The sequence below is a fragment of the Arenimonas terrae genome, assembly GCF_006265115.1.
In the GTDB taxonomy this organism is placed as follows: Bacteria; Pseudomonadota; Gammaproteobacteria; order Xanthomonadales; family Xanthomonadaceae; genus Arenimonas; species Arenimonas terrae.
Genome location: NZ_SMDR01000002.1, coordinates 453450 through 511120, shown reverse-complemented (window position 1 = coordinate 511120; position 57671 = coordinate 453450). Strand labels below are relative to the sequence as shown.

Here is a 57671-nt window from a genome sequence, read left to right as displayed (position 1 = left end):
GCCGAAGTGCCGGAAAGTTTCTACACCGACCCGCTGATGTACCAGGCGGTCAGCGCCGGCTTCTACGGCCCGCGCGACCCGGTGCTGGTCGCCGACGAGGCCTACGGCATCGACCTGGAGGCCGAGGTCGTGGTGGTCACCGACGACGTGCCCCAGGGCGCGACCCCGGCGCAGGCGGCCGAACACATCCAGCTGGTCGGCCTGGTCAACGACGTCTCGCTGCGCAACCTGATCCCGAACGAGCTGGCCAAGGGCTTCGGCTTCCTGCAGTCCAAGCCGCGCTCGGCCCTGAGTCCGGTGTTCGTGACCCCTGACGAGCTGGGCGAGGCCTGGCAGGGCAACAAGCTGCACCTGGCCCTGCTGACCCACATCAACGGCAAGTGGTTCGGCGCGCCCGAGGCCGGCGTGGACATGCAGTTCGACTTCAGCCAGCTGGTGGCGCATGCCGCGAAGACGCGGCCGCTGTCGGCCGGCACGATCGTCGGCTCCGGCACCGTCGCCAACGAAGACACCTCGCGGGGCGCGTCCTGCTTCGCCGAACAGCGCACCGTCGAGACGCTGCGCGACGGCAAGCCCAGCACGCCCTTCATGAGCTTCGGCGACACGGTGCGCATCGAGATGATCGGCCGCGACGGCGCCAGCGTGTTCGGCGCCATCGAGCAGCGCATCGCCAAGGCCTGAGTCCCGGCCGGGGCCCCTCGGCCCCGACCGGCGGAGCGGGGGATGCCGCGGCCGGCGCCGGGATCCGCCGAACACCCCTCCACCGCGACACCGCGCCGGCGTATGCTGGACCCACAAGACCCGGCGGCCACGGCCAGCCGGGCCCAGTGTTTGCCAAGGGAGCGGACGGCATGACGACGGGCTCGATCCGGCTGTATTCGTACTGGCGCTCCAGCGCGGCCTACCGCGTGCGCATCGCGCTCAATCTCAAGGGCATTCCCTACGAGACCATGCCCGTGCACCTGCTGCGCGACGGCGGGGAGCAGCACTCGGCGCCCTTCAGCGACCTCAACCCGCAGGAGCTGGTGCCGGTGCTGCTGCACGGCAGCCGCATCCTGCGCCAGTCCATGGCCATCATCGAATACCTGGACGAGACCTGGCCGACGCCGCCGCTGATGCCGGCCACGGCGCGCGACCGCCAGCGCGTGCGCGCCATCGCCCAGATGATCGCCTGCGACGTGCACCCGCTGAACAACCTGCGCGTGCTGCAGTTCTTCGAGAAGACCTGGAACGTGCCGCAGGCCGAACGCGACACCTGGGTGCGGCACTGGATCCAGGTCGGCCTGGACGCGGTCGAAGACACCCTGTGCGACCACCCGTCCACGGGCGACTTCTGCGACGGCGAGCAGCCGACCCTGGCCGACTGCTGCCTGGTGCCGCAGGTGTTCAATGCCGAGCGTTTCGGCGTGGACATGGCGCCGTACAAGACCATCCGCCGCGTGGTGCAGAACTGCCTGGCGCTGGAGGCCTTCCAGGCCGCCCGGCCAGAGAACCAGCCGGACGCGCCCGCCGGAAGCGGCGGGAACTGAGCCCTCAGTAACCCTGCGAGGCGGTCTCGCTGCCGGGGCCGCCGCCGCCGTACATGTCGGCGTAGGGGTCGTGCTCGCCGGTCGCGCCTTCCGAGAGGCGGATCTTCAGGGCCAGGCCGTCGCGCGAGTCGGCCTTGCGCAGCGCCTCCTCCAGCTCGACCTTGCCTTCCTTGTACAGCCGGAACAGCGACTGGTCGAAGGTCTGCATGCCTTCCTGCAGCGACTTGTCCATCGCGTCCTTGATCTCGTGCACCTCGCCGCGGCGGATCAGGTCGCGGATCATCGGCGTGTTGATCAGGATCTCGGCCGCGGGCAGGCGCTTGCCGTCCTTGCCGATGACCAGGCGCTGGCTGATGACCGCCTTGAGGTTCAGCGACAGGTTCATCAGCACGTTCTTGTGCGCCGTCTCCGGGAAGAAGTTCAGGATGCGGTCCAGGGTCTGGTCGGCGTTGTTCGAGTGCAGGGTGGCCAGGCACAGGTGGCCGGTTTCGGCGAACGCGATGGCCGATTCCATGGTGACGGCGTCGAGGATCTCGCCGATCAGGATCACGTCCGGCGCCTCGCGCATGGCGTTCTTGAGGGCGTTGTGGAAGGCGTGGGTGTCCAGGCCGACCTCGCGCTGGTTCACGATCGACTTCTTGTGCTTGTGCAGGAACTCGATCGGGTCCTCGATGGTGAGGATGTGGCCGGTGTTGTTGGTGTTGCGGTGGTCGATCATCGCCGCGAGCGTGGTGGACTTGCCCGAACCGGTCGAACCGACCACCAGCACCAGGCCGCGCTGCTCCATCACGATGTCCTTGAGCACGTTCGGCAGCCGCAGCTGGTCGATGCTCGGGATTTCGGACTTGATGGCGCGGATGACCATGCCCACTTCGCCGCGCTGCTTGAACACGTTGACGCGGAAGCGCCCGGTGTCCTTCACCGCGATGGCCATGTTGTATTCCAGGTCGCGCTCGAAGGCCGGGACCTGGCCCTCGTCCATCAGCGAGTAGGCGATCTTCTTGACCATGCCGGCCGGCAGGCCGGTGTTGCCGAGGGGGTAGAGCTTGCCTTCGACCTTGATGTAGACGGGAGCGCCGGTCGTCAGGAACATGTCCGACGCGTTTTTCTCCGTCATCAGCTTCAGGAAGTAGCCGATGTCCATGTCAGTATCCCTCAGTCCCCTGTGGCCATCCCGGTGGGCCGCGCGGGCGGGCTACAATCCACTGCGCCCACTGCCGACCTGCGAGTTCGCCTTATGACATTATCCTCGCTAAAAATCCATCTCGCGCTGGCGCTTCTGCTGGCTGCATCAAGCTCCTGGGCCGCGCCCCCGCCGGACGCCGAGGTCGCCGCCGCCGAGCGGGCGGTCGCCGCCGCCGAACGCGCCCAGCCGCAGGGCCAGGCCGCCCAGACCCTGGCCAGCGCCCGCGTCCAACTCGAGGCCGCACGCGCGGCCCTGGCCAAGCGCAAACACCGCGACGCCCTGCTGCACGCCGAGTCCGCCACCGCCAGCGCCGACCTGGCCCTTGCGACGGCGCGCCTGGACGCCGCGCGCGTCGAGGTCGACAGCAAGGCGGCGCGCAACGCCGACCTGCGCCGCCGGCTGCTGGTCAACCGGGGAGACTGAGACATGCGCCTGACCTTTGCCCCCATGCTCCTGCTCGCCCTGTCGCTGGGCGCCGGTCCGGCCCTGGCCGATCCGTCCGAACATGAAATCGCCGTCGCGCGCCTGCAGGCCGAACTCCAGGCGCTGGAGTCCGACCCCTCGCTGGCCGATCTGGCCGGGCTTGAGCGGCTGAAGGCGCGCCAGGCCATCGCCGCCGCGCAGAACGCCAAGCGCAAGGACCGCGAACACCGCCTCACCCTGGCCGGCCGCTGGATCGCCGCCGCGCGCGCCGCCGCCGAGGCCGAGCTGCTGGAAGGGCAGTCCGACCAGCTCGACCGCGAGCGCGACCAGATCATGGTCGAGGCCAGCCGGCGCGAGGCCGAGCAGGCCCGTCGGGAATCCGAACGCCTGCGCCTGCAGAGCCTGGCGCGCGAAGAGGCCATCCAGCGCGAGCTCGAAGCCAGCGCCGCGACCCAGACCGCCGCGCTAGAGGCCGCCAGCGCCGAAACCGCCCAGGCCCGCAAGCTCGCCGACGCCCGCGCCCGCGAGGCCGAGCTCGCGCGCAAGGAAGCCGAGCTCGCCGCCGCCGTGGCTGCCGACGACATCACCGACGCCGCCGCGCCGCCGTCGCGCCGCGAGGGCGGCCGCACGGTCTACACCCTCGCCGGCAACGCCTTCGGCAGCGGCAGCGCCAGCCTCACCGCACAGGCGCAGGCCAGCCTGCGCACGCTCGCCGGCCAGCTGCGCGGCGGTGCCGGCACGGTCTCGATCGAGGGCCACACCGACAGCCAGGGCGCGGATGCCGCGAACATGGCGCTGTCGCAGCGCCGCGCCGAGGCAGTGCGGCGCGCGCTGGAGGACGCGGGCCTGCCCAGCGCCCGGCTTTCGGCCGGCGGCCGGGGCGAGACGGTGCCCGTGGCCGACAACACCAGCGCCGAGGGCCGCGCACGCAACCGGCGTGTCGAAATCATCGTGAATTGATTTCAGAATCAAAGGCTTGCGGCGTTCATCGAATTATTCACATCACCCAAGCCATTGAATCCAAAGGCCTTGCCCAGGGCCACGGAAGCCCCCGTTCAGCGGGGGCTTTTCCTTTTTTGTCAATGGCTTAAGAAGAGGCTTGCGGCCCCAAAACCGGGGGAGTAGGTTCAAAGCCCCGGGACGTTTCCGCCCCGGGGACTACCGAGCCAGGCCGATGAAAGCAGACCTCGTCCCCGCCGATTGCGCCGCCTCCCGAACGGGTGCGGGCGCGTCGATCGAGGACGCCGCCCGCGAAAGCGACCTGACCTTTGTCTCAATCCGCCACGCCCTGACCTTCGCCGGTCGGGGCGTTCGCGTTTCAGGAGGAGGTCAATCCGATGTTTGAAGGGCAACCGCAAAACGAACTCGACGCGCTGATGAAGAGCGACCCGGAATTCCGCCAGCTCTATCACCGGCACCGCGAACTGGACAAACAGGTGCTGGACGCCGAGTTGGGGGTCCTGCCGCTGGACGACACCACGCTGGCGCGCATGAAGAAAGAAAAGTTGAACGCGAAGGACCGGTTGACCCGGATGTTCGACCGAAGAAAACACTGAGTTTCCGCTGCGGCGGCGGCGGCCCACCTCGTCGGGTCGCCGCCGCCCGCACTTCTCCGGCGCCGCGGCGCCGCGCCCTGACAGGGCAGCCCCTCCCAGGGCGGGGCTGGTAGAATCCGGCCTCCCGGCGGTCACCGCCGCCAGCCGCCCCCCGCCTCATGACGGTCCACCAGAACGTCCTCGAACTCATCGGCGAAACCCCGATCGTCAAGGCCCAGCACCTCGATACCGGGGTCTGCGAGCTGTACCTCAAGCTCGAATGCATGAACCCCGGCGGCTCCATCAAGGACCGCATCGGCCTGCGCATGATCGAGGCCGCCGAGGCCCGCGGCGACATCCGGCCCGGCGCCACCCTGGTCGAGGGCACCGCCGGCAACACCGGCATCGGCCTGGCCCTGGTCGCCCAGCAGAAGGGCTACAAGCTGCTGCTGGTGGTCCCGGACAAGATGAGCCGGGAGAAGATCTTCAACCTGCGCGCCATGGGTGCCGAGGTCGTGCTGACCCGTTCGGACGTGGCCAAGGGCCACCCGGACTACTACCAGGACATGGCCGAGCGCATCGCCCGCGAGACGCCGGGCGCGTATTTCATCAACCAGTTTGGCAACCCCGACAACCCGGCCGCGCACGAGCACGGCACCGGCCCGGAGATCCTGCGCCAGATGGGCGGCGACTTCGACGCCATCGTCTTCGGCTGCGGCAGCTCGGGCACCATGACCGGCCTGTCTCGCTACTTCGCCCAGGCCGCGCCGAAGGTCGAGCTGATCCTGGCCGACCCGGTCGGCTCGATCCTGACCCAGTACATCAACGAAGGGGTGCTCAGCACCAAGTCCGGCAGCTGGCTGGTCGAGGGCATCGGCGAGGACTTCCTGCCCGACATCTCCGACTTCACGCGCGTGAAGAAGGCCTACGCGATCACCGACAAGGAAAGTTTCCTGGCCGGCCGCGAGCTGCTGATCAAGGAGGGCGTGCTCGGTGGCTCCTCGTCCGGAACCCTGCTGGCGGCGGCGCTGAAGTACTGCAAGGAACAGACCACGCCGAAGAAGGTGGTGGTGTTCGTCTGCGACACCGGCAACAAGTACCTGTCGAAGATGTACAACGACTACTGGATGCTGGACCAGGGTTTCCTGGAGCGCCCGCAGTACGGCGACCTGCGCGACCTGATCCTGCGCCCCTACGCCCAGCGCGACACCGTCGTGGTCGGCCCGAACGACACCCTGCACGTCGCCTACCAGCGCATGAAGATGTACGACGTCTCGCAGCTGCCGGTGATGGACGGCGACGACATCGTCGGCATCGTCGACGAATCGGACGTGCTGATGCACGTGTTCGGCCAGGACCAGAAGTTCAAGGACCCGGTGTCCACCGCGATGGTGCGCAAGCTCGACAAGCTCGAGGTCACGGCGCCGATGGCGACGCTGCTGCCCGTGTTCGACCGCGGCCATGTCGCGATCGTGATGGACGGGCCGAAGTTCCTGGGCCTGATCACCCGCATCGACCTGCTCAATTACCTGCGCCGCCGCGCGCAGTGATCCCCGAATACGGCACGACCCCAAGGAAGACCCCATGAGCGACGCCAAGCACCACGGTATCGGCACCCGCGCCATCCACGCCGGCCAGTCGCCCGATCCCAGCACCGGCGCGGTGATGACGCCGATCTACGCGACCTCGACCTACGTGCAGTCCAGCCCGGGCGTGCACCAGGGCTACGAATACTCGCGCAGCCACAACCCGACCCGCTTCGCCTACGAGCGCTGCGTCGCGGCGCTTGAAGGGGGCCGCAACGGCTACGCCTTCGCCTCCGGCCTGGCGGCCACGTCCACGGTGCTGGACGTGCTCGACAGCGGCAGCCACGTGGTCTGCATGGACGACGTCTACGGCGGCACCTACCGCCTGTTCGAGCGCGTGCGCCGCCGCAGCGCCGGCCTGGACTTCAGCTTCGTCGACCTCAACGACATGGCCGCGCTGGAAGCCGCGATCAGGCCGAACACCAGGCTGATCTGGTGCGAGACGCCGACCAACCCGATGCTCAAGATCGTCGACATCGCGCGCCTGGCCGAATTCGCCCGCAAGCGCGGCCTGCTGCTGGCGGTGGACAACACCTTCAGCTCGCCGGTGCTGCAGCGCCCGCTGGAACTGGGCGCGCACCTGGTGATGCATTCGGCCACCAAGTACCTCAACGGCCACAGCGACATGGTCGGCGGCATGGTGGTGGTCGGCGACGACGCCGAGCTGGCCGAGAAGATGACTTTCCTGCAGAACGCCGTCGGCGGCGTGCAGGGGCCCTTCGACAGCTTCCTGGCCCTGCGCGGCCTCAAGACCCTGCACCTGCGCATGAAGGCGCACTGCGAGAACGCCGGTGAACTGGCGGCCTGGCTGGAGAAGCACCCGGCCATCGACAAGGTGATCTACCCGGGCCTGGCCTCGCACCCGCAGCACGCGCTGGCGAAGCAGCAGATGCACGGCTTCGGCGGCATGATCTCGATCTACGTCAAGGGCGGCGCCGACGCGGCGCGCCGGATGATGGAGCGCTGCCGGCTGTTCGCGCTGGCCGAGTCGCTGGGCGGCGTCGAGAGCCTGGTCAACCACCCGGCGATCATGACCCACGCCTCGGTACCGCCGGAGCGCCGCGCGGCGCTGGGCATCGCCGACAACCTGGTGCGCCTGAGCGTGGGCGTCGAGGACCTGGCCGACCTGCGGGCCGAGCTGGACGAGGCCCTTTCCTGATGCTGTTCCGCCACCTGCGCGCCAGCCTGCGCGAACCCGAATTCTGGGCCTACGCGACCTGGCTGGACATCGTCACCAAGTACCGCCGTTCCCGCCTGGGCCTGGTCTGGCTGCTGATGCCGCCGGCGCTGTACACGTTCGGCGTGGGCACCTTCTTCGCCCGACTGCAGAACAGCGACCCGCTGGAGTTCATTCCGCACCTGGGCATCGGCTACGTGGTGTTCCGCCTGCTGTCCAACACCATCAACGATGCCTGCAGCGCGCTGCCGAACCATTCGAGCTTCATCCTCGACGGCCACATGCGCCTGACCGATTTTGTGCTGCGGGTGCTCGCCAAGGCGCTGTTCTACTTCCTGACGGCCGCCCCGCTGATGGTGATCGCCCTGGCGATGGCGCCGAACTTCCAGCCGGCGGGGCTGGTGAGCCTGCTGCCGGCGCTGCTGGTGGCCGTGCTCAACGTCTCCTGGATCGGCATCGTCGTTTCGCTGCTGGGCGCGCGCTTCCCGGACATCCACGAACTGATGGGCAGCGTCTTCGTGTTCGGCTTCATCCTCACGCCGATCCTCTGGTACGCCGACCGGGCGCCCGCCGGCACCGCCCGCGGCACGTTCATGCGCATGAACCCCCTGTACCACATGGTCGAATCCGTGCGCGCACCGCTGCTGGGCGAGCCGATCGAGCCGCTCACCTTCTACTACCTGGCCGTGATGACCGTCCTGGGCTGGATCATCGCCTGGTGGCTCTACCGCCGCTACGCGCGCTTCGTGCCGCTCTGGGTATGACGACCATGACTGCTGCCCACCTGGCTGCCTACAACCTCACGCTCGACCTCCCGCTCTTCCTGCAGGGCGAGCGCACCGCCACCTCCTGGTTCTCTACGCTGGTCGGCGCGGCCTTCGATCCGCCCAAGCGCGAGTTCCGCCGCGTGCTCGACGGCATCACGTTCCGGGTGGAGGAGGGCGACCGTATCGGCATCGTCGGCCGCAACGGCGCGGGCAAATCCACCCTGCTGCGGGTGCTCACCGGCGCCTACCAGCCAACGCAGGGCTGGATCGAGGAATCCGGGACCAAGCAGGCGCTGCTCAACATCTCGCTCGGCTTCAACGGCGAGGCGACGGTCCGCGAGAACATCTTCCTGCGCGGGACGGCGATGGGGCTGCGGACCGCCCAGCTGCGCGACCTGATGGAACCGGTGATGGAGTTCGCGGAGCTGCGCGAGAAGGCCAACCACCGCCTCAAGACCCTGTCATCCGGCCAGCGCATGCGCCTGGGCTTCTCGATCGCCACGGCCATCCAGCACGACATCATGGTGATGGACGAGTGGATCGGCGCGGGCGATGCCGGCTTCATCAAGAAGGCGCGCGAGCGCATGCGTTCGCGCGTCAATGGGGCCAAGATCGTCATCCTCGCCAGCCACAACTTCGGCCTCATGAAGGACGTGTGCAACAAGGGGCTGCTGCTCGAGCGCGGCAAGGTGATGCACGCCGGCCCCATCCTCGAGACGCTGAAGGTGTACGAGGACCTGCTCAAGACCACCGCGGCATCGAACGTGGAAGACGCCGAGGCCGGGGGAGGCTGATGTGCGCGTCCTGTTGATCGCATACGACTTCCCGCCGGTGCCCTCGCCGCAGTCGCTTCGCTGGGCCTACCTGGTGCGGGAGCTGGCACTGATGGGGCACGAAGTCCATGTGCTCGCCCCGGATGTCGCCGGTTACGGTGCCGGCGGACTGCCGGAGATCCCGGGAAGCGTCCAGGTGCATCGCGTGTATCCCGGCCCGATGGCCGGCCTGCTGACGTCGCGGGCGCAGCGCCGGCAGGCCCGCTGCGCCGGCGCCGAATCCAGCGGTCCCGCCCCGGCCCAGGCACCGGCCGACCCTGCGGTCGAGTCGGTGCCGGAGCCGGTGCTGAACTGGAAGGGCAAGGTGCGCCACGCCGTGCTCGGGGCACCGTACCAGGCGATTCGGCTGGCGAGGCGCCTGCTCGGGTTCAGGGCCTTCGGCAGGGGCCTGAACTGGAAGGGCGAGCTGGCCGAGAGAATCAAGCGCTTCATGTCGCTCTGGATGTTCCCGGACAGCCGCGCCGAATGGATGCCGTGGGCGCGCCGCCGCCTGGACCAGCTGCTGGAGCAGGTGCCGCCCGACGTGGTGATCACCTCGCACGAACCGGCCAATTCCATCGAGCTGGGCATGCACGCCAAGTCGCGCGGTTTTCGCTGGATCGCCGACCTCGGCGACCCGGTGCTGGCACCCTACACGCCGGAGCGGTGGCGCCGTCGCGCCGGCGACCTGGAGCGCCGCCTGTGCGAGCAGGCGGACATCGTCAGCGTCACCAGCCGTGCCGCGGCCGACATCCTGCACGCACGCCATGGCCTGCCCCTGGGGCGCTGCCTGCTGCTCACCCAGGGCTTCGATGCGCGGTTCAGTGCGGCGCCGGACGAGCACGGCGACATCTGCTTCGATCCGCAGCGGCTGGAACTGCTCTACACCGGCAGCTTCTACAGCTTCCGCCGCATTGATGCCCTGCTGCACGCGGTGCTCGCCACCGAAGGCGTGCGCCTGAACGTAGCGACCATCGTTGCCCCGGCCGAGCTGGTGCGGGCGGCGCACGAACATCCCGAGCGCGTCCGGCTGCTGGGTTTCCTGTCCCACCGCCGGGCGCTGGCGCTGCAGCGGCGCAGCGACGTGCTGGTCAACCTGGCCAACGACGACCCGGTGCAGGTGCCCGGGAAGCTCTACGAGTACCTGGGTGCAGGCGTGCCGATCCTTCACATCAGCGCCACGGCGGACGACGCGACGGCCCGGCTTCTGGCCGAAACCGGCGTCGGCGTTTTCGAAACCGACGATCCCGGCGCGCTCTCTGCCCGGCTTGCTGCGCTCGTGCAGGCCAAGCGCGAGGGTCGGCTGCCCTGCGCGCAGCGGGGCCCGGGACAACTTTCCGACTATTGCTGGCAGTCGCTGGCTGCGCGCCTTTCCGCGCACCTGGCGCCCGCCGACTGATCTCCCCCTTCATATCCTCGCAAGGACACATGCCATGAGCCAACCCACCACCATCACCACGTCGTCCGTGGTTTCCGTCATCGGCCTGGGCTATATCGGCCTGCCGACCGCGTCGATGTTCGCTTCGGCGGGGCATCCGGTGATCGGCGTCGACGTCTCCCAGCGGGCCGTGGACGCGGTCAATGCCGGCGAGGCGCACATCGAGGAGTCCGGCCTGTCCGAACTGGTCGCCCGCTGCGTGAAGAGCGGCCGGCTGCGCGCGACGCGCGCGCCCGAAGCCGCCGACGCCTTCATCATCGCGGTGCCGACCCCGGTGGACCACCACACGCACGAGCCCGACATCAGCTATGTCGAATCGGCGGGCCGCTCGATCGCCCCCGTGCTGCGGGCCGGAAACCTGGTGGTGCTGGAGTCCACCTCGCCGGTCGGCACCACCCGCCGTCTGGCCGAACTGCTGGCGGAACTGCGCCCAGACCTTCGCTTCCCGGGGCCGGGCGTCTCCGAACCGCAGGTCCACCTGGCCTACTGCCCGGAACGCATCATCCCCGGCCGCATGCTGCAGGAACTGGTCGAGAACGACCGCATCGTCGGCGGCATGACGCCGTCCTGCGCCGCGCTGGCGGGCCAGCTTTACGGCAGCTTCGTGCGCGGTGCCTGCCTGCCTTCCGACGACCGGACCGCGGAGCTGTGCAAGCTCACGGAGAACGCCTTCCGCGACGTCAACATCGCCTTCGCCAACGAGCTCTCGATGATCTGCGACGACATCGGGCTCGATGCCTGGAAGGTGATTCAGCTCGCCAATCGCCATCCGCGCGTCAACATCCTCAATCCCGGTCCGGGCGTCGGCGGCCACTGCATCGCGGTGGACCCTTGGTTCATCGTCGCCGGCGCGCCCGAGCGCGCGCGCATCATCCGCACCGCGCGCGAGGTCAACGACAGCAAGCCGCACTACGTGATGGCGCAGGTGGAAGCAGCGCTCGCGGCCAAGCCGACGGCGCGCGTTGTCTGCCTGGGCCTGAGCTACAAGCCCGACGTCGACGATTTCCGCGAGAGCCCTGCGCTGCAGATCGCGCTCGAACTTTCGCGCCGTTACCCGGGCCAGGTGGTCTGCGCCGACCCCTACGAGGAAGCATTGCCGCACTCGGGCGAAGATACCACCGGCATCGCTTTCCAGCCGGCCGACCAGGCCCTGGCCGAGTGCGACGTGGCGGTGATGCTGGTCGGGCACAGCGCCTTCAAGGGCCTGCAGCCGCGGACCGGTGCCTTGGTGGTCGACACCGTCGGATTCTGGCGTCACGGGTGAGCGCGCGATGAGCAGTCGTCCGCCCGGATCGCCAGCGGACCTGCCGGCGCCGCACGACGCGCAGCTGTCGGCGGCACGCCGGCTCGCGGTCGACACGATCCGGGCCTTCGCGCAGGTGGATGCGGCGCGCCGCACGGCTGAAGCCGAGCTGCAGTGGCGCCATCGCCACGCGACCTGGGCCGCTTACGATCACGCCCTGCTGGCGTGGCGGTTCTCGAAGCTGGAGAACTCGCGGCTCCTGCAGCTTTCGCGGCTGCTGGGAGAGCGCGGTCCGCTGCGGGGAATGCTCGCCTTGCCAGGCGCGCTCTGGCGCCTTCGCCGTCCGATGGCTCCAGTCGACGAGCCGGCGCCGCCGGATTTTCCGCGCCCGGACGCAGCGCCGCCGGGTCCCGATGCCGTCGAGCCCGCCCGGGACGATGTATCGGTCCGGGGCAGCGGCCCCACCGTGCTCGCCATCGTCGACGAGATCAGCGCCGAAGGGCTGGCCACGGTCTGCCGCCTGGTGCAGCCCGGGCCTGGGTCCTGGCGCTCGGCGCTGGAACAGGAGACGCCTTCGCTGCTGCTGGTCGAGTCGGCGTGGTCCGGCAACGACGGGCAGTGGCGCGATCGGCTCCAACCGGATTCTCCGGACCTGATCGCCCTGCTCGATGCCTGCCGGCACCGCGGCATCCCCAGCGTGTTCTGGAACAAGGAAGATCCCAACCACTTCGGTCATTTCCTGCCGCTGGCGACGCATTTCGACCGCGTCCTGACCACGGCCGCGGAATGCGTGGACGACTACCGCGCACGCCTGGGCCACGACCGCGTCGGCGTGCTGGCTTTCGCCTGTGCGCCGGACCGTCACCACCCGTTCGAGCCGTCACCGCGGCTGGACGCGGTCGGCTTCGCCGGCAGCTGGTACGCGCGCTATCCGGAGCGGCAGGCCTGGTTCGACGGGTTCGTCGCGGCGGTGGATCCGCCCTTGCCGGTCCGCATCCACGACCGCACGCTGGGATCGGGAATCGACGAGTTCCGCTACCCGGACCGCCACCTCGCGCGGATCGTCGGCTGCGTCTCGGCCGCGGACATTCCGGATGTCTACCGGGCCACGGTTTTCGGACTCAACCTCAATACCGTCGGCGGATCCCGCACGATGTTCGCGCGCCGCGCCCTGGAGCTGGCGGCCTGCAATACCGTGGTGGTGAGCAACCCCTCTCCGGCGATGTCGGAGGCGCTGGGCGGTGCGGTGCTGGCCGATGCCGACCCCGGCGCGGCGGCCGAACAGGTCCTGGCGATCGCCGGTGACGAATCGGCCCGGCATCGGCTCAGGCTCCGCGCACGGCGTGCGGTGCTGGCGGAACACAGCTGGGACAAACGGTTCGCCGCATTGTTGTCGGCCTGCGCATTGCCCGTGCCGGCGACGGACAGCGGCGTTGACGTCGTGCTGCTGGCCGATGCGGGCACGGCCGCGGGACTCATGGCGCGCGTCGCGGCGCAGTCGCTGGCGCCGGTGCGGATCTGGTGGGCCGGCGAGGGTCCTGCGCCCGAAGGCGCGGCGGGCGCGTGGCCACCGGGCGATCCGGGACTGCTCGCGCCGCGTGTCGCGGTGATGCGGGCGGCCGACCACCACGGCCCGCACTACCTGCGCGACCTCCACGATGCCGCGGTGGGTCCGGGCCGCAGCGGCGTCGGCAAGCTCAGGCGCTGGGCGTGGCGCGGCGCGCCGGTGCTCGAGGGTCATGCGCAAGTTCCGTTCCGCAGCCGCGGCCAGGCGCCGGCCTGGTGCAGCCTGCTGCCGAGCAGCCAGCTGCTGGGCCTGGACGCCATGCAGCTGGCCGGCGTGGCGCGCTTCGAGGTGATCGCCGCAGACGAATTCGGATACTGCGAGGACGGCGGCTACAATTCCGCAGCCTGTGCATCCCAGGTCGACGCCTGACCCGCGGGTCGTGCCCAAGCCCCCCATCAAGGACACGCAATGAAGATCGGCATCGTCTACGGCCACGTGGCCAGCAATCTCGGCGACCTGGCGATCAACGCCGGCATCTGCGGCCTGTTGGCGCGGGTCGTTCCGGATGTCCGGCTCCAGGTCGTGCTGCTGGATCCGAACGACACCTACCTGGACGCGGCCAGGGCCAGTTTCGACGGCCTGGAACACGTGGCGATCACCACGCTCAACAGCCATGGCGGGGCGGCGGGAGAGGGCGAACGCCAGGCGGAACAGATCAGCCGCGCGGTCTCGCACGCGCTGGCGCCGGCGGCGTTCCTCGCCGAGGCCGGGCTCGAGGACTGTTCGGCGATCCTCTACAACTCCGGCGAGCACCTTTTCACCCATCCCTCGCGCGAGAACGGCGTGGACCTGCTCTGGCGGCTGCTGCCGATGGTGGCGGCCGCGCAGCAGGGCCCGAGGTTCATCACGCTGCCGTCCACCTTCGGCCCCTTCGACGACGCCGAAAGCCTGCCCTTGCTGCGTGAGGCGCTGGGCGCGAACCACGCGCTCGCCGCGCGCGAGCCGCGCTCGGCGGCGGTCGCCGCCGCGCTGGGGCTGGAAGCGCCGGTGCTGCTCGACCCGGCCTTCTTCCTGCCGCTGCCCGAGGCCGATGCGGTCGAGGACAGCCTGGGCATCGTCATGCGGCTGGAAGAATTCGGACTGCGGGTCGGAAAGCGGCGCAGCGCGCACGTCAGCGCCAGCCTGCGCAAGGACGGCTTCCGTTCCAGCCGCGCCTACCAGTTCAGCGCCGCGACCGCGCGCGCCTACCTTGCCCAGGGTTCGGGCCGCGTCGACCTTTTTGTGCAGACGCTGGCCGACCGCGACATGGCGCTGGCGCTGGCGGAGGCGCTGCAGGCGGAATTCGGCGAGGCGCGGGTGAGGGTTCTGCAACCGGCTTCGATCGCCGAATACCAGAGGGCCCTTGCGCGGACAGGTTTCCTGGTCAGTTCCCGCTTCCACGCCTGCATCCTGGCCGCTTCCCTGGGCCGGCCGGTGTTCGGCGTGCACTTCGAGAAGCACGGCCACAAGCTGCTCGGCCTGTTCGAGCTGCTGGGCGTTCCCGGCGCCTGCGTCTCGCTTTCGCGGCTTTCGGTGGAAGAGGGTGCTCGCGAGGCGATGGCCTGGCACGCCAAGCGCGATCACGCCTACGAGAAGGTGCCGGCACGGCTGGAAAAAGAGCGCACGCGCACGGTTGCGTGGCTCACCGCGGCGCTGGCGGGGCGCCGCGCGCGCACCGACGGACCGGCCGTGCTGCGTGCGTTCGTCGCCGCAGCCGAGCCGCTGCGCCTGGAGGCGCTGCGCGCGGCGTTGGGCGAAAGTCAGGCGCAGCAGGCCAAGATCCACGATCGCCTGGAGAACGAGGCAGGAGAGCTTCGCGCCGCAGTCAAGTCGCTCGCCGCCGGCATGCAGACCAAGGACGGCGAACGCGCGCGCGAGCTGACGGCGCTGGTCGAAGATGCGGCCAAGCTGCGCGGCGAGATGGCCGGCGTGCTGCAGCAGCGCCAGGACGCGGCGGTCGCGCTCGCGGCGTCGTCGGCCCTGGTCCAGTCCCTGCGCGAGCAGGTCGAGAGGGAACTTTCTGCGCTGGCCGCCGAGCGCGAACGCGCGGAGCAGCTGCGCGCGAACCACGATGCGCTGCGGGACCAGTCGGCGCGCGCGCAGGCCGCCCTGGACCTGTTGCGCGACCATCTGGGCGGCGAACAGGCCGCGGGCGCCGATCTGCGCAGGCAGCTGGATGAGCAACAGGCCGCCGGCGCGGACCTGCGCGAGCAGTTGGCCGGTGAACGTGCGGCGGTGACCGCCGCACGTGAGCTGGCGGAGCGGCGCCAGGCGGAAGTCGATCGCCTGCTGGGCCAGCTGGGGCAGGAGCAGGCGGCGCTGGCCGCCACGCGTGAGCTGGCGGAGCGGCGCCAGGCGGAAGTCGGCCGTCTGCAGGGCCAGCTCGACCAAGCCGCGGCGCAATCGGTGGCCGCACGCGAGCATGTCCAAGGCCTCGAAGCCGAACTCGCTGCCTTGCGGGCCAGGCTGGACGCGGCGGCGCAGGCTCTGGGTTCCGAACGGCTGCAAGGCGAACGCCTGCGCGTCGAACGCGATGCCATCGAAGCAGCGCGGCTGAAGCTGGAAAGCGAGCTGCAGGCCTTGCATTCCCGCAGCGCCGAAATCGAAACCCATGCACGACGCGAGATCGCCAGGCTGCAGGACGGTCTGGCGCAGGGCACCGCGGCACTGCAGCAGCAGCACGAGGCCAGCGAACGCCGGCTGGGCGAGCTGCGCGCCGAACTCGAGGCGTCCTCGCGTCGGCAGCTCGAGCAGGCGCGCGACGATGCCGCGCGGGCGCTGCAGAGTGCGCAGGCCGCCGCCGAGGCCGCATCGGCCAGCCATCTCGCCGAGGCCGAGGACTGGCGGCAGCAGTTGCTGGAGCGCGAAGATCGGCTCGCCAGCTTCGAACAGAGCATTAGTTTCCGGCTCGGCAGCGCCCTGGTCGCCGCGGGCAGCAGCGGGCGCGGTGCCCTTGCTTTGCCACGTCGCCTCGCCGGCATCGTGCGCACCCTGTGGCGGCGCCCCCGAATCGCCGCCGAGCCGGCGCCGGTCGTTGAGACCGGCGCGCCGATCGACCGCGAAGCGCTCGAGGCCCAGATCGCCGGACTGCTCGCCGAGGCCGGAGCTGACGCGGCGGCGGCCCGGATTGAAGCGCTGGCCCTGCCGGGCTGGATGGCCGCGCACCTGATGTCGAATCTGTCCAAGGCGTTGATCGCGTCCGACCCGGGCCGCGCACTCGCGTTGGCGGCACGGGCGCACGAACTCGAGCCCGAGCCGTTCCGCGCCAAGTGGCTGGCGTTCCGCCGCTTCGACGCTGGCGACGTGACGGGCAGCGCCGCGCTGCTCGACCGGATCGGGGCGACGGCTGAATTCACCGCGTCGGAGCAGGCGCGCGTGCGACAGATCCGCGGCGCGGCCGCGCTGCTGACGGAACTGCCGGAGGTCCCGGCCCTGGCGGCCCGCCATGCCGCGGCGGTGCCCGGCCGCGTGCTCTACGTCGCGGCGAGCACGCTTCCGCACGTTGTCAGCGGCTATACGGTGCGCACCCATGCGATGCTGCGTTCGCTAGCGGCTGTGGGCGTCGACGTGCACTGCCTGATGAGGCCGGGTTTCCCCGAAGACCGGGGCGAACCCGCCAGCGCACCGATCGGTGACATCGAGCTCGAGGGCGTGCGCTACCTGCACGCCGGCGGGCCGGGCCGCAGCGGCCTGTCGCCGCAGGTCTGGACCGAACAGGCGGCCCGGGCCATCGAGGCCGTGGCCCGCCGGATCAGCGCCGCCATCATCCACGCCGCCTCCAACCACGAGAACGCGCTGCCCGCGCTGATCGCCGCCCGCCGCCTCGGAATTCCCTTCGTCTACGAGGTGCGCGGATTCTGGGAATACACCGCCGCGTCGGCCATGACCGGCTGGAACGAAAGCGAGCGGTTCCATCTGCACGCGCGCCTCGAGCGCCTGGTGGCCGCGTCGGCCGATCGCGTCCTGGCGATCAACCGCACCGTGGCCGAACGGCTGCGGGCCCAGGGCGTCGCGGCGGCCCGCATCGCGGTCGCCCCCAATGCCGTCGATCCCGCGCGGTTCGCCCCGATCGCCCTGGAGGCGGCGCGACGGAGCGAGCTCGGGCTGGCGGTCGATGCGCCGACCCTGGCCTACATCGGCTCGCTGGTGTCCTACGAAGGATTGGACGACCTGCTGTCGGCCCTTGCCGACCCGGGCCTCGCCGCACTCGGCGTGCAGCTGATGGTGGTCGGCATCGGGCCGGAACTGGAGCCGCTGCAAGCCCAGGCCGAACGGCTGGGGCTGGGGCCGCGCGTCCGCTTCGTCGGCCGCGTCCGCCCCGACCGCGTGCCGGAACTGCTGGCGCTGGCGGACGCGGTCGTGCTTCCGCGCAAACCGCTCGACGTGTGCCGCCTGGTGCCGCCGATCAAGCCGCTGGAGGCGATGGCGATGGCGCGCCCGGTGCTGGCGTCGGACCTGCCGCCGTTGGCCGAAATGATCCGCGACGGCCATACCGGGCTGCTGTTCCCCGCCGGAGATCCCGCGGCGCTGGCCGCCGCGATCCAGCGCTTTTGCCGCGATCGTCCGCTGGCCGCGACGATGGGCCTGCAGGCCCGCGAATGGGTGCTCGCCGAACGCACCTGGACCCACGTGGCCGGCACGGTGGCGCAGACGTACCGTCAGCTCGGGCCGAGCGTGGCCGATGCGTCGCTGCCGCCGGCGGCGCCGCCGGCGCTGCGCGAACCCGAGGTCGTCGCACCGGGGCGCGGCTCCTTCACCGCCGAACAGAAGACCCGTTTCCAGTCCCTGCTCGAACAGGCATATGCCGAGCGCGGGACGGCCGGCGTGCGCGAGCTGGCCCTGGCCCAGGGCACGAGCCCGCGGCAGGCCGGCCTGGTCTCGTTCTGCCTCGCCCGCGCCGCGACCCTGTGCCGCGGCCACGGCGAGCTCGACGCCGCCTGCGAGCTGGCCGAAGAGGCGGTGCGCGTCCAGGAGTCGCGCGCATCGCTGCGGGCGCTGGCGCGCGAATCGCTGAACCATTGCCGCTTCGGCCGCGCGCTCGAGGTGCTCGAGCGGATCCAGAAGATCGAGCCGCCGCTGACCGACGGCGAGGAGCAGATCCGGCGCGAGGCGGCGACTTTCCACGGCCTGCTTTCCGAACTCGAGCGATTGCAGGCCGGCGTCGACGAGCGCGAACCCGCGTTCGACCCGGTGCCCGGCAAGAGCGTCTACTTCCTGCACAGCAGCCTGCCGCACCTGTCCGGCGGTTACGCCACGCGCGCGCACGGCCTGATCTCGGGCGTGCGCCGGGCCGGCTTCGACATCCGGCCGTACACGCGTCCGGGCTTCCCGCTCGACTCACGGCCCGAGCTGGCCGGCACCGAGGTTCCGGACCGCGAGACCATCGACGGCGTGGAATACCGCCGCATCCTCGATGGCGCAGCGCGCCGCGAGGGTGAATACGCCTACATGGCGGGCTGCGTGGATGCCTTCGAGGACGTGCTGAGGCGCGAGCGGCCGGCGATCGTGCACGGGCGCTCGACCTACCTGATCGCGCTGCCCGCCCTGATCGCGGCGCGGCGGGTCGGCATCCCCTTCGTCTACGAAGTGTCGGGCCTGTGGGAGGTCGTGCACGAATCGCGCGAGAACGCCGTCGCCCAGAAGGCGCGCACCGAACGCATGCGCCTGCTCGAGGGCGTGACGGTGCGGGCGGCCGACCGCGTGGTCACCCTCACCGAGGCGATGCGCGAGGAGCTGCTGGAGCGCGGCGTCGCGCCCGAGGTGCTGAGCCTGGTGCCGAACTGCGTGGATCCGGATCGTTTCGTGCCACTTCCTCGCGATGCCGCCGCCGCACGGCGCCTGGGCATTCCCGATGGGGTGCCGGTGATCGGCTACGTGGGCTCGTTCATGGACTACGAGGGTCTGGACGACCTGGTCCAGGCCTGCGACCTGCTCGCCGCCGAGGGCCGGGATTTCCGCCTGCTCCTGGTCGGCGACGGCGCGGCCATGCCGCTGGTGCAGGCCGCGGTGCAGGCCAGCACGGTGCCCGAGCGCATCATCCTCACCGGCCGGGTACCGCACGACGAGGTCGGCGCGCTCTATTCGCTGCTGGACGTGTGTCCTTTCCCGCGCAAGCCCTGGGAGGTCTGTGAAATGGTGTCACCCATGAAGCCGTTCGAGCCGCTGGCGATGGGCAAGACCGTCGTCGTTTCCAGTGTGCGCGCGCTGTGCGACATCATCGAGGACGGCTTCAACGGGCGCGTCTTCCGCAAGGGCGACACCGCCGACCTGGCGCGCGTGCTCGGCGAGCTGATCGACGACCCGTCGGCCGGCGCGGCGCTCGGGGCCCGGGGCAAGGCCTGGGTGCACGAACACCGCAGCTGGCGTCGCGCCGGCGAGCTGATGGTCGCCCAGTACCAGGCCGCCGCCGGAGTTGCCGCGTGAGCGCATCGAAGCCCAAGACCAAGCGCCCGGGGCGCTACCGTTTCCAGCACACGGTGCTCCAGCGCAACGACTTCCAGGTCGTCAGCGCCGAGCGTGGCCAACCGCTGGAGGCCGGATTCCAGCCCCGTGCCGATCTGCCGCCCTATCCCCTGGCCTATCCGCTGGACTGGACCATCGACCCGCACGGCGACCGCAACTGGCGCTTCCAGCTGCATGCCTGGCGCATGCTCAACCCGGTGTGGCGGCGCTTCCTGGACGTCGCTCCCGACCCGGCGCTGTTCGACAACGTGCTCGAGGTGCTCCGCGACTGGCACCGGGCGCACATGGTGGAAGGGATCGGTTCCGAATACGCCTGGAACGACATGGCGACCGGACTGCGCGCCCAGCACCTGGCCCTGGTGAAGACGGTCGTGGACGAAGGCCTGGCGCGGATCCCCGATGCGGACCAGGCCATGTTCGACGCGCTCGCGCGCGAACACGTGCGCCGGCTGCGCGACCCCGAGTTCCTGTCGAAGATGAACCACGCGATCTTCCAGCTGCATGGCCTGCGGCTGCTGTGCGCGGCGCATCCGGGCGCCGCCGACGACCCGGGCGAAGAGACCGAGACCTCCCTGCGCATGCGCGACCTGGTGCATTCGCAGTTCGGCGCCGACGCGGTGCATACCGAGGATTCGCCGTTCTACCACCATTTCGCCGTGCTGCGCTTCCGCAAGATCCGTCCGGGGCTCTACCCCTTGGTCGCCGACGACATCACGGCGCTGTTGGCCGAGGCCGCCGCGGTGACGCCCTGGCTGACGCTGCCCGACGGCCGTTTCGCCGCGATCGGCGACAGCGAAGGCGAGGGCCTGGCCTTTCCCGAAGGCGCCGCGCCGCCGGTGCGGGGGCACACGCCGGACGGGGTCCCCGTGATCGCGCGCGACCTGTGCGCCGGGGGTTACGCGATCGTACGCAGCCATCCGGAGACGCCGCCGGAACGCGCCTTCATGCTGATCGTCAGCGGCAGCAGCTGGCGCGGCATCGGCCATGACCACGTGGACGAGCTGGGCTTCGAGCTGTTCGACCGCGGCCGGCCGCTGCTGGTGGATTCGGGGAAATATGCCTACGAAGCCGACGAGTGGCGGACCTATTTCGTCGGCGATCGCAGCCACAACGTTGCCGGCCTTGCCGAGACGGTCTTCCGGCCCGCGGACACTTCGCCACGCGGCTCGGCGCTGACCGGCATGTCGCAGGTCGGCGGAGCCTGGGTGGTGTCGGGTGCGGTCGAGCGTGGCGGCGTGTTCCGGCACAGCCGTCATTTCATGTATGCGCCGGGCGAGCAGCTGTTGCTGCTCGACCAGGTGGAAAGTGGCTCCGGCGAGGCAGTGGAGCTCCGCTTCCATTTCCATGAGGACGTCGCCGTCGAGCTGGACGGGAACCGCGCGATCGCCCGCCGCGAGGGTGCGGTGGTCGCGACCCTGGCGGTGGATCACGCCGATGCGGCGCTGAGCCTGCACCGCGGCGAAAGCGAGCCGGTGGTGCTTGGCTGGCGCAGCCCGTCCTATCGCGAACGCGTGCCCTGCACCTGCCTGCGGGTCCGGCTGCCGGCCGCGCCGGTGCGGGTCGCCACCCGGATCACTCTGGGCGGCGAGCCGGCTCCGATGCCGTGACCGACAGCGTCGCGGCGAGGCGGCCGGCCAGCCAGGTCGAATAGACAAAGGCGCCACGCTGGCTGAGGTGGCCCTTGTCGGCCCACATCGCGGCCGCGTCCAGCCGCTGCAGGAGGCGTGGGTCGGCGTAGTGCACGCAGACGCTGCCGGCATGCTTGCGGCAGAAGGCGCGGGCGTAGGTCGCGTAGTCGGGGTAGGTGGTCGGCACGGCGTAGAAGGACGTCTGGTCGATCAGGTCGCCGAACAGCGCCTGCAGCCGCGGCACCCGGATCGAATCGACCCAGGCCATCATGCCGGGCTCGCGATCCTGCTCCAGCCGGTCGCGCACGTCCTGGAGCCCGGGAAAGGCGAAGTCTTGCCGCCCCGCGCGGAGGGGCAGGTAGCCCGGCATGTCGCGCGGCAGGTCCTCGACGCGCTGCCGGCGGCCGACCGCATCGAGCAGGAAGCCGTTGACCAGCGCATGCGCGATCAGGTCGCGCGTTCGCGGTCCCGCGTTGGCGCGCGCGCGCGCGGCGCCGACCTGCGAGAGGCTGCGCATCGCCGCCCAGGCGTTGCCCGGCCCCAGGTAGGCGTAGGCGCGGTCCGAATACGCCATCTTCTGGAACTGCGCCATCGGGCTGGCGTCGTAACCGCGCTGGACCTCCAGCAGCAGGTGCAGGTCTTTCTGGCGCAGCTGCTGTCGCTCCCCTGCGTCGAGTTCGGCCAGCAGGCGCCGGAATGCGTCGTAGCGCTCGAAGTGGTTGGCGCTGCCCTGGCTCATCTGCACGATGCCCACCCGCCGCCCCAGCCGTTGCGAGAGCACGGCGCCGAAGCGCTCGCCGTTCAGTCCCCGGGTCGGATAGCTGCCGCCGTCGACGATCAGCAGGGTGCGCAGCGACGGATCGGCCAGATGCGCGCGGAGCACGGCGAGGTTGTGTTTGATCAGGCGGCTGGTCGGCGTGTCCGCCACCCGGCGGCGCTGGTCCGCGGCCAACGCCACCAGTACGGCGCACAACAGCGCGATCGCGACCACGGCGGGCAGGGCGCGGCCGCCGCGGCGGCGGGCGCGCCGGTGCACGGCCAGGGCGGTGGCCAGGGCGGTGAGGATCAGGCTGGTTTCGAGCAGCATCGGTAGGTTCGGGCCGGGCGGCGCCGCTGCGGGAGGGGCGCAGGGCTTCTTGCCGAGGAGTGTCGCACAGCCTCCCGCCGCCCCGGCCGCGCAGGCCCCCGGAGGGCTGGGTACAATTGCCGGCCCGGTGTCCGGGCGGTTGCCCCGGATGCCGCCGCCGGGCTGGCTGGATCGCGCCAGTGGGCACCGCCGACCCGACCTATGGAGTGTGTTGATGACTGCTGGTACGCATGTTTCCGGCTTCCGGCCGGATATCCAGGGACTTCGCGCCATTGCGGTGGGCGTCGTGCTGGTGTTCCACATCTGGCCGCAGTGGCTGCCCGGCGGTTACGTCGGCGTCGACGCCTTCTTCGTCATCTCCGGCTACCTCATCACCAGTCTGCTGGCCCGCGAGCTCGAGGCGCGCAACGACATTTCGATGCGCGGCTTCTACGGCCGGCGCGTGCGCCGCCTGCTGCCGGCTGCGTCCCTGGTGCTGGTGTTCACGGCGGTGGCCACGCTGCTGGTCGCGCCCCGCTTCAAGTGGATGGAAGTGGCGCAGGACATCGTCGCCAGTGCGCTGTATGCGCAGAACTGGCGGCTGATGGCCAACTCGGTCGACTACCTGGCGGCGGAAGAAGCGGTCGGTCCGCTCCAGCACTTCTGGTCGCTGGCGATCGAGGAGCAGTTCTACATCGTCTGGCCGGCCTTGATCCTGCTGGTCGCCCGCTCGGCGTCCCGCAATCCCCAGCTGCGCCGGATGCTGCTGACCGCGACGGTGGCGCTGGTGAGCCTGGCGTCGCTGGCGGCGTCGGTGTACTTGACGTCGGCCGATCCGGCGATCGCCTATTTCGCCAGCCACACGCGCGTCTGGGAGCTGGGCGTAGGCTGCGTGCTCGCCCTGATGCCCTGGCGCGGCGGCGCGCCCGCGCTGCGCGCCCTGGCCGGCTGGCTCGGCCTGGCCATGGTCCTGGCCAGCGCGGTCTTCTTCACCAAGCAGACGCCTTTCCCCGGCTACGCCGCGCTGCTGCCGACCCTGGGTACGGCGCTCGCGATCTGGTCCGGCAGCGGCGGCCACGTCGCCGCGCCGCAACGCCTGCTCGCGGTGCCGCCGATGCAGTTCCTGGGTGACATCTCCTATTCCCTCTATCTCTGGCATTGGCCGCTGATCGTGTTTGCCGGCTACGCCTTCGGCGGTGCGCCGGGCATCGGCCTGGGCCTGGCGCTGCTGGCCGCCTCGCTGTTGTTCGCCTGGCTGTCCAAGCGTTATGTCGAAGACGCGTTCCGCACCACCCATTCTCCGGTGCCGCTGCCCTCCGGTCCGACCGGCGGCGAGCCGGCTTCGGCTCCCGCGCCGCGCCTGCGAGACGGCGCCCTTGCCCTGGGCGTGGGCTGCACCGCCGTGGCCCTGGTGTCGGCCCTGGCGATCGGCCTGCTGGTGAAGAGCCGCAGCGAATCGTGGGAGAACTACGCCGCCAACGCCGACTACCCGGGGGCGCTGGTGCTGACGGCGGGCGCCACCGCGCCGGCCGGCAAGGACTTCATCCCGTCGCTGGAATCGGCGCGCTCGGACCTGGCCGACGCCTATGGCAACGGCTGCCATGCGCGGCCGCAGGACGATGTGGCCAAGGGCTGTTCGATAGGCGCCGAGACCGGCGAGCGGACGGCGGTCCTGATCGGCGACTCGCACGCCGCCAACTGGATCCCCGCGTTCGAGGAGTTGGGCAAGGCCACCGGCTGGCGCGTCATCAGCTACACCAAGTCGGCCTGCCCGCTGACCCTGCTCGACCATTCGATCCGCGGCAAGCCCTATACGGAGTGCACGACCTGGTCGCGCGACGTGATCGAGCAGCTCCGCAAGTCGCCGCCGGACATGATCGTGCTGGGACGCTCGCGCAACTCGCGCATCTTCGGCAGCAAGGGCAAGGCGGACAGCGACCAGCGCAGCACCCGGATGCTCGAGGAGCTGGTTACGGAGCTGCGCGGCATCAGCCCGCGCGTCGTGCTGCTCCAGGACACGCCGCGCATGCCGTTCGACCCGCCGCAGTGCCTGGCCGGGGACCAGCCCTGCAGCGTGCCCCGCGCCGAGGCCGTGGCCGGATTCGATCCGCTGGTGGCCGCGGCGGCCGCCAATCCGAAGGCCGAGTTGATCGACATGACCGACGCGATCTGTTCGCCCGAACGTTGCGATTCGGTGGTGGGCAATGTGCTGGTCTGGCGCGACCCGCACCACCTGACCGCGGTGTACTCGCGCACCCTGGCGCCGGTGCTGGCCCAGCGCCTGGGGCTGGAGCCGGCCGCCGCGCAGTAGCGGCAACACGGCCGCCCCGCGGGGCGGCCGGTGCCGACGCGCCGGCCGCCTGGCTCGGATAGCGCGACCAGCCTCAGCGCCGGCGGTCGTCCATCGTCACTTCAAGCCGGGGGAAGAACACCACGGCCCGCGCCGCCGGCTCGCGGCTGCGCGACTCCAGCCTCAGCTCCAGTACGCCGCAGCTTCCCTGTTGCCCCAGGTCCGGGACGCGCAGGTCCAGCGCCTTGCCCTGCGCGTCGGCGAGCTCGAAGCGTCGTGCATTGGTGTCGCCGAAGCGCACCAGCAGGGCATCGCCCGGATGCAGGGCTTCGGCGCGCACGAAAAGCGCCAGATCGTCCGGCCCCCCGGCGGGCAGGCACAGCGCCTGGCGTACGCCCGGATCGCGCGGCAGCAGGGCGACCGCCAGTTCGCCGGGTTCGGTCACATGCACATACGGGTCGGGGTCGGCCGCGACGAGCAGGGCCCCTGCGGGCGCGCCGGTCGACACGCGCGTCCATTGCCCCAGGATGCGGCCGTCCTCGGGTCCGTACAGGGCGCGCACAGGTACCAGTAGCAAGCCCAGCAGTCCGATCCAGCCCAGCCCCGCGGCCACGGACACCAGCGCGCCGGTGCGCAGCGAGGCCGGCTGCGGCTGCGGCCGGCGGCCGAACGTTTCGGCCAGGAACAGCAGGCCGGTGAACCACAGCAGCATCAGGTAGCGCGGCTGGTTCTCCGAGAACGAACACAGTGCCAGCGCGACCACCGAGGTCAGCACCAGCCCCGCCAGCGTCGGCACCGAGGGCAGGGCGCCCAGCAGCAGCCGGACCAGCCCCAGGCCCAGCGCCAGCGTGAAGCCCAGCGACACGAACAGCGAATACAGCCGCAGCCAGCCCAGCGGCTTCTCCAGTGCCGGATCCACCTCGGTGAAATACCAGAAGTTGGAGTTGTCCAGCACGAACAGCCCGGCCAGCCGGTCGGCGACGTTGTCCAGGCGCTTGAGGGGCTGTTCGGCCCAGTCCGAGAGCACCAGAGACTGCGACAGCTGCTCCAGCCGCTTCGGGTCGTCGGTACGCAGCGGCTCGGTGAACTGCTGTCGGAAGCCGTCCATCCAGCCCCAGGTGCCGTTGCCCAGTGAGGTGCCGTTGGAGGCGTAGTACGCCGCCATGTGGACGCGATGCCCGGGTTCGTCCGCCGCACGCAGGTCCATTTTTCCGAGCAGCGTGCCCAGGGGCCACTGGGCCGCCAGCACGGCGGCGCAGACCAGCAGCAGGGTGGGCAGCGGGCGGTTGTCGGCCGGCGTGTCGCCACGTCTGGCCAGCCAGCCCATCAGTGCGGCCAGCAGCATCGCCGCCGCCAGCAGCAGGCCGATGCCGCGCTGGATTTCCATCATCAGGCAGACCAGGGCCAGGGCGCCGGCCACGCCCACCGCCACCAGCGTTCCGCGGCGCCCGCGATGGCCCAGCACCACCGCGCACAGCCAGAGGGCCGCGGCGCAGTAACCCATCGCCCACAGGTCATGGCTGGGGATGGTGAGGGCGAACAGCGGAATCGGCGCCGCGATGAAGGCGACGCTGAATGCCTGCGCGGCCTGGTGCGAATGCATCCGCCGCAGCAGGTCGTAACCGGCGAGCTGCATCATCGTCAGCATGGCGATGTTGGCCAGGACCACGTAACCCTGGTCGGGCCCGAACAGCAGGATCAGGGGGACCAGGATCGGCAGCGTGCGTTCGTTGTAGAGGCTGGTGACGGCGTAGTTGCCCGAGGCCACCTGCTGCCTGGCGGTGTCCCAGTACAGCAGGAAGTCGTTGGTCCAGACGGTCTCGACGGCGCCGGTGTAGGCCAGGCGCAGGCCCAGCGCGATGGCCGTGGTGGCGAGCACGAAGGGCCAGGGTGGCAGCGGTTCGCGCCGACGTGCCAGCCAGACACTGAGCGCCAGCACGGCGATGGCCGCCAGCGCGGTTGTCAGTCGCGCGTCGGACAGCGGGAAGTAGCGCAGGTTGCCCCACTGCGCCGGCAGGCTGCCGAGCAGGCCCAGGGCCAGCACCGGCACGAGGATGCAGGCGGCGAGCCACAGCGCCAGCCACGGGCCGCTGCGCGACAGCGGCAGTGCATCGGCAAGGCGGGTACGAAGCGGCGGGAGGGCCAAGGCGTGCTCCGCTCAGGCCAGCGCGGCGTCGCAGGCGGCCAGCACCGCGTCCAGCTGCGGCTCCAGGCCCAGCCAGAGCGGCAGGCGCACCAGCCGATCGCCGGTGGCATCGGTGACGTCCAGCGCACCGTGGCTGCGGCCGAAGCGCTGCCCCGCCGGCGAGGAATGCAGCGGCACGTAGTGGAAGACGGCACCGACGCCGTGTTCGCGCAGGGTCGCGATGAAGCGCTGTCGTGCCGCCAGGTCGGGCATCAGCAGGTAGTACATGTGCGCGTTGTGGACGCAGTGCGCCGGCACGATGGGACGCCGGACCCGGCCCGCGGCTTCGTGCGGCGCGGCCCAGGCGTGGTAGCGGTCCCACAGCGCGAGTCGCCCGGCCGTGATTTCTTCGGCGGCCTCCATCTGCGCGCAGAGGAAGGCGGCCGAGATTTCGCCGGGAAGGAACGATGAGCCGACATCCACCCAGGTGTACTTGTCGACCTGGCCGCGAAAGAAGCGGCTGCGGTTGGTGCCCTTCTCGCGGATGATCTCGGCGCGGTCGGCCGATTCGGCGTCGCGGCAAAGCAGGGCGCCACCCTCGCCGCAGACGATGTTCTTGGTCTCGTGGAAACTCAGCGCGCCGTATTGGCCGATGGTGCCCAGTGGTCGTCCGCGGTAGCTCGACATGATCGCCTGGGCGGCATCCTCGACCACCTGCAGGCCGTGCCTGCCGGCGATCGCCATGATCGCATCCATCTCGCAGGCGACGCCGGCGTAGTGGACCACGCAAATGGCTCGGGTGCGGGGCGTGATCGCCGCCTCGACCAGGTTCTCGTCCAGGTTCAGGGTGTCGGCGCGGATGTCCACGAACACCGGCACCGCGCCGCGCAGCACGAAGGCGTTGGCGGTGGAGACGAAGGTGAACGAGGGCATGATCACCTCGTCGCCCGGCTGCAGGTCCAGCAGCAGCGCCGCCATCTCGAGCGCCGCGGTGCAGGAGTGGGTCAGCAGCGCGCGCGCGGCGCCGGTGCGCTGCTCGAGCCAGGTGCTGCAGCGTTTCGTGAAGGCGCCGTCGCCGGAGAGATGGCCGTTGGCATGCGCCTGGGCGATGTACCAGAGCTCGCGCCCGGTCATGTGCGGCTTGTTGAAGGGGATCATGGGAGCCTTGGGGGAGGTCATGCCGGTGCCCGCGAAAGTACGACCACGCCGGCCAGGATCAAAGCGGTGCCGATGATCTTCGGCGTGTTGAACTGTTCGTTGAACAGCCAGACCGCCAGCACGCCGACCGTGGGGAAACTGAGCGCCATGAACGGATAGGCCTTGCTCAGCGGCATCTTGCCGATCGCCGCCATCCAGCACAGCGACGCCGCGAACGCCGCCGCGAAACCGCTGATGACCCAGGGGTTGAGCAGCAGCGACAGCATGGCCTCCGGGTTCATGCCCGCCAGGGTGGCGTCCGGGCGCTTGGAGGCCTGCCATTTGAGCACCAGCTGGCCGTAGACGGTCAGCACGATCGTGAGGGCGATGAAGACGTAGCTCATGCTTGCGGTCCCCGCAGGTGGTACGTGCTGTAGGCGCGCTCGAGCCGGAAGCCCAGCGCTGTCCAGGCCTGCTGCACGCGCGTGTTCCAGACCTGGGTGGACACGCTGGCCCGCTCGACGCCGGCGGCGCCGCAGGCCAGCAGCGCCTGCGCGACCAGCGTGCGGTACAGGCCGCGGCCCTGGTGTTCGGGCAGCACGGCGTTGAGCAGGATCTCGACGCTGCGGCCATCGGCGCTGGTGCGCAGGGTGGCGAAACCGGCGGGGCCGTCGGCGGCTTCCACCAGCCAGGTCTGGTCGCGCGGGTCGGTCGACTGCAGGTGCGTCAGCGCCCATTCGACATAGCCGGCTTCGACCTGCGCCGCGGGAAAGCACGCGCTGGCGCCGTAATGGCTCCGGTAGTCCTGGAAACCGCGGACGGCGATGCGCTCCAGCGCCTGCCGGTCCGAGGGCAGCGCGCGGCGCACCGTCGCCGCCGCCGCGGTTGGCGCCGGCAGCGAGGCATCGAGGGCGCGCGCGTAATAGACCAGCGTGTCGGCGTAGACCGGCATTGCGCCGAGGCTGGCCAGCGCCGCAGGCGTCGCGCGATCGGCGGCATCGAAGCGCAGCACGGCGATGTCGGCCGCCAGCGTTCGCATCGCCGCAAGGATGGCCTCCGGCGCCGGCGGCGGCGCGTCGATCGGATGGCGCGCCACGCGAAGGCCGAACCGCCGGCTTTCGCTCTCGGACAGTGACAGCCAGTCAGCCATCGCCATGCCGCGGCCCGGGGCCGGTCCGCGCCTGCACCAGGTACCAGGGGCGGCGCTTGGATTCGAGGAAGATGCGGCCGACGTAGAGTCCGACCACGCCCAGGCTGGAAACGACGACGCCACCGGTCAGCCAGATCGAGGCGATGATGCTGGTGAAGCCCGCGACCTGGATGTCGCCGCGCAGGTACTGCAGGACGCTGTAGCCGGCGAAGCCGACGGATGCCGCCGCGAAGGCCAACCCCAGCAGGGTCATCAGCCGCAGCGGCTTGTCCGAATACGACAGCGCGATGTCCAGCGCCAGGCGCAGCAGGCGGCGCAGCGAATAACTGCTGCGGCCTTCGCTGCGCGCCTCGTGCTGCACCGCGACCACACGCGGCGCGAAGCCGCTCCACTTCACCAGCAGCGGGAAGAACCGGTTCGACTCCGGCATGCCCAGCACCGCGTCGACCACCGGCCGCGAATAGGCGCCGAAGTTCGCGGTGCCGTGGTCCTGCGCCACTCCGGTCAGCCATTGCAGCGTGCGGTAGAAGGCCCAGGAGCCGAAACGCTTGCCCGCCGAATCCTGCCGCTGCTCGCGCCGCGCCAGCGCCACCGCATGCCCGTCGTCCAGCGCGGCGACCAGGGCCGGGATTTCCTCCGGGCGGTCCTGCAGGTCGCAGTCCATCACCACCACCACCGCACCCTGCGCCTCGGCCAGGCCCGCGGTGATCGCCGGGTGCTGGCCAAAATTGCGCGTCAGGCGCAGGCCGCGCACATGCGGGTTCCGCGCCGACAGCTCGACGATGCGCGGCCAGGCCTGGTCGGGGCTGGCGTCGTCCACCAGGATCAGTTCGTAGTCCGGGAAGCTGCCGGCCACCGCGGCATGAACCCGCTCGGCCAGTGTCTCCAGGCAGCCGGCGCAGCCGTAGACCGGGACGACAATCGACAGTGTGGGGGAACCGGATGGGGGCATGGGCGGGTCTGCTGGGGGCGCCGCTTGGCGAGATTCGCGCCCCGGAGCGGGCGCGCGGGGCCGGGCGCGGGGACCAGGCCCGATTGTGCCAGCCGCTGCCGCCCCGGCGATAGCCCGCGCCGTCGGGCCCACGCCCGCAGCCGGCAATGGACGAAGGTACGTGTCGGCGGTCGCGGAGGCTGCGATAAACTCCCGGTTTCCGTACCGATCCAGGAGTTCCGGCCATGTCCGTGCCCGACAAGATCCCGGCGTCCCGCGCCCGCGGCAAAGTGTACGAGGGCGCCGCCGAGGCCCTTCGCGGCCTCGTCGCCGATGGGCAGACCCTCGCCGTCGGCGGCTTCGGCCTCTGCGGCATCCCCGAGGCGCTGATCGCCGCGCTGCGCGATTCCGGCGTCAAGGGCCTGACGGTGATCTCGAACAACGCCGGCGTCGACGGCTTCGGCCTCGGCCAGCTGCTGAGCACGCGCCAGATCGCCAAGATGATTTCCTCCTACGTCGGCGAGAACAAGGAGTTCGAACGCCAGTACCTGGCCGGCGAACTGCAGCTCGAGTTCAACCCGCAGGGCACGCTGGCCGAGCGGCTGCGTGCCGGCGGCGCCGGAATCCCGGCCTTCTTCACCCGCACCGGCTACGGCACCATCGTCGCCGAGGGCAAGGAGACGCGGCAGTTCGACGGCCACTGGTACGTGCTCGAGACCGCGCTCAAGGCCGATGTCTCGCTGGTGAAAGCGTGGAAGGCCGACACCGCCGGCAACCTGGTGTTCCGCAAGACCGCGCGCAACTTCAACCCGGCCTGCGCCATGGCCGGCAAGGTCTGCGTGGCGGAAGTCGAGCAGATCGTCGAGGTCGGCAGCATCGATCCCGACCACGTGCACCTGCCGGGCATCTACGTCGACCGCATCGTGCTGAATGCGACCCCCGAAAAACGCATCGAGCAGCGCATCGTGCGAGGAGTCAAATAATGTCCTGGTCCCGCGATGAAATGGCGCAGCGCGCCGCGTTGGAACTCACCGACGGCGCCTACGTGAACCTGGGCATCGGCCTGCCGACCCTGGTGGCCAACCACATCCCCGACGGCATGGACGTGTGGCTGCAGTCCGAAAACGGCCTGCTCGGCATCGGCCCGTTCCCGACCGAACAGGAAGTGGACGCCGACCTGATCAATGCCGGCAAGCAGACCGTCACCGCGCGCGCCGGCGCCAGCTATTTCGGCAGCCACGATTCGTTCGCGATGATCCGCGGCGGCCACATCGACCTGGCGATCCTGGGCGCGATGGAAGTGACCGACCGCGGCGACCTCGCCAACTGGATGGTGCCCGGCAAGATGGTCAAGGGCATGGGCGGCGCGATGGACCTGGTGGCCGGCGTGCGCCGCGTGGTCGTGCTGATGGAGCACACCACCAAGACCGGCGAACCCAAGATCCTGCCCAAGTGCACGCTGCCGCTGACCGGCGTGGGCGTGGTCAACCGCATCATCACCGAGCTGGCCGTGTTCGACGTGACGGCAAACGGCCTGCTTCTGGTCGAGACCGCGCCCGGCGTCGACGAAGGCGAGGTGCGGGCCAAGACCGGCTGCCCGGTCCTGGCGCGCGGCTGAGGCAACCACCGACGCCTTGCCATGGGCGCGCGGGGTTCGCGCCGCTTGAACCTGCCCGGCTGCTTGGGCATCCTCGCAGCGGGGAACCAGGGGGCTGGCACTCATGACCGATCACCACGCCACGATGCGGCGCGCGGCTACGCGCGCCGTTCCCGCCGTATTCCTCCTGTCGCGTTCCGCCCGAACGGCGCCGCGGCCGCCTCCGCATCCTTCCGCCGAAAGGCACAGAGAGGAACTTTCATGAGAAACCAGCTTCTGATGACCCTGGTGCTGTTCGTGCCGACACTGCCCTCCGCCGCGCAGGCGCAGTCGACGCCATCATGCAGCGTGATCGAATCGCTGCCTGCGACCATCTCGACCGGAGGCAATTATTGCCTGGCCGCGAACGCCGAGGTGAACATCACCACTGGCGCCGCGGTGACGATCAATTCGAACGACGTGACGCTGGACTGCCGCGACTTCACCATCACCAATCTGGCCACCTCCAACGCGGGTACGTCCTCGGCGATCCGCGCCGTCAACCGCAACAACGTGCAGATCCGCAATTGCCGGCTGATGGGCGGTTTCACCGATGGCATCTACATGCACATGCTGCTCGGCGGGTCCACCACCAGCTTCTACAACCGGGTGGAGGACAACTACATCGCGGGTCCCTTCCGATACGGCATCCTGGCTTACGGCAGCGCGATCGAAGTCCGGGGCAACACCATCTACGACGTCGGCGGCCAGGCGGCCAGTCCGGCCATGGGCATCCGGGTCGGCGGTTCCAGCGTGAGCTCGTTCAAGTTCCAGGTGGTCGAGCGCAACCTGGTGGCCGGCACCAATTCGCCGTTCAACCACGCCTACGGCATCTACAGCGACAATTCGATCGGCGCCATGTTCCTGAACAACACGATCTCCGGCACCTACGGCCTGGCGCCCAACTACAAGGGGTACGGCATCCGGGTGGCCAACGGTTCGGGCGTGACCATCCGCGGAAACATCGTCGGTGGTGGTGGTCGTGACAATGAGGTGGGTATCCAGACCCCGAGCAATGGCGGCTGGTGCTACGACAACCAGATCCGCACCTACCCGACGGCCACGCTCGGCTGCGACGCATCGCTGGGCAACTTCTGAGGCCACGCGGTTCCGGGCAGGCCGCCGTCGTCGCCGATGGCGGCCTGCCTGATACGGCGGGAGCGTCCGCACCCGGCGCAGACGCCTGCCGGCGGAGCGGCTAGAATCGCTGCGGTCTCCAGCAGAATCTCGCCCATGAACCGCCGCATCCGCAAGGCCGTGTTCCCCGTCGCCGGGCTTGGCACCCGTTTCCTGCCGGCCACCAAGACGGTGCCGAAGGAGATGATGCCGATCGTCGACAAGCCGCTTATCCAGTACGCGGTGGACGAGGCGATCGAGGCCGGCTGCGACACCCTGGTGTTCGTGACCAACCGCTACAAGCACGCGGTCGCCGACTATTTCGACAAGGCCTACGAGCTGGAACAGAAGCTCGAGAAGGCCGGCAAGCACGAGCAGCTGGCCCTGGTGCGCAATGTGCTGCCGCCGCATGTCCGCGCCGTGTTCGTGACCCAGGCCGAAGCCCTGGGCCTGGGCCACGCGGTGCTGTGCGCCAAGGCGGTGATCGGCGACGAGCCCTTCGCGGTGATGCTGCCCGACGACCTGATCTGGAACCGCAATGGCGACGGCGCGCTCAAGCAGATGGCCGACCTGGCGCAGCGCACCGGCGGCAGCGTGGTGGCGGTGGAGGAGGTCGAGCGCGAGCAGACGCGCAACTACGGCATCGTCGACGCCCCGGAGTTTTCGGGCCGCCACGGCCGCATCCGTGCGCTGGTGGAAAAACCGTCGCCCGCGGAGGCTCCCAGCACCCTGGCGGTGGTCGGACGCTACGTGTTGGACAGCCGCATCTTCGAGCTGCTCGAGCACACGGCGCCGGGCAAGGGTGGCGAGATCCAGCTCACCGACGCCATCGCCCAGCTGGCCGCCGAACGGACGGTGGACGCCTACCACTTCGAGGGCACCCGCTTCGACTGCGGCAGCCACCTCGGGCTGATCGAGGCGATCATCCGCTTCGCGCTCGACCACGAGGCCCTGAGCGAAGGCGCCCGCGCCGCGATGCGCGCCGCGCTGGACGAACTTGGCGTGGTCGATCACTGAGCCCGGCCGGCTTCACTTCGGCCCGGCCTGCGGTTAGATTGGCGGGCCGGCGGGGAGCCGGAGAACCGCCAGGGGCCCGCATGCAGTACGACACCGTGGACGCCGACGCCGGCGCCCAGCCGCCGCCGTTGCCGCCGGCGCTTCCCTCCTTCCAGCCGCCGCCGCTGCAGCGGCACGGCGTCGAGTTCACCGGCACCGCCCGCGAGTTCTTCGGCATCTGGTTCGTGAACCTGCTGCTGTCGGTGCTGACCCTGGGCATCTATTCGGCCTGGGCGAAAGTGCGCACCGAGCGGTATTTCTACGGCAATACCCATTTCGCCGGCGCCAGCTTCGAATACCTGGCCGACCCGATCTCGATCCTCAAGGGCCGGCTGATCGCCTACGCGGTCGCGATCGGGCTGGGCCTGTGCGCGCACTTCCAGCTGTGGGCGGTGTACATCCCGCTGATCCTGGGCGTGCTGGTGCTGCTGCCCTGGCTGATCCAGCGCACGCTGCGCTTCCGCGCGCGCTACTCGGCCTGGCGCGGCCTGCGTTTCCGCTTCGTGGACGGCGTTTACGAGGCCTACGTGAACTTCTTCTTCCGTCCGATGCTGCAGCCGATCACGCTGTACATGACCCTTCCCTGGGTGCGCATGTGCCAGCACGAGTACGTGGTCGCCGGCCACCGTTTCGGCGGCAAGCGCTTCTCGTACAAGGGCGACGTCGGCAGCTACTTCATCCCGTTCGCGATCTGCCTGGGCCTGGGCTTCGGCGCCTACATCCTGATGATCGCCGCGGCGTTCGGCGGCGCGCTGATCGGCGGCGCGATGGGTCTGGAAGGCAAGGGCCCCGACGGCGAACCCTCGGACAGCTTCATGATGGCGGTCATGATCCCGATCATGGTGGTCTACCTGGGCTTCCTGGCGCTGCCGGTGTTCCTGCGCACGCGCTACACCAACCTGATGTGGCGGTTCACGCAGTTCGGCCCGCACCGGTTCGAGTCGACGCTGCGTGCGCGCGACGTGATCTGGATCTACTTCAGCAACGGCCTGCTGATCGTGCTGAGCCTGGGCCTGATGGTGCCCTGGGCGATGGTGCGGCTGGCACGCTACCGCGCGCAGCATTTCGCGGTGCTGGTGCAGGGCGACCTGGACAGCTTCATCGCCGAGACCGAACGCGACGAGAGCGCGACCAGCGCCGAGCTGGTGGACGCGCTCGACCTGGACGTGGACATCAGCATCTGAACGCGCTCGACGCCATCTGGTACGACGGCCGCAGCAGCCGCGGCCGTCCCGCCACGCTCAGCCAGCCCGCCCCGCAGACGCTGCGCGTGGACAGTGAGGGCGAATCGATGGAGTTCGCCGCCGCCGAGCTCACGCTCAGCCCGCGCCTGGGCCGCACGGTGCGCGTGCTCCGGCTGCCGGGCGAGGGCCAGCTGCAGCTGGCGGATTCGCCCCTGCTCGACCAGTGGCTGCCCACGCCGAGCCGGATCGAGGGCTGGGCCGACTGGCTCGAGCGCCGACGCAGCGCCGCGATCGGCGCCGGCATCGCCACCGTGCTGGGCGTGGTGCTGTTCTTCGAGTTCGCGTTGCCGTGGATGGCGAACCGCCTGGCGCCGGTGATGCCGCGCGCGATGGAGCGCACGATCAGCGACCAGGCCATGGCCCTGCTCGACCACACGCAGCTGCAGCCGAGCAAACTTCCGGCCGAACGCCGGCTGGCCCTGCAGCTGGTGTTCAAGGACCTGACCCGCGGCCTGCCGCGCGAACTCGATTACCGCCTGAGCTTCCGCGACGCCCCGGAGCTGGGGCCCAACGCCTTCGCCCTGCCGGACGGCCATGTGGTCGTGACCGACCAGCTGGTGCAGCTGGTGGGCGAACACGAGGACGAGCTGGTCGCCGTGCTCGCCCACGAGGCCGGCCACCACGAGCACCGCCACGGCATGCGCCAGGCGCTGCAGAGTTCGGCGGTCGTGGTGGTCGCCGGGTTCCTGTTCGGCGACCTTTCGGGCACCGGTTCGCTGTCGGTGTCGATCCCGGTGCTGCTGCTGGAAAGCGGCTTCTCCCGCGACCACGAGCGCGAGGCCGACCGGTTTGCGTTCGGGCTGCTGGATAAGCACCGGCGCTCGCCCGCCGATTTCGCCCGGGCGATGCGCCGGCTGTCGGCGCATTACGGCGAACGTGACTTCGGCGCGATCAGCTACCTGTCGACGCACCCGCCCAGCGCCGAGCGCGTGGAAGCGGCGGAGCGCGCGGCCGGCCTGGCGCCCGGTGATCCGGCGGCGATGCCGGCGCCGGTCGAGCGCAAGGGCAAAAAGAGTTCCTCCGGGGGGTGAGCGCCAGGGGCTTGTCTGGCGCCAGGGTCCGGGCCTATAGTTTCCTTGAAAGGAAACTATTGAAAGGAGCCGCCGTGTCCCTGGTCCTGCACTACCACCCGCTGTCCTCGTTCTGCCACAAGGTACTGATCGCGATCTACGAAACCGGCGCGCCGGTACGGCTGCGCCACCTGGACCTGCAGGACGCCGGCGAACGCGACGCGCACCGGGCGCGCTGGCCGCTGGGCAAGATGCCCGTGCTGGAGGACGAGGCGAGCGGCCGGGTGCTGCCCGAGACCTCGATCATCATCGAACACCTGCAACAGCGGCATCCGGGACCCCGGCCGCTGCTGCCGGCCGATCCCGAGGCGCAGCTCGATGTGCGGCTGTGGGACCGGCTCAGCGACCACTACGTGATGTTCCCGCTGCAGGCTGCGGTGGCCGCGGTCATCGCCGGCGATGCGGCTCAGGCTGCGAAGGCGGAGGCCGTTTCGGTGGCGCAGCTCGAGCTGGCCTATGGCGTGCTGGAGCAGCGCCTGCGGGATCGGACCTGGCTGGCCGGCGAAGACTTCAGCCTGGCCGACTGCGCGGCCGCGCCGGCGCTGTTCTACGCCGGCGCGGTGCGGCCGTTTGCACAGGATTTCCCGGCGCTGGGCGCCTATTTCGCGCGTCTGCTCGAGCGCCCGTCGGTGCAGCGGGTGTTGCGCGAGGCGCAGCCCTGGATCAGGTACTTCCCGCTGCTCGATCGCCTGCCTGCGGCGCACCGCGCCGCGGTGGAGCGCTGACATGTCCGGCGCCGCCACCGCCGCAGCGCTCGACCGGACCTTCCAGGCCCTCGCCGATGCCAGCCGTCGCGCGATGATCGACCAGCTGGCCTTGAAGCCCGCCTCGGTCAGCGAACTGGCCAAGCCGCTCGCCCTGGGCCTGCCCTCCGTGGTCAAGCACCTGCAGGTATTGAAAGCCGCCGGCCTGGTGGAGTCGGAAAAATCCGGCCGCGTGCATACCTTCCGGATGCGTGCGGGCGCCTTGCGCGGCGTGGAGGCCTGGCTGCAGGCGCGCAAGCGCCACCTGCATGCGCAGTTCGACCGGCTGGACCAGCTGCTGGCCGAAGACGGAGAGACCGCATGACCGCCGTCGCCCACACCAGCTTCGTCATCGAGCGCGATTTCCTCGCGTCGCCCGCAAGGGTGTTCCGCGGCTGGTCCGAACTGGCGCTCAAGCAGCGCTGGACCGACTGCCATTCCGATCTGGCCGGACGCACGCACACCCTGGACTTCCGGCCCGGCGGCAGCGAGACGGTGACGATGCGTTTCCCGCAGGGCGGTACCTGCGTCGTGCGTTTCCACTACTTCGACATCGTGCCGGACCGGCGCATCGTCTACGGTTACGCGATGGAGCTGGACGGCCGCGCGGGGTCGGTGTCGCTGGTCACGGTGGAGTTCGCGCCGACGCCGGCCGGCACCCGCATGGTGTTCACCGAGCAGGCGGCCCTGCTGGAAGAGGGCCAGGACCTGGCCGAGCGCATCGAGGGCACGCGCGAGGGCTTCGACCGGCTGGCCCGTGAGCTCGAGCCGGCGCCGGCCCGGCCGTGACGCCGGGCCGGTGTTTCAGCAGGCCGCGATGATGTCGGCGATGCGGCGGGCGGCCTGGCCGTCGCCGTAGGGATTGTGCGCGCGGGCCATGGACCGGTGCGCGTCCTCGTCGTCGAGCAGGCGGGTGACTTCGGCCACGATGCGGGCGCGGTCGGTGCCGACCAGGCGCACCGTGCCGGCGTCCACCGCCTCGGGCCGCTCGGTGGTGTCGCGCATCACCAGCACGGGCTTGCCCAGCGACGGCGCTTCTTCCTGGATGCCGCCGGAGTCGGTCAGGATCACGTGCGCCCGCGACATCAGGTAGACGAAGGGCAGGTAATCCTGCGGCGGGATCAGGGTGACGTTGTGAATGCCCGACAGGATCCGGTTCACCGGCTCCTGCACCTGCGGGTTGAGGTGCACGGGATAGACCAGCTGCACGTCACCGCGCTGGGCGAGTTCGCGCAGCGCCAGGCAGATCTGCTCGAAGCCGTCGCCGAAGTTCTCGCGGCGGTGGCCGGTGATCAGCACCAGGCGCTTGCCGTCGTCGAGGAAGGGGAAACGTTCGGCCAGGCCGGCGGCCAGGGCCGGATCCTTCTTGAAGCGGTCGACGACGGCGAGCAGCGCGTCGATCACCGTGTTGCCGGTGACGTGCACGCTGCCGGCGGGCAGGTTCTCGGCCAGCAGGTTGCTGCGCGACTGCTCGGTCGGCGCGAAGTGCAGTGCGGTCAGCGGCGCGGTCAGGCGCCGATTGGCCTCTTCGGGCCAGGGCGCCTGCAGGTCGCCGGTGCGCAGGCCGGCTTCGACGTGGCCGATCGCGACCTTGGCGTAGAAGGCGGCCAGGGCCGTGGCGAAGGTCGTGCTGGTGTCGCCATGCACCAGCACCAGGTCGGGCTTGCGCCGTGCCAACACCTCGGTCATGCCCGAGAGGATGCGGCCGAACAGGTCCGGCAGCGCCTGGCCCGGGGCCATCACGTCGAGATCGTCGTCGGGCACGATGCCGAACAGGTCCAGGACCTGGTCGAGCATCTGCCGGTGCTGCGCCGTCACGGCGACCAGGGTTTCGATGCCCGGGGTCGCCTTCAGTGCCTCCACGACCGGTGCCATCTTGATGGCTTCCGGACGCGTTCCGAACACCACCATCACCCGCTTGCTGACGGCGCCGCCGCCGGTCACAGAACTCAAAGCGACTTCTCCAGTTCGGGCACGAGCGCGAACAGGTCGCCGACCAGGCCGAAGTCGGCGATCTCGAAGATCGGCGCTTCCGCGTCCTTGTTGATGGCGACGATGGTGCCCGCGTCCTTGATGCCGGTCAGGTGCTGGATCGCGCCCGAGATGCCGATGGCCACGTACAGCTCCGGCGCGATGATCTTGCCGGTCTGGCCGACCTGCAGTTCGTTCGGCACGTAGCCGGCGTCCACCGCGGCGCGCGAGGCGCCCACGGCCGCGCCCATCTTGTCGGCCAGCGAATAGATGATCGAGAACGCATCGGCGGAACCGAGCGCGCGGCCGCCGCTGACCACCTTCGACGCGCTCTGCAGGTCGGGGCGGTCGGACTTGCCCTGCTGCAGCGACACGAAGCGGGTGTGCGAGGGCAGGGCGGCGTCCACCGACGCGGCTTCCACCGCCGCGCTGCCGCCGTTGCCCGCCGCCGGCCACGAGGCCGTGCGCACGGTGCCGACCACGGCCATCGCCGACGGCGCCTCGACCGTGATGATGGCGTTGCCGGCATAGATCGGCCGCTTGAACACGTGGCTCGATTCCACCGACATGATGTCGCTGACCTGGGCCACGCCCAGCAGGGCCGCGACGCAGGGCATCAGGTCCTTGCCGAACGTGGTGGACGGGCCGAGCACGTGCGAATAACCCGCGGCCAGCTTGGCCACCTGCGGCGCCAGCACCTGTGCGATCGGGTTGGCGTTGGCGGCGTTGGCCACCGTGATCACCTTGGCGACGCCGGCGATCTGCGCGGCTTCGGCGGCGACCGCGTCCGGCGCGTCGGACAGTACGGCGACGTGGATCTCGCCGCCGATCTTCGCGGCGCAGGCGACGCAGCGCGCGGTGGAGGAGTTCAGCTTGCCGCCGAGGTGTTCGGCGACGATCAGGATCTTGCTCATGGTCATCGTCTCCTTACACCAGGCCCTTGGCCTTGAGCGCCGAGACCAGCTCGGCGACGTCCTTCACCATCACGCCCTTGCTGCGCTTGGCGGGCGGGGCGTACGTGCTGGTCTTGAGATGGTCGCCGGACTCGACGCCCAGGTCGGCCAGCTGCAGGGTTTCCAGCGGCTTGGACTTGGCCTTCATGATGTCGGGCAGCTTGATGAAGCGCGGCTCGTTCAGGCGCAGGTCGGTGGTGACCACGGCGGGCAGGTCGACTTCGAGCGTCTCCAGGCCGGCGTCGACTTCGCGCGTGACGGTGGCCTTGTCGCCGGCGACCTCGAGCTTGCTCGCGAACGTGGCCTGCGGGCGGCCCCAGAGCGTCGCCAGCATCTGGCCGGTCTGGTTGGCGTCGTCGTCGATGGCCTGCTTGCCCAGCAGCACGATCTGCGGCTGCTCCTTCTCCACCAGCTTGAGCATCGCGCGCGCGGCGGTGAGCGGCTGGATGGCCTGGTCGGTGACCACGTGGATGGCGCGGTTGGCGCCCATGGCCAGGCCGTTGCGCAGGTGCGGCTGGCAGTCGGCCGGGCCGATGGTGGCGACGATCACTTCGGTGGCGATGCCCTTGTCGCGCAGGCGCAGGGCTTCTTCCAGGGCGATGTCGTCGAAGGGATTGGGCGAGAGCTTCACGCCCTCGGTGACCACGCCCGAACCATCGGGCTTGACCTGGATGCGGACGTTGTAGTCCACGACCCGCTTGTAACCGACGAGGATCTTCATGGGTAGCGCATTCCGTGCTGAGGGGGCTGCCGCCGGCGGGGCCGGCTGGCAGGGGGGAGAAGAGGGGCGGATTCTACCTGCTCGGGCCTTCGTGGCCCAATTTCAGGCCTGGGAGGGCCTTCTGCCGGCGGATTAGTGCGCGTTCAAGCAGGCCTGTCCATAATCCCGCGGCCGGCACACCTGCCCGATCCCTTCCTCACCCGAGTGCATCCCATGAATCGTCTGATCGCCGTCTCTCTGCTTTCCCTGGGCCTGGCCGCCTGTGGCCCGTCCTCCGACCCGGGCGCGGCCGCGCCGGCGTCCCCCGCCGCTTCGACCGACACGGCCGCTCCGGCGGTCTCCGAAACCCCGGCCGCCCAGCCGGCGCCCAAGGGCCGAAAGCTGCGCCAGGCCCTGCCCAACGACGTGGTCCTGCCCTTCGCCTACCACGCGCGCACCGACCGGGTCGTGCAGACCCCGCGGGGCGACTACCAGCGCCGCGTGAACGTCGAGCTTCTCGAGGGTGACGCGGCGAGCACCACGGACGCGCTGATCGCGGCCATGCGCAAGGGCGGCTACCGCCCGGGCAAGCCGACCACCCGCGCCGATGGCAGCATCCGGGTCGCCTTCAGCCACAAGCAGACCGGCCGCGTGGTTGCGGTGGTCAGCAACCAGCTGCCGGCCAAGCCGGTCAATGCCGCCGCCCGCGGCAAGCTGCTGCTGGTCCTGCCTGCGGACGCGCCGTCGGCCTGACGCCGGTCCAGCCCGTCCGCGGCCACTGGCGCGGGCGGGCCCGGTAGCGGCGTGGCTGTGTCCCGCTGCCGAGCCCGGAGCCTCTCTGCTAGGCTGCGGGCCTACTGCCGGAGACTCTGATGAAACTGCGCGTCCTGCTTGCCCTGGTGCTGTTCGCCCTGTCCTCGTCGGCCTCGGCCGGCCCCTTCAACGACAAGCTGGCCATCTGCCTGGTGAAATCCACCACGCAGGACGACAAGCTCACGCTGATCCGCTGGATCTTCGCCGCGATGGCCAGCCACCCGGGCGTGAAAGACCTGAGCGAAGTCTCGGCCGGCGCCGGCGACAAGCTCAACGAGCAGGTCGCCGACCTGTTCGTGAGCCTGCTCACCGACCGCTGCGGCACCGAGACCCAGGAAGCGATCAAGTACGAAGGCCAGGGCGCGATCGGCACCAGCTTCGAAGTGCTGGGCCGCGTGGCCATGCAGGAGCTGATGGCCGACGGCAAGGTCAGCGCCTTCATGGGCGGCATCGACGCCCATATCGACCCCAAAGTGATCGAGCAGCTGAGCCAGGGCCAGGCCGCCCCGAAGGGCGACTGAGGCCGGTCAGGCCGCGTCGGAACGGCTGGCCAGCGCGGCCAGCCATTCGTCGTCGCTGCCTTCGTTCACGCCTTCGAACAGGAAGGTGCTGAGATAGCGTTCGCCGGTGTCGGGCAGCATCGCCAGCAGCACCGAGCCTTCGGGCGCCGATTCCGCGACCTGCAGCGCCGCCGCCACCGTGGCGCCAGCGCTGATGCCGACGAAAATGCCTTCCTCGGACGCGAGCCGGCGCGCCGTGTCGCGCGCGGTGACGTCGTCCACCGGGCGGATCTCATCGGCGACGCCGCGGTCGAGCACGGCGGGCACGAAATCCGGCGTCCAGCCCTGGATCTTGTGCGGCGCCCAGTCCTTGCCGCCCAGCAGCGAGGCGCCGGCGGGTTCGCTGGTGACGATCTTCAGGTCCGGGCGTGCGAGCTTGAGCACCTGGCCGGCGCCGGTCAGCGTGCCGCCCGTGCCCCAGCCGGTGACGAAGAAGTCGAGCCGCTGGCCGGCGAAATCGCGCAGGATTTCCGGGCCGGTGGTGCTGCGGTGGTAGGCCGGGTTGGCCTCGTTCTCGAACTGCCGCGCCAGGAACCAGCCGTGTTTGGCCGCCAGCTCCGCCGCGCGCCGCACCATGCCGCTGCCGCGTTCGGCGGCCGGGGTCAGGATCACCTTGGCGCCGTAGGCGCGCATGAGCTTGCGGCGTTCGATCGAGAAGGTTTCGGTCATCACCGCGACGAACTTGTAGCCGCGCGCCGCGGCCACCATCGCCAGCGCCACGCCGGTGTTGCCGGAGGTCGCTTCGATGATGGTGTCGCCGGGCTTGAGCAGGCCCTTGCGCTCGGCGTCGAGCACGATGGCCAGGGCCAGGCGGTCCTTCACCGAACCGCCGGGATTGAAGGCCTCGACCTTGGCGTACAGCGTCACGTGCCTGGGCGCGATGCGGTGCAGTTTGACGACGGGCGTGCCGCCGATGGTGTCGAGGATGCTGTTGTAAAGGGTCATGCGGGTCTCCGGTTCGCGCCGTGCGCGTGGGGGGATGGGGTCAGGCGGCGTGGGCGACCTGCGGGGCGGGAGCGCCCAGTGGCTTGTCGCCGAACCAATGCAGTGTATGCGCCAGGGCGGCGACTTCGCCCAGGATCAGCAGGGCGGGCGACTGCAGGTCATGTAAACGCGCAAGCTGGGGAAGATCGGCCAGCGTACCGGTGAGTACGCGCTGTCCGGGCCGCGAGCCGTTTTCCACCAGGGCGAAGGGCGTGCCGGCCTGGCGGCCGTGTTCCAGCAGCTTCTGCTGCAGCCGGTCGAGCCCGGCGACGCCCATGTAGACGGCGAGGGTCTGCTTCTCCTGCGCCAGCGCGCGCCAGTCGAGCGTGTCCACGGAATCCTTGGTGTGCGCGGTGACGAAGCGCACCGACTGCGCGTGCTCGCGATGGGTCAGCGGCACACCGGCATAGGCGGCGCAGGCCAGCGCGGCGGTCACGCCCGGCACCACTTCGAAGGCGATGCCGTGCGCGTGCAGGAATTCGAGCTCTTCACCGCCGCGGCCGAACACGAAGGGGTCACCACCCTTGAGCCGCACCACGCGGCGGCCGGCGCGCGCGTGTTCGAGCATCAGGGCGTGGATGCCGTCCTGGGTGACGTGATGGTTCGACGCCTGTTTGCCGACTTCGATGAACTCGGCGTCGCGCCGCGCCAGCGCCAGCACGCCGTCGCTGACCAGGCGGTCGTGCAGGATCACGTCGGCCTGGTTGAGCAGGCGCAGCGCGCGCAGCGTCAGCAGGCCGGGGTCGCCGGGGCCGGCGCCGACCAGCGCGACCGAGCCGATGTCGCGCGAAGGCGGCGCTTCGCCGAGCGCGGCCTCGAAGGCGCGCAGCGCGCCGCCTTCGTCGCCGGCGCGGAAACGTTCGGTGACCGGGCCGGTGAGCAGGGCATCGAAGAAACGGCGGCGTTCGGCCAGGCGCGGGTGCCGCGCGCGGATGCGCCGGCGTTCGCGCAGCAGCAATGCGGCGAGCCCGGCCAGCGATTCGTCGAGTTCGGTTTCGAGTTTTTCGCGCAGGTGCCGCGCCAGCATCGGCGCGCCGCCGCCGCTGGAAATGGCGATCTGAAGCGGGCCGCGTTCGACGCGGGCGGGAGATTGATACGACGACAGTTCGAGGTCGTCGACGACGTTGGCCCAGATCCGCCGCGCCTGCGCTTCGGCCGCGACCGCGCGGTTCACGGCGCCATCGTCGGTGGCGGCGACCACCAGCCAGGCGCCGTCCAGCCAGTTCGGGGCGAACCGGCCATCGAGGAACTCGATCTTTCCGACACGGGCCAGATCGTCCAGCGCCGGCTCCAGCTGCGGTGCACCGACCACCACATTGGCACCCGCCGCCAGCAGCGGCGCGATCTTGCGCCGGGCCACCGCCCCGCCGCCGACGACGAGCACCCGCCGGCCGCGCAGATCCGCGAACAGGGGGTACAGCGCGGGCGGCGCGACCGGCGGGTGCGGGTCCAGCCTAGCGGTTGCGGGGGAAGAATCCATGGGGCGACGCTAGGCCGGCCCCGTCCCCGGGGGAAATGACCCGCCGCCCCTTCCATATGCCATCCGGTTATTTGGACCGTATGGACGTCGCCGGGGCCCCGGGTTAGTTTGCGGTTACGTCCACGGCGCCGCGCGCCGCCCCCGGGAAACCCCATGGTCACCCGCCATCCGCCGATGTGTTGTCGCCCGCCCGAGCCCTGACCGCCCGCGCGCCCGCACATCCACGGACCGACCATGACCCTGACCCAGCTCCGCTACCTCGTCGCCATCGCCGATTCCGGCCTCAACATCACCCTCGCCGCCGAGAAGGTGCACGCCACCCAGCCCGGCCTGTCCAAGCAGCTCAAGCAGCTGGAGGACGAACTGGGCTTCCTGCTGTTCCAGCGCAAGGGCCGCAGCCTGGAGGCGATCACGCCCGCCGGCCAGGACGTGCTGGCCCACGCCCGCCGCGTGCTGGCCGAGGCCGGCAACATCCGCGCCTACGCCGCCAACGAGCGCGGCGAAAAACACGGCCGCCTGACGCTGGTGACCACGCATACGCAGGCTCGCTTCGTGCTGCCGCCGGCGATCGCGCACCTGGCGCGCAAGTTTCCCGACGTCAGCATCCACCTGCAGCCGGCCTCGGAAGGCGAGGTGCTGAACGCACTGGCGCAGGGGCAGGCGGATTTTGCGGTGGTCAGCACCGCGGGCGAGATCCCGCAGGGTGGACTCGCCGTGCCGCTGTACCGCTGGCGCCGGCAGGTGCTGGTGCCGGTCGCGCATCCGCTGGCGTCGCTGCAGCGCGCGCCCACGCTCGCCGAACTCGCCGAGCAGCCGCTGATCAGCTACGAGTCCACCAACAAGCCCGAATCCAGCCTGCGCCGCGCCTTCGCCCAAGCCGGTCTGGAACCGCAGATCGCGATGACTGCACGCGATGCCGACCTGATCAAGACCTACGTGCGCGCCGGACTGGGTGTGGGCCTGTTGGCCGAGATGGCGGTGAGCACGCGCGACGACGGCGACCTGCGCGCATTGCCGGCGCCTGCGGCCGTTCCGGAATGCACGAGCTGGGCGGTGCTGCCGCGCGAACGCGTGCTGCGTGATTACGCGCTCGAACTGCTGCTGGCCCTGGCCCCGCAGCTCGATCGCGCGGACCTCAAGCGCGCGGTGGCGGGGCATGACACGCCGGTGTGGCCAAATGCACCGTCTTGGGTGGAACTGAGCCAACAAATAACGACCTAGCTCTTGCCAATCCAGGGGGAAATAGATGCAGCAGAAGTTTTTCTTCCAGCCATCAAAGTCAGTAGCTAAGAGGCTGACTGAGACCTTCGACTTTGTCTGGCCAACTGCCGCGGCAATATGGAACTTACGGTGGCAAGTTGTTGGGATAGTTCAGGTTTGCCCCGACATCTCTGAAGCCGAACTTCTGGGAAGATTTGTTGCTGGAAGCGAGATTCGTGGCGCAAACCTAAAAAAAGCTTGCATAACAACTTCTTGGTCAGGGCAGCAGCGCCAGTTCGCGAAGTTCCTGCTGTTTGAATTCTGTGCTCTGTACGAATGGTGGTGCGAGTCGATGCATGGGCGGCTTTCGTTGCCTGATGGCTCGTCAAAGGCACTGCAGTTTCCGACGAGCACAAAAGGCAATGTTAAAAGAGGGGTTGGATCGGTTATTGACGCAGCTACGGCAAGTGGGAGTTCCGTGGTAGGTGCAGCATTTTTTCCTTCGCTAAAGACGAACAAGAAGTACGCCCCGATCCAGATCGAAAGTCTTCTCACTTGCTATCGATACTTTAAGGAGCTTAGGAATTCTCTTATTCATGGGTCGGGTGACGCGGTAGAGAAGCTGAAGTCATCCGAGACAAACTACAGGAAGCTAAGTGCGGCTGACCTTCGAGCTGCTGAGGTTCCGGCGTTTATCCCTTACTCGGGAAGTGGGGATCCTGATATTTCGCTTCGGGGCGTTGTTGGATTTGGTGAGATCGTCTTGATGCTTGTTTCAACTTTGGATATTGAGCTGTCTAAGACGGCGCTATCAGAAATCGAGTTCAAAGAATGCTGGAGCCGGGTTCACGGCGATGGCCCGCGGGAAGTGGCGACCGTCGACGCTAATAGACGTGCACACAGGATTCGGGTTTTGTCGAAGAACCTAGGTCTTCCGACGCCAAAGGTTTCGGTTGAATTTGAAGAATGGTTAAGAGCGAATAGGCTTGTTCATTACTAGCCGTTTCTTACAAAAGAATGGCGTGTTGGTCATCGCTATCGTCACCTGCATTTCTGCTGCGTGTTTCTGTTGACAGTGAGTTGCTATGCGCTGCGCGCCACCGGCTCGTCGTAGTGCAGGCCGCATTCGCGCTTGAGGCCGAAGAAGCGGGTGTCTTCCTCGCGCATGCCGGGTTGCCAGGCACGGGTGGTGTGCACGTCGCCGATCGAGACGTAGCCCTGGTCCCACAGCGGGTGGTAGGGCAGGGCGTGCTGGGTGAGGTAGCGGCCGATGTCGCGGTCGGTCCAGTCGGCCAGCGGGTGCAGTTTCCAGCGGCCGTCCTTGAGTTCGAGGAAGTCGATGTTCGCCCGCGTGCTCGTTTGGCCGCGGCGCAGGCCGGCGATCCAGGTGCGCACGCCGAGCTGCTTGAGCGCGCGCTGCATTGGTTCGACCTTGTGCACGCGGTTGTAGCGGTCGATGCCCTCGGCGCCGAGGGTTTCCAGCGAGGCGATGCTGGCCGGCGACCAGGCCTGGGCCGGGTCGGGGCGCACGATGTGCAGGTTCAGCTGCAGTCGGTGCGTCAGTTCGTCGACGAAGCCGTAGGTCTCCGGAAACAGGTAGCCGGTGTCCACCAGGATCACGGGCAGGTCGGGGCGAACGCGCGTGGCCAGGTGCAGGGCCACCGCCGATTGCGCGCCGAAGCTCGAGGACAGCGCGTGCTCACCCGACAGCGCTTCCAGCGCCCATTCGATGCGCTGCTGCGCCGTGCGCCGGGCGAGCCAGGCGTTGAGTTCCGCCAGGCCCTGCCGGGATTCGGCGGCGGCGGTGGGATCGGGGACGACGCTCATGCTTGCAGCTCCACGGGAATGCCGATGCGCGGCGTCACCACGCCGGCGCGGACAAGAAAATCGCCGAAGCCTTCGCCCACGCCGCGGTCGGCGGCGTAATCCGCGAGCAGGGGCTCGAGCGCGGCGAGGATCTCCGGTTCCGCGATGTTTTCGCGGTAAAGCGTGTTCAGGCGCTGGCCGCGGTGGTCGGCGCCGAGCATCAGGTTGTAGCGGCCGGGTGCCTTGCCCACGAGCGCGATCTCGCCCAGGTAGGGACGCGAGCAGCCGTTGGGGCAGCCGCTGATGCGCAGGCCGATGTCGGCGTCGGCCAGGCCGTGCGTGGCCAGCTGTGCTTCGAGCTTGTCGAGCAGGGCCGGCAGGTATCGTTCGGCTTCCGCCATCGCCAGGCCGCAGGTCGGCAATGCGACGCAGGCCAGGGACTTCAGGCGCAGCGGGCTGGCGCTGCGGAAACCGTCCAGGCCATGCGTGGCGACCAGTACGTCGATCTGCGCGCGCTTCGCCTCCGGCACCCCCGCGATGACGAGGTTCTGGTTCGGCGTCATGCGGAAGTCGCCTTCGTGCACCTTGGCGATTTCACGCAGGCCGGTGAGGTGCGTGCCGTGTCCGCCGTCCTGGATGCGGCCCGCCAGCAGGCGCAACGTCAGGTGCCAGCGGCCGTCCTCGCCCGCGACCCAGCCGAACCGGTCGCCGCTGTGATCGAAGGTGAAGGCCCGCGACGGCGAGAGAGCGACTCCCGCGCGGGCCTCCACCTCCGACGTGAACCAGGCAATGCCGCGGTCGTCGATCGTGTACTTCAGGCGCGCGCGTTTGCGCACCGCGCGGTTGCCGTAGTCGCGCTGCGCGGTCACCACCGCGGTGGCGACAGCGGTCACCTGGTCCGGCGTCACGAAGCCGATCACGTAGGCGAGGCGCGGATAGGTTTCCGGATCGCCGTGGGTGGCGCCCATGCCGCCGCCGACCGTGACGTTGTAGCCAGCAAGGTTGCCTTGCGGATCGGTTATCGCGATGAAGCCAAGATCCTGCGCGAACACATCCACGTCGTTCACCGGCGGAATGGCGAAACCGATCTTGAACTTGCGCGGCAGGTAGGCCTGGCCGTAGATCGGTTCCTCTTCCTCGCCGGCGCCGGCCACGCGCTCTTCGTCCAGCCAGATCTCGTAGTAAGCGCGGGTATTGGGCAGCAGGTGCTCGCTCAGCGCGGCGGCCTGCGCGTAGACGGTGGCGTGCAGGTCCGACTGCAGCGGGTTCGCCGCCACGGCGACGTTGCGGTTGACGTCGCCGCAGGCGGCCAGGGTGTCGATCAGCGCGGCATTGATCGCCTGCATGGTCGGCTTGAGCTTGCCCTTGATCACGCCATGGAACTGGAAGGCCTGGCGCGTGGTGATGCGCAGGCCGCGTTCGGCGTAGGTGGTGGCGATGGTGTCGAGCTTGAGCCACTGCTCCGGCGTCACCACGCCGCCGGGCGTGCGGGTGCGGATCATGAAGCTGTAGTCGGGCTCGAGTTTCGCCAGCCGGCGCTCTTCGCGGATGTCGCGGTCGTCCTGCTGGTAACTGCCGTGGTACTTGATCAGCACCTGGTCGTCTTCGGCCAGGGCGCCGGTGACCGGATTGGCCAGGCTCTGCAGCAACGTGCCGCGCAGGCGGCCGCTCTGCTGCTTGATGTCTTCGACCGAGTGCGCGCTCATCAGTACACGTCCCGGGCGTAGCGGCCCTGCTGCTGCAGTTGGGCCAGCCACTCGCGGGCGCCGTCGGCGTCGCGGCCGCCGTGTTCCACGGCGGTGGCGAGCAGGGCCTGTTCCACGTCGCGGCCCATCGTGGTGGCCCCGCATACATATATATATGCGCCGGACTCGATCCAGGCGAACAGCTCGGCGCCTTGTTCGCGCAGCTTGTCCTGCACGTAGACCTTGTTCTGCTGGTCGCGCGAGAACGCCAGGTCCAGCTTCGACAGCTGGCCGGCCTTGAGCGCCTGCTGCCACTCCAGCTGGTACAGGAAGTCGTGGCGGGCATGCGGGTTGCCGAACAGCAGCCAGTTGCGGCCGGACGCGCCAACCGCTGCACGCTCCTGTACGAAGCCGCGGAAGGGCGCGACGCCGGTGCCGGGGCCGATCATGATCACGTCGCGGCTGCCGTCGCGCGGCAGGCGGAAACGTTCGTTGGCTTCGATGTAGACCGGCAGGCGCGCGCCTTCTTCCGACGACGCGAGCAGGTGCGAGGCGGCGCCCCAGCGGCGGCCGCCCGGCGCATCCCAGGCCACGTGGTCGACGGTGAGGTGCGCCTCGGGGCCGACCACGGCCTGGCTGGAGGCGATCGAATACAGGCGCGGCGCCAGCGGACGCAGCGCGGCCACCAGGTCTTCGGCCGACCAGGCGGCGGGGAAGGCCTGCAGCAGGTCGATCAGCTGATGCGTGGCCAGCAGTTTGGCCAGGCCGTCGGCGTGCTCCGGCTGCAGCAGGCGCGAAAGCTCGTCGCGGCCGGCGCGTTCGGCGTGCTTCTGCAGGAACGGTCGCGCAAGCTTGGTCAGCTCGCGCTTCTCGTCCAGCCAGTGGCGCAGCGGCGCGCCGTCGACCGCCGCGTCGGCGTCGAGCGAAAGTTCGGCGAGCACGGCGTCGACCAGGGCCGGCGGATTTTTCGGCCACAGGCCCAGCGCGTCGCCGGGCTGGTAGCTCAGGCCCGAGCCTTCCAGCGAGATCTCGAGGTGGCGCACGTCCTTGCGGTTGCCGCGGCCGGTGAGGCGCTGGTTGGCCAGCAGCTCGGCGGCGTAAGGCTTTTCGCGGCTCCACGGCGACACCGCCGCGGCGGGGCGCAGCGGGGTGACGGTGGCCAGCGGCGCGTTCGACTTCAGCTCGTCGCGGGCGCCGTCGAGCGCCTTGGCCAGCCAGGGCGTGGCGACGGTCTCGACATCCAGGTCGGCTTCGCCGCGGGCGAACAGGCGCTGGGCGCCGAGTTCGGCCAGGCGCTCGTCGAGCTGGCGGCCGGTGGCGTTGAACTGCGGGTAGCTCGAATCGCCCAGGCCCAGCACGGCGAACTTCAGCGACTTGAGCTGCGGCGCGCGCTTGCCGAGCAGGTGTTCGACGAAGCCGCGGGCGTCGTCCGGCGGATCGCCGTCGCCCTGGGTGCTGATGACGACATAGAGCAGGCGTTCGTCCTTGAGCTCACGCAGCGGATAGCTGTCGGCGCGGACCAGGCGCACGGCCAGGCCCTGGGCCTCGGCCTGGCGGGCCAGGGTTTCGGCCAGGCGCTTGGCGTTCCCGGTCTGGCTGCCGTAGACGATGCTCAGCCGGGCCGAGGCCGAGACCTCGGCCGCCGCGGCAGGCCGCTGGCCCGGCCGGGCGGCGAGGCCGGCGGCATACCCGGACAGCCACCACAGGCCGGGGGCGTCCAGCCCTTCGGTCAGGCGCGCCAGCAGGTCGATCCGGTCCTCGGGCAGGGGCGGCACGGGCAGGACGGCAGGGGCGGAGGGCATCGGCGGCGGTCGGTCGGGGAGCGTGGAATCCACCCTACGCGCGGGTTTCGCGGCCCGGAAAGGAACAAGCGGCATGGCCATATGCCCGCCGCTCATTACCCGCGCGGGTGGCGGGAGCGCTTATCCTTGCCGCCATGAGTCCCGCCACCCTGTCCCACCTCGACCGTCTCGAGGCCGAGAGCCTGCACATCCTGCGCGAGGTCGCCGCCGAGTTCCGCAACCCGGTGATGCTGTATTCCGTCGGCAAGGACAGCTCGGTGCTGCTGCACCTGCTGGTGAAGGCCTTTTACCCCGCGAGGCCGCCGATCCCGCTGCTGCACGTGGACACCGGCTGGAAATTCCGCGAGATGATCGCTTTCCGCGACCGCCGCGCCGCCGAGACCGGCATCGAGCTGCGCACGCACACCAATCCCGAGGGCCGGGCCCAGGGCATCGGCCCGATCAGCCACGGCGCCACCGTGCACACCGACGTAATGAAGACCCAGGCGCTGAAACAGGCCCTGGACCTGCACCGCTTCGACGCCGCCATCGGCGGCGCCCGCCGCGACGAGGAGAAGTCGCGCGCCAAGGAGCGCATCTTCTCCTTCCGCAGCGACCAGCACCGCTGGGACCCGAAGAACCAGCGCCCCGAGCTGTGGGACCTGTACAACACCCGCATCCGCACCGGCGAGAGCGTGCGCGTGTTCCCGATCTCGAACTGGACCGAGCTCGACGTCTGGCTGTACATCTACCGCGAGAACATCCCGGTGCCTTCGCTCTACCTCGCGCAGGAGCGGCCGGTGGTCGAACGCGACGGCGCGCTGATCATGGTCGACGACGAACGTCTGCCGCTCAAGCCCGGCGAGAAGCCCGCGCTCAAGAAGGTGCGTTTCCGCACGCTGGGTTGCTACCCGCTCACCGGCGCCATCGAATCCGAGGCCGACACGCTGGAGAAGGTGATCGCCGAGATGCTGGTCGCGCGCAGCAGCGAGCGCCAGGGCCGGGTGATCGACCACGACCCGACGGCGTCCATGGAGAAGAAGAAGCAGGAGGGGTATTTCTGATGACCGCCGCTTCCGACATCCGCGCCTACCTGCGCCAGCACGAGGACAAGCCGCTGCTGCGCTTCATCACCTGCGGCAGCGTCGACGACGGCAAGTCCACCCTGATCGGCCGGCTGCTGCACGACACCAAGCTGCTGTTCGACGATCAGCTGGCCGCGCTGGAAAAGGACAGCCGGCGCCACGGCACCCAGGGCGAGGACATCGACTTCGCCCTGTTGGTGGACGGCCTGGCCGCCGAGCGCGAGCAGGGCATCACCATCGACGTCGCCTACCGCTACTTCAGCACCGACAAGCGCAAGTTCATCGTCGCTGACTGCCCGGGCCACGAGCAGTACACCCGCAACATGGCCACGGGCGCCTCCACCGCCGACCTGGCCGTGGTGCTGGTGGACGCGCGCAAGGGCCTCCTGACCCAGACGCGCCGGCACAGCTACATCTGCGCCCTGCTGGGTATCCGCCAGGTGGTGCTGGCGGTGAACAAGATGGACGCGGTGGGTTACGACCAGGCCACCTTCGAGATCATCGCCCAGGGCTACCGCACGCTGGCCGCCGAGCTGGGCATCGCCCAGGTGACGGCGATCCCGCTGTCTGCGCTCAAGGGCGACAACCTCCTGGAACGCTCCGCGGCGATGCCCTGGTATGCCGGCGCGCCGCTGCTGGAGGTGCTGGAAACCAGCCAGCCTTCGGCGCTCTCGTCCGCCGGCGGATTCCGCCTGCCGGTGCAGTGGGTGAACCGGCCGAACCAGGATTTCCGCGGCTTCGCCGGCACGCTCGTGGCCGGCAGCGTGGCGCCGGGCGACGAGGTGGTCGTGGTGCCCTCGGGCCGGCGCTCGCGCGTGCAGCGCATCGTCACCGCCGACGGCGACCTGGCGCGCGCGGTCGCCGGCCAGGCGGTCACGCTGACGCTCGCCGACGAAGTGGACGTCAGCCGCGGCGACGTGCTCGCCGCTGCCGAGGACCCGCCGCAGGCCGCCGACCAGTTCGCCGCGCACCTGCTGTGGATGGGCGAACAGCCGCTGCTGCCGGGCCGGCCCTACTGGCTCAAGATCGGCGCGCGCACCGTCACCGCCACCGTCACCGAGATCAAGCACAAGGTCGACGTGAACAGCCAGGCGCGCCTGGCCGCCAAGCACCTGGCGCTGAACGAGGTCGCCCACGTCAACCTCAGCCTCGACCAGTCGATCGCCTTCGAACCCTACGCGCGCAACCGCACGCTGGGCGGCTTCATCCTGATCGACCGCTACGACAACGCCACCGTCGCCGCCGGCACGCTCGACTTCGCGCTGCGCCGCGCCGCCAACATCCACTGGCAGCACCTGGACGTGGACAAGGCCGCACGCGCCCGCATCAAGGGCCAGCAGCCGCGCGTGCTGTGGTTCACCGGCCTGTCGGGTTCGGGCAAGTCCACCATCGCCAACCTGGTGGACAAGCGCCTGCACGCCCAGGGCCTGCACACCTTCATCCTGGACGGCGACAACGTGCGCCACGGCCTGAACAAGGACCTGGGCTTCACCGACGAGGACCGCGTCGAGAACATCCGCCGTGTCGCCGAAGTCGCGCGCCTGATGGCCGACGCCGGCCTGATCGTGCTGGTGAGCTTCATTTCGCCCTTCCGCGCCGAGCGGCGCATGGCGCGCGAGCTGTTCGCGCCGGGCGAGTTCCTGGAAGTGCACGTGGACACGCCGCTGGCCGAAGCCGAACGCCGCGACGTGAAGGGCCTCTACGCCAAGGCCCGCGCCGGCCAGATCAAGAACTTCACCGGCATCGACTCGCCCTACGAGGTGCCGGAGAACGCCGAGATCGTGCTCGACACCACGGCGCAGACGCCCGAGGCGCTGGCGGCGCAGGTCGTCGACCGGGTGCTGGGCGACTGAGCGGAATCAGCCGAGGCGGCGCGTGAGCGCCGCCACGAAACGGTCGGCGGCGCCGGGCCCGTAGGGCAGGAAGACCGAAGGTTCGGTCAGCTCCAGCTCCAGCAGCTGCGGGCCCTCGGCCGAAGGCAGCAGGTCGACGCGCGCGTACACCGGCATGCCGAACGGCAGCGCGGCCAGCACCTTCGCGGCCACCTCATGTTCGGCGGCCGAGGGCGTGCGCGATTGGATCTTCTCGCTCTGGAACAGCGCTGCGGTCGGCGCCTGCCCGCGCTTGAGCAGCGGCGCCTTGCGGATGGCGTGGCTGAACTGCCCGTCGAAGAACAGCAGGGCGGTTTCGCCCTGCTCGTCCACCGCGCGCAGGTAGGGCTGCACCAGCACGTGGCGGTCCTGGTCGAGCAGGCGCCGCGCATGCGCGATGGCGGCGCTGCGGTCGCTGCGCAGGTAGCGCTGGGCGTCGCGCGAGCCGGCGCCGACCGTGGGCTTGACCACGAATTCTTCCAGGTCGGGCAGGGACCCCGGGTCGTCGCCGGGCGCCAGGAAGTGGCTTTGAATCACCGGCACGCCGCGCGCCGCCAGTTCGCCCAGGTAGCGTTTGTCGGTGTTCCAGCGTACGACCTCGGCCGGATTCCACAGCTGCGTCTGCGCGGCGACGCGGTCGCACCAGGCCAGGAATTCCGGCAGCCGATCGATGTAGTCCCAGGTCGAGCGCAGCAGCACCGCGTCGAAGCGCGACCAGCCCACCGTCGGATCGTCCCAGGCCAGCACCTGCGCCGCGATGCCGGCCTCGGCGCAGGCTTCGCGCAGCGGCGCCATGTCCTCGTCCAGCGCGTGCGCGGCGATGGCGGTGGCGAGCGCGATCCGCATGCGGGTCAGAGGTTCTGGTAGTTCGGGCCGGCGCCGCCTTCCGGCGTCACCCAGGTGATGATCTGGTACGGGTCCTTGATGTCGCAGGTCTTGCAGTGCACGCAGTTGGCGGCGTTGATCTGCAGGCGCCGGCCGCTGGGCGCGGAGGCCTCGGCGACGATCTCGTAGACGCCGGCCGGGCAGAAGCGCTGGCAGGGGTTGCCGTATTCCTCGGCGCACTTCGTCACGCAGATGTCGGTGTTGGAGACCTTCAGGTGCACCGGCTGGTCTTCGTCGTGTTCGGTTGCGGCGAAATACACGCCGGCCAGGCGGTCGCGCGGAGCCAGGCTGCGTTCGACATAGTCGCGCTTCGGGCGTTCGGCGACATCGAGCTTCTGCAGCGAGTTCCAGTCCGGCTTGCAGCGCCAGGTCCAGGGCGAAAGCCCCATCGTCACCGTTTCCCAGCCCGAGTTGACCAGGCCGAACCACAGGCCCTTCTTGAAGCCGGGCTTGATGTTGCGGACCTTCCTGAGTTCGGCCATCGCCGGCGAGGCGCGCAGCTTGGCGTCGAAACCGGCGCTGCTCAGGCCCTGGCCCTGCGCGCCCAGGTGCTCGGCCGCCAGCATGCCGCTGCGGATCGCCTGGTGCGTGCCCTTGATCTTGGGCACGTTGAGCAGGCCGGCGGTGTCGCCGATCAGCAGCGCGCCCGGCATCTCGACCTTGGGCAGGGACTGCCAGCCGCCGGTGACGATGGCGCGCGCGCCGGCGCTCAGGATGGTGCCGCCCTCGAGCAGGGCCTTCACCGACGGATGGTTCTTCCACTGCTGGAAGGCTTCGTAGGGCTGGTAGTTCGGGTCGCGGTAGTCGAGGCCCGACACATAGCCCAGCGCGATCTGGTTGTTGTTGAGGTGGTACAGGAAGCTGCCGCCGTAGGTGTGGCTGTCGGCCGGCCAGCCCAGCGAGTGCACGATCTTGCCGGGCTTCACGCGGCCCTCGGGCACCTGCCAGAGTTCCTTGATGCCGATCGAGTAGTTCTGCGGGTCGGACTCGGCGTCGAGGCCGAACCTGCGCACCAGCTGCTTGGTCAGGTGCCCGCGCGCGCCTTCGGCCAGCACGGTGACCTTGGCCTTGATGTCGATGCCCTGGGTGTAGCCGGACTTGTGCGAACCGTCCTTGGCCACGCCCATGTCGCCGATGCGCACGCCGGCGACGGCGCCGGCCTCGTCGTACAGCAGCTCGGCTGCGGCGAAACCCGGGTAGATCTCCACGCCCAGGGCCTCGGCCTGCGGCGCCAGCCAGGCGCACATCGCGCCCAGGCTGACGATGAAGTTGCCGTGGTTGTTCATCTGCGGCGGCACGATCGGGAACTTGGTGCCGCCGGTTTTCGTGAGGAACCAGAACTCGTCCTCGGTCGCCGGCACGCAGACCGGCGGCGGATTGTCGCGCCAGCCCGGCAGCAGCGAATCCAGCGGGCCCGGTTCGATCACCGCGCCCGACAGGATGTGGGCGCCGATGGTCGAGGATTTTTCGATCACGCAGACGCTCAGCTCGGGCTTGAGCTGTTTGAGCCGGATGGCGAAGGACAGGCCGGCCGGGCCTGCGCCCACGGCCACCACGTCGTATTCCATCACGTCACGTTCGCTCATCGGGCTGGCTCCATACGCTGATGTCCGGATTGTCCCGGTTTGCCCGCAGGCGGGCAATCAAGGAAACTCGGCTGAACGCCCCCGTCACGGACCGAGCCGCGCATGACCGCCAGCCCCGACGCCCTGCGCCAGGCCCCGCTCTATCGCGTGCTGCACGCCCTGGCCAAGGGCGAGACCAGCAGCGAGGCGTTGACCGGCGCCTGCCTGGCCGCGATCGCCCGCGACGGTGGCCTGAACGCCTGGACCTGGGTGGACGCCGCCGGCGCCCTGGCCGCCGCCCGCGCCAGCGACGAGCGTCGCGCCGAGGGCAAGCCCCTGGGCCGGCTGGACGGCGTGCCGCTGGCGGTCAACGACAACTTCGACATCGCCGGCATGCCGACCGGCCTGGGCCTGCCCGGCCATCCCGGCCTGGCCGAACAGGACGCGCACGCGGTGCGGCGCCTGCGCGGCGCCGGCGCGGTGTTCCTGGGCAAGACCGCGATCGACGAGGCCGCGTTCGGCACCGTCGGCCGCAACCCGCACCACGGCGACGTGCGCAACCCGGTGCTGCCCGACCGCGCCGCCGGCGGCGCTTCGGCCGGCGCCGCCGCCGCGGTGGCCGCGGGCCATGCGATCGCCGCGCTCGGCTCCGACACGCTGGGGGCCGCGCGCATTCCCGCCGCCTTCTGCGGGCTGGTCGCGCACAAGCCGACCTTTGGCGAGATCAGCTGCCGCGGCATGGCGATCGGCCTGCGCCGGCTCGACTGCGCCGGCCTGATCACCCGCACCGTGCAGGACGCCGGGCTGCTGCTGCCGGTGCTGGCCGGCTACGACGCCGGCGACCCGCGCTCGCGCAAACGCCGCGTGCCGCTGTCGCCGCCGGACTGGGTGCCGGGCGAACTCAAGGCCGGCGTCGTCGCCGACCTGTCCGCGCTGGGCGTGGACGCGACCGTGGTCGAGAACTTCAGCGCCGTGATGGCGCGGGTGGCGCCGGTGTTCGGCAGCGCCCTGCCGGTGGCCCTGGAAGTGGCGCCGCTGGAAGTGGCCGCGACCCGCCGCGCCGCGCTGCTGCTGATGGAAGCGGAAATCCTGGCCGCGCACGAACACCGCCTCGACGGCGCCTCGACCCGCCTGCGCTGGCTGCTCGACTTCGCCCAGCGCAAGACCGCCACCGACTACGCGCGTGCGGCCCAGCGCCTGGACGACCACGTGATCATGGTGCGGCGCCTGTTCGAGCAGTACGACGTGCTGCTGCTGCCGACCGTCGCCGCGCCGCCGCCGGCCTTCGGCGCCGACGAACCGGCGAACCTGGCCGACCTCACCGCGCTGGCCTCGCTGGCCGGCTGCCCCGCGCTGAGCCTGCCGCTGCCGGGCGGCCTGGGCCTGCAGCTGGTCGGTGCGCCGGGCAGCGACCTGCGCCTGCTGGAGCTGGGGCA

General features: G+C 70.0%; 49 protein-coding genes (2 of these 49 cut by a window edge). 32 read left to right on the top strand and 17 right to left on the bottom strand.

Going from position 1 to position 57671, the window contains the following annotated elements:
• Positions 1-681 carry the 3' portion of a fumarylacetoacetate hydrolase family protein gene (locus E1B00_RS11095; protein ID WP_139448708.1) on the top strand. It extends 315 nt beyond the left edge of the window, so only the last 681 of its 996 coding nucleotides appear in the window; the start codon falls outside the window, past its left edge; its stop codon occupies positions 679-681.
• Between the two features lie 170 nt (positions 682-851).
• Complete coding sequence (gene maiA / locus E1B00_RS11090) at positions 852-1529, top strand: maleylacetoacetate isomerase (RefSeq protein ID WP_139448706.1); 678 nt, start codon at positions 852-854, stop codon at positions 1527-1529.
• 4 nt (positions 1530-1533) lie between these two features.
• Here the strand turns inward: maiA and E1B00_RS11085 are convergent, their stop codons facing one another.
• Entirely contained in the window at positions 1534-2673 is a 1140-nt protein-coding gene (locus tag E1B00_RS11085) for a PilT/PilU family type 4a pilus ATPase (RefSeq protein WP_139448704.1), read from the bottom strand.
• 93 nt (positions 2674-2766) lie between these two features.
• Between E1B00_RS11085 and E1B00_RS11080 the strand changes: the two genes are divergently transcribed.
• From E1B00_RS11080 to E1B00_RS11025, 13 genes are all read left to right on the top strand, one after another.
• The gene (locus tag E1B00_RS11080; RefSeq protein WP_139448702.1) at positions 2767-3138 is read left to right on the top strand and encodes a DUF4398 domain-containing protein; all 372 of its coding nucleotides are present in this window, start codon (positions 2767-2769) and stop codon (positions 3136-3138) included.
• Between the two features lie 3 nt (positions 3139-3141).
• Entirely contained in the window at positions 3142-4098 is a 957-nt protein-coding gene (locus E1B00_RS15895) for an OmpA family protein (protein WP_139448700.1), read from the top strand.
• Between the two features lie 214 nt (positions 4099-4312).
• On the top strand, positions 4313-4483 hold the full coding sequence (locus E1B00_RS15645) for a hypothetical protein (RefSeq protein WP_176693212.1): 171 nt from the start codon (positions 4313-4315) through the stop codon (positions 4481-4483).
• Positions 4476-4694, top strand: a complete 219-nt coding sequence (locus E1B00_RS11070; protein WP_139448698.1) for an HP1242/YdcH family protein — start codon at positions 4476-4478, stop codon at positions 4692-4694. The genes E1B00_RS15645 and E1B00_RS11070 overlap by 8 nt, the downstream gene beginning before the upstream one ends.
• 158 nt (positions 4695-4852) lie before the next feature.
• A complete protein-coding gene (locus tag E1B00_RS11065) occupies positions 4853-6223 on the top strand; it encodes a pyridoxal-phosphate dependent enzyme (protein WP_139448696.1) in 1371 nt (456 codons plus the stop codon).
• Positions 6224-6257: 34 nt separating this feature from the next.
• On the top strand, positions 6258-7418 hold the full coding sequence (locus tag E1B00_RS11060; protein WP_139448694.1) for a cystathionine gamma-synthase: 1161 nt from the start codon (positions 6258-6260) through the stop codon (positions 7416-7418).
• Positions 7418-8200, top strand: a complete 783-nt coding sequence (locus E1B00_RS11055; RefSeq protein WP_139448692.1) for an ABC transporter permease — start codon at positions 7418-7420, stop codon at positions 8198-8200. The genes E1B00_RS11060 and E1B00_RS11055 overlap by 1 nt, the downstream gene beginning before the upstream one ends.
• Before the next feature lie 5 nt (positions 8201-8205).
• A complete protein-coding gene (locus E1B00_RS11050) occupies positions 8206-8997 on the top strand; it encodes an ABC transporter ATP-binding protein (protein ID WP_176693211.1) in 792 nt (263 codons plus the stop codon).
• 1 nt (position 8998) lies between these two features.
• Positions 8999-10414: a glycosyltransferase gene (locus E1B00_RS11045; RefSeq protein WP_139448688.1), complete on the top strand. Its 1416-nt coding sequence runs from the start codon at positions 8999-9001 to the stop codon at positions 10412-10414.
• Between the two features lie 34 nt (positions 10415-10448).
• Complete coding sequence (wecC, locus tag E1B00_RS11040; protein ID WP_139448685.1) at positions 10449-11717, top strand: UDP-N-acetyl-D-mannosamine dehydrogenase; 1269 nt, start codon at positions 10449-10451, stop codon at positions 11715-11717.
• A 7-nt stretch (positions 11718-11724) separates the two neighbouring features.
• Entirely contained in the window at positions 11725-13632 is a 1908-nt protein-coding gene (locus E1B00_RS11035; protein WP_139448682.1) for a CgeB family protein, read from the top strand.
• A 39-nt stretch (positions 13633-13671) separates the two neighbouring features.
• The gene (locus E1B00_RS11030; RefSeq protein WP_139448679.1) at positions 13672-19665 is read left to right on the top strand and encodes a glycosyltransferase; all 5994 of its coding nucleotides are present in this window, start codon (positions 13672-13674) and stop codon (positions 19663-19665) included.
• A complete protein-coding gene (locus E1B00_RS11025) occupies positions 19662-21311 on the top strand; it encodes a heparinase II/III family protein (protein ID WP_176693210.1) in 1650 nt (549 codons plus the stop codon). Before E1B00_RS11030 ends, E1B00_RS11025 begins: the two co-directional genes overlap by 4 nt.
• Here the strand turns inward: E1B00_RS11025 and E1B00_RS11020 are convergent.
• Complete coding sequence (locus tag E1B00_RS11020) at positions 21277-22419, bottom strand: hypothetical protein (protein ID WP_139448673.1); 1143 nt, start codon at positions 22417-22419, stop codon at positions 21277-21279. The two genes, E1B00_RS11025 and E1B00_RS11020, sit on opposite strands and share 35 nt — an antisense overlap.
• A 214-nt stretch (positions 22420-22633) precedes the next feature.
• On the opposite strand from E1B00_RS11020, the gene E1B00_RS11015 reads away from it, so the two are divergent.
• Positions 22634-24709, top strand: coding sequence for an acyltransferase family protein (locus E1B00_RS11015; protein WP_176693209.1), 2076 nt, complete (start codon positions 22634-22636; stop codon positions 24707-24709).
• Positions 24710-24782: 73 nt separating this feature from the next.
• Here E1B00_RS11015 and E1B00_RS11010 read toward each other — a convergent pair whose 3' ends face one another.
• The 5 genes from E1B00_RS11010 to E1B00_RS10990 are packed head-to-tail and all read right to left on the bottom strand — an operon-like array spanning position 24783 to position 30052.
• Complete coding sequence (locus E1B00_RS11010) at positions 24783-26834, bottom strand: hypothetical protein (RefSeq protein ID WP_139448668.1); 2052 nt, start codon at positions 26832-26834, stop codon at positions 24783-24785.
• A 12-nt stretch (positions 26835-26846) separates the two neighbouring features.
• Positions 26847-27992 (bottom strand): dTDP-4-amino-4,6-dideoxygalactose transaminase, encoded by a 1146-nt coding sequence (gene rffA / locus E1B00_RS11005; protein ID WP_246048676.1) that lies wholly within the window; start codon positions 27990-27992, stop codon positions 26847-26849.
• On the bottom strand, positions 27989-28354 hold the full coding sequence (locus E1B00_RS11000; RefSeq protein ID WP_139448665.1) for an EamA family transporter: 366 nt from the start codon (positions 28352-28354) through the stop codon (positions 27989-27991). The genes rffA and E1B00_RS11000 overlap by 4 nt, the downstream gene beginning before the upstream one ends.
• Positions 28351-29100 (bottom strand): GNAT family N-acetyltransferase, encoded by a 750-nt coding sequence (locus tag E1B00_RS10995; RefSeq protein WP_176693208.1) that lies wholly within the window; start codon positions 29098-29100, stop codon positions 28351-28353. The genes E1B00_RS11000 and E1B00_RS10995 overlap by 4 nt, the downstream gene beginning before the upstream one ends.
• Positions 29093-30052: a glycosyltransferase family 2 protein gene (locus E1B00_RS10990; protein ID WP_139448661.1), complete on the bottom strand. Its 960-nt coding sequence runs from the start codon at positions 30050-30052 to the stop codon at positions 29093-29095. The genes E1B00_RS10995 and E1B00_RS10990 overlap by 8 nt, the downstream gene beginning before the upstream one ends.
• A 224-nt stretch (positions 30053-30276) precedes the next feature.
• On the opposite strand from E1B00_RS10990, the gene E1B00_RS10985 reads away from it, so the two are divergent.
• From E1B00_RS10985 to E1B00_RS10945, 9 genes are all read left to right on the top strand, one after another.
• Entirely contained in the window at positions 30277-31014 is a 738-nt protein-coding gene (locus E1B00_RS10985) for a CoA transferase subunit A (RefSeq protein ID WP_139448659.1), read from the top strand.
• Positions 31014-31649 (top strand): CoA transferase subunit B, encoded by a 636-nt coding sequence (locus E1B00_RS10980; RefSeq protein ID WP_139448657.1) that lies wholly within the window; start codon positions 31014-31016, stop codon positions 31647-31649. Before E1B00_RS10985 ends, E1B00_RS10980 begins: the two co-directional genes overlap by 1 nt.
• A 240-nt stretch (positions 31650-31889) precedes the next feature.
• Positions 31890-32765: a right-handed parallel beta-helix repeat-containing protein gene (locus tag E1B00_RS10975; protein ID WP_176693207.1), complete on the top strand. Its 876-nt coding sequence runs from the start codon at positions 31890-31892 to the stop codon at positions 32763-32765.
• Positions 32766-32900: 135 nt separating this feature from the next.
• Positions 32901-33800: a UTP--glucose-1-phosphate uridylyltransferase GalU gene (gene galU / locus E1B00_RS10970; protein WP_139448653.1), complete on the top strand. Its 900-nt coding sequence runs from the start codon at positions 32901-32903 to the stop codon at positions 33798-33800.
• An 80-nt stretch (positions 33801-33880) separates the two neighbouring features.
• Positions 33881-35023, top strand: coding sequence for a YjgN family protein (locus E1B00_RS10965; protein ID WP_139448651.1), 1143 nt, complete (start codon positions 33881-33883; stop codon positions 35021-35023).
• The gene (locus tag E1B00_RS10960) at positions 35020-36114 is read left to right on the top strand and encodes a M48 family metallopeptidase (RefSeq protein WP_425456503.1); all 1095 of its coding nucleotides are present in this window, start codon (positions 35020-35022) and stop codon (positions 36112-36114) included. The genes E1B00_RS10965 and E1B00_RS10960 overlap by 4 nt, the downstream gene beginning before the upstream one ends.
• 74 nt (positions 36115-36188) lie before the next feature.
• Positions 36189-36878, top strand: a complete 690-nt coding sequence (locus tag E1B00_RS10955) for a glutathione S-transferase family protein (protein WP_139448647.1) — start codon at positions 36189-36191, stop codon at positions 36876-36878.
• Position 36879: 1 nt separating this feature from the next.
• On the top strand, positions 36880-37221 hold the full coding sequence (locus E1B00_RS10950) for an ArsR/SmtB family transcription factor (protein ID WP_139448645.1): 342 nt from the start codon (positions 36880-36882) through the stop codon (positions 37219-37221).
• Positions 37218-37685 (top strand): SRPBCC domain-containing protein, encoded by a 468-nt coding sequence (locus E1B00_RS10945; protein ID WP_139448643.1) that lies wholly within the window; start codon positions 37218-37220, stop codon positions 37683-37685. Before E1B00_RS10950 ends, E1B00_RS10945 begins: the two co-directional genes overlap by 4 nt.
• Before the next feature lie 15 nt (positions 37686-37700).
• Here E1B00_RS10945 and wecB read toward each other — a convergent pair whose 3' ends face one another.
• Genes wecB through E1B00_RS10930 form a run of 3 tightly spaced genes read right to left on the bottom strand, consistent with a single transcriptional unit; the run spans position 37701 to position 40541 of the window.
• A complete protein-coding gene (gene wecB, locus E1B00_RS10940; protein ID WP_342774289.1) occupies positions 37701-38840 on the bottom strand; it encodes a non-hydrolyzing UDP-N-acetylglucosamine 2-epimerase in 1140 nt (379 codons plus the stop codon).
• A 5-nt stretch (positions 38841-38845) separates the two neighbouring features.
• Positions 38846-39781 (bottom strand): electron transfer flavoprotein subunit alpha/FixB family protein, encoded by a 936-nt coding sequence (locus E1B00_RS10935; RefSeq protein WP_139448641.1) that lies wholly within the window; start codon positions 39779-39781, stop codon positions 38846-38848.
• Between the two features lie 13 nt (positions 39782-39794).
• Entirely contained in the window at positions 39795-40541 is a 747-nt protein-coding gene (locus E1B00_RS10930; RefSeq protein WP_139448639.1) for an electron transfer flavoprotein subunit beta/FixA family protein, read from the bottom strand.
• A 213-nt stretch (positions 40542-40754) separates the two neighbouring features.
• Here E1B00_RS10930 and E1B00_RS10925 point away from each other — a divergent pair, with 213 nt between their 5' ends.
• Positions 40755-41273: a hypothetical protein gene (locus tag E1B00_RS10925; protein ID WP_139448637.1), complete on the top strand. Its 519-nt coding sequence runs from the start codon at positions 40755-40757 to the stop codon at positions 41271-41273.
• 119 nt (positions 41274-41392) lie between these two features.
• Positions 41393-41854 carry a hypothetical protein gene (locus tag E1B00_RS10920; protein WP_139448635.1) on the top strand — a complete coding sequence of 154 codons (462 nt, stop codon included), beginning with the start codon at positions 41393-41395 and terminating at the stop codon, positions 41852-41854.
• Between the two features lie 6 nt (positions 41855-41860).
• Here the strand turns inward: E1B00_RS10920 and cysK are convergent, their stop codons facing one another.
• A complete protein-coding gene (cysK, locus tag E1B00_RS10915) occupies positions 41861-42838 on the bottom strand; it encodes a cysteine synthase A (protein ID WP_139448633.1) in 978 nt (325 codons plus the stop codon).
• A gap of 40 nt (positions 42839-42878) precedes the next feature.
• Entirely contained in the window at positions 42879-44357 is a 1479-nt protein-coding gene (gene cysG / locus E1B00_RS10910; protein ID WP_139448631.1) for a siroheme synthase CysG, read from the bottom strand.
• Positions 44358-44591: 234 nt separating this feature from the next.
• Between cysG and E1B00_RS10905 the strand changes: the two genes are divergently transcribed.
• Together E1B00_RS10905 and E1B00_RS10900 are read left to right on the top strand one after the other, a co-directional pair.
• Positions 44592-45578 carry a LysR family transcriptional regulator gene (locus tag E1B00_RS10905; RefSeq protein ID WP_139448629.1) on the top strand — a complete coding sequence of 329 codons (987 nt, stop codon included), beginning with the start codon at positions 44592-44594 and terminating at the stop codon, positions 45576-45578.
• Positions 45579-45603: 25 nt separating this feature from the next.
• Positions 45604-46557 carry a hypothetical protein gene (locus E1B00_RS10900; RefSeq protein ID WP_139448627.1) on the top strand — a complete coding sequence of 318 codons (954 nt, stop codon included), beginning with the start codon at positions 45604-45606 and terminating at the stop codon, positions 46555-46557.
• Between the two features lie 83 nt (positions 46558-46640).
• Here E1B00_RS10900 and E1B00_RS10895 read toward each other — a convergent pair whose 3' ends face one another.
• Genes E1B00_RS10895 through E1B00_RS10885 form a run of 3 tightly spaced genes read right to left on the bottom strand, consistent with a single transcriptional unit; the run spans position 46641 to position 50850 of the window.
• Positions 46641-47384: a phosphoadenylyl-sulfate reductase gene (locus E1B00_RS10895; RefSeq protein ID WP_139448625.1), complete on the bottom strand. Its 744-nt coding sequence runs from the start codon at positions 47382-47384 to the stop codon at positions 46641-46643.
• Positions 47381-49069 carry an assimilatory sulfite reductase (NADPH) hemoprotein subunit gene (gene cysI / locus E1B00_RS10890; RefSeq protein ID WP_139448623.1) on the bottom strand — a complete coding sequence of 563 codons (1689 nt, stop codon included), beginning with the start codon at positions 49067-49069 and terminating at the stop codon, positions 47381-47383. Before cysI ends, E1B00_RS10895 begins: the two co-directional genes overlap by 4 nt.
• Positions 49069-50850 (bottom strand): assimilatory sulfite reductase (NADPH) flavoprotein subunit, encoded by a 1782-nt coding sequence (locus E1B00_RS10885; protein WP_139448622.1) that lies wholly within the window; start codon positions 50848-50850, stop codon positions 49069-49071. Before E1B00_RS10885 ends, cysI begins: the two co-directional genes overlap by 1 nt.
• A gap of 134 nt (positions 50851-50984) precedes the next feature.
• Here E1B00_RS10885 and cysD point away from each other — a divergent pair, with 134 nt between their 5' ends.
• A complete protein-coding gene (cysD, locus tag E1B00_RS10880; RefSeq protein ID WP_139448620.1) occupies positions 50985-51893 on the top strand; it encodes a sulfate adenylyltransferase subunit CysD in 909 nt (302 codons plus the stop codon).
• A complete protein-coding gene (gene cysN / locus E1B00_RS10875; RefSeq protein WP_139448618.1) occupies positions 51893-53767 on the top strand; it encodes a sulfate adenylyltransferase subunit CysN in 1875 nt (624 codons plus the stop codon). The genes cysD and cysN overlap by 1 nt, the downstream gene beginning before the upstream one ends.
• Before the next feature lie 6 nt (positions 53768-53773).
• On the opposite strand, the gene E1B00_RS10870 is transcribed toward cysN, so the two are convergent.
• Positions 53774-54631, bottom strand: a complete 858-nt coding sequence (locus tag E1B00_RS10870) for an ATP-grasp domain-containing protein (RefSeq protein WP_139448616.1) — start codon at positions 54629-54631, stop codon at positions 53774-53776.
• A gap of 5 nt (positions 54632-54636) precedes the next feature.
• The gene (locus tag E1B00_RS10865) at positions 54637-56256 is read right to left on the bottom strand and encodes an electron transfer flavoprotein-ubiquinone oxidoreductase (RefSeq protein WP_139448614.1); all 1620 of its coding nucleotides are present in this window, start codon (positions 56254-56256) and stop codon (positions 54637-54639) included.
• Between the two features lie 102 nt (positions 56257-56358).
• Between E1B00_RS10865 and E1B00_RS10860 the strand changes: the two genes are divergently transcribed.
• Positions 56359-57671: the 5' portion of an amidase gene (locus tag E1B00_RS10860; protein WP_139448613.1), read on the top strand. 34 nt of this gene lie beyond the right edge of the window; only the first 1313 of its 1347 coding nucleotides appear in the window; the start codon lies at positions 56359-56361; the stop codon falls past the right edge of the window.

Coding starts and splice junctions, on each gene's coding strand:
- maiA (WP_139448706.1), top strand. CDS start 852: ATGACGACGGGCTCGATCCGGCTGTATTCGTACTGGCGCTCCAGCGCG.
- E1B00_RS11085 (WP_139448704.1), bottom strand. CDS start 2,673: ATGGACATCGGCTACTTCCTGAAGCTGATGACGGAGAAAAACGCGTCG.
- E1B00_RS11080 (WP_139448702.1), top strand. CDS start 2,767: ATGACATTATCCTCGCTAAAAATCCATCTCGCGCTGGCGCTTCTGCTG.
- E1B00_RS15895 (WP_139448700.1), top strand. CDS start 3,142: ATGCGCCTGACCTTTGCCCCCATGCTCCTGCTCGCCCTGTCGCTGGGC.
- E1B00_RS15645 (WP_176693212.1), top strand. CDS start 4,313: ATGAAAGCAGACCTCGTCCCCGCCGATTGCGCCGCCTCCCGAACGGGT.
- E1B00_RS11070 (WP_139448698.1), top strand. CDS start 4,476: ATGTTTGAAGGGCAACCGCAAAACGAACTCGACGCGCTGATGAAGAGC.
- E1B00_RS11065 (WP_139448696.1), top strand. CDS start 4,853: ATGACGGTCCACCAGAACGTCCTCGAACTCATCGGCGAAACCCCGATC.
- E1B00_RS11060 (WP_139448694.1), top strand. CDS start 6,258: ATGAGCGACGCCAAGCACCACGGTATCGGCACCCGCGCCATCCACGCC.
- E1B00_RS11055 (WP_139448692.1), top strand. CDS start 7,418: ATGCTGTTCCGCCACCTGCGCGCCAGCCTGCGCGAACCCGAATTCTGG.
- E1B00_RS11050 (WP_176693211.1), top strand. CDS start 8,206: ATGACTGCTGCCCACCTGGCTGCCTACAACCTCACGCTCGACCTCCCG.
- wecC (WP_139448685.1), top strand. CDS start 10,449: ATGAGCCAACCCACCACCATCACCACGTCGTCCGTGGTTTCCGTCATC.
- E1B00_RS11035 (WP_139448682.1), top strand. CDS start 11,725: ATGAGCAGTCGTCCGCCCGGATCGCCAGCGGACCTGCCGGCGCCGCAC.
- E1B00_RS11030 (WP_139448679.1), top strand. CDS start 13,672: ATGAAGATCGGCATCGTCTACGGCCACGTGGCCAGCAATCTCGGCGAC.
- E1B00_RS11020 (WP_139448673.1), bottom strand. CDS start 22,419: ATGCTGCTCGAAACCAGCCTGATCCTCACCGCCCTGGCCACCGCCCTG.
- E1B00_RS11015 (WP_176693209.1), top strand. CDS start 22,634: ATGACTGCTGGTACGCATGTTTCCGGCTTCCGGCCGGATATCCAGGGA.
- rffA (WP_246048676.1), bottom strand. CDS start 27,992: ATGACCTCCCCCAAGGCTCCCATGATCCCCTTCAACAAGCCGCACATG.
- E1B00_RS11000 (WP_139448665.1), bottom strand. CDS start 28,354: ATGAGCTACGTCTTCATCGCCCTCACGATCGTGCTGACCGTCTACGGC.
- E1B00_RS10995 (WP_176693208.1), bottom strand. CDS start 29,100: ATGGCTGACTGGCTGTCACTGTCCGAGAGCGAAAGCCGGCGGTTCGGC.
- E1B00_RS10990 (WP_139448661.1), bottom strand. CDS start 30,052: ATGCCCCCATCCGGTTCCCCCACACTGTCGATTGTCGTCCCGGTCTAC.
- E1B00_RS10985 (WP_139448659.1), top strand. CDS start 30,277: ATGTCCGTGCCCGACAAGATCCCGGCGTCCCGCGCCCGCGGCAAAGTG.
- E1B00_RS10980 (WP_139448657.1), top strand. CDS start 31,014: ATGTCCTGGTCCCGCGATGAAATGGCGCAGCGCGCCGCGTTGGAACTC.
- E1B00_RS10975 (WP_176693207.1), top strand. CDS start 31,890: ATGAGAAACCAGCTTCTGATGACCCTGGTGCTGTTCGTGCCGACACTG.
- galU (WP_139448653.1), top strand. CDS start 32,901: ATGAACCGCCGCATCCGCAAGGCCGTGTTCCCCGTCGCCGGGCTTGGC.
- E1B00_RS10965 (WP_139448651.1), top strand. CDS start 33,881: ATGCAGTACGACACCGTGGACGCCGACGCCGGCGCCCAGCCGCCGCCG.
- E1B00_RS10950 (WP_139448645.1), top strand. CDS start 36,880: ATGTCCGGCGCCGCCACCGCCGCAGCGCTCGACCGGACCTTCCAGGCC.
- E1B00_RS10945 (WP_139448643.1), top strand. CDS start 37,218: ATGACCGCCGTCGCCCACACCAGCTTCGTCATCGAGCGCGATTTCCTC.
- E1B00_RS10935 (WP_139448641.1), bottom strand. CDS start 39,781: ATGAGCAAGATCCTGATCGTCGCCGAACACCTCGGCGGCAAGCTGAAC.
- E1B00_RS10930 (WP_139448639.1), bottom strand. CDS start 40,541: ATGAAGATCCTCGTCGGTTACAAGCGGGTCGTGGACTACAACGTCCGC.
- E1B00_RS10925 (WP_139448637.1), top strand. CDS start 40,755: ATGAATCGTCTGATCGCCGTCTCTCTGCTTTCCCTGGGCCTGGCCGCC.
- E1B00_RS10920 (WP_139448635.1), top strand. CDS start 41,393: ATGAAACTGCGCGTCCTGCTTGCCCTGGTGCTGTTCGCCCTGTCCTCG.
- cysK (WP_139448633.1), bottom strand. CDS start 42,838: ATGACCCTTTACAACAGCATCCTCGACACCATCGGCGGCACGCCCGTC.
- cysG (WP_139448631.1), bottom strand. CDS start 44,357: ATGGATTCTTCCCCCGCAACCGCTAGGCTGGACCCGCACCCGCCGGTC.
- E1B00_RS10905 (WP_139448629.1), top strand. CDS start 44,592: ATGACCCTGACCCAGCTCCGCTACCTCGTCGCCATCGCCGATTCCGGC.
- E1B00_RS10900 (WP_139448627.1), top strand. CDS start 45,604: ATGCAGCAGAAGTTTTTCTTCCAGCCATCAAAGTCAGTAGCTAAGAGG.
- E1B00_RS10895 (WP_139448625.1), bottom strand. CDS start 47,384: ATGAGCGTCGTCCCCGATCCCACCGCCGCCGCCGAATCCCGGCAGGGC.
- cysI (WP_139448623.1), bottom strand. CDS start 49,069: ATGAGCGCGCACTCGGTCGAAGACATCAAGCAGCAGAGCGGCCGCCTG.
- E1B00_RS10885 (WP_139448622.1), bottom strand. CDS start 50,850: ATGCCCTCCGCCCCTGCCGTCCTGCCCGTGCCGCCCCTGCCCGAGGAC.
- cysD (WP_139448620.1), top strand. CDS start 50,985: ATGAGTCCCGCCACCCTGTCCCACCTCGACCGTCTCGAGGCCGAGAGC.
- cysN (WP_139448618.1), top strand. CDS start 51,893: ATGACCGCCGCTTCCGACATCCGCGCCTACCTGCGCCAGCACGAGGAC.
- E1B00_RS10870 (WP_139448616.1), bottom strand. CDS start 54,631: ATGCGGATCGCGCTCGCCACCGCCATCGCCGCGCACGCGCTGGACGAG.
- E1B00_RS10865 (WP_139448614.1), bottom strand. CDS start 56,256: ATGAGCGAACGTGACGTGATGGAATACGACGTGGTGGCCGTGGGCGCA.